This window comes from Duganella aquatilis (genome assembly GCF_009674565.1).
GTDB classification, from domain to species: Bacteria; Pseudomonadota; Gammaproteobacteria; order Burkholderiales; family Burkholderiaceae_D; genus Rugamonas; species Rugamonas aquatilis.
This window is the reverse complement of the sequence record NZ_WKJL01000007.1, coordinates 171,277-213,690: the sequence shown is the minus strand read 5'-3', so window position 1 is coordinate 213,690 and position 42,414 is coordinate 171,277. Positions and strand designations below refer to the sequence as shown.

The following is a 42,414-nucleotide window of genomic DNA, read 5'->3' as shown; positions in this document are numbered from 1 at the left end:
TGGAACGCCGCGTCGCCAGCGACGTGCCGACCGCGCCGGCCGCCGCAGCCGCCGCGCTGGGCGCGCCACGTCGTCTCAGCGCCGGCCTGTTGACGCTGGCGGTGCCGGCGCTGGCCGCCGCGTTGTACCTGCAACTGGGCACGCCCGATGCGCTCGATCCGAACCGCATGACGGCCTCGGCCGAGCAGGCGCGCCAGAGCGAGCTGGCCGAGCTGGTGGAAGGCATGGCGGCGCAGATGAAGAAACAGCCGAACGACGTCGCCGGCTGGACCATGCTGGCGCGCTCCTACGCCAGCATGGGCAATTTCGAGGAAGCCGCCAACAGCTATCGCCACCTGATCAGCCTGGACCGCGACAATCCCGACCTGCTGGTCGACTTCGCCGACGTGCTGGCCATGTCGCGCGGCAAGACCATGCAGGGCGAGCCGGAGCAGCTGGTGCAGCAGGCGCTGCGCATCGATCCCGAAAACGTCAAGGCGCTGTCGTTGTCGGGCAGCACCCTGTTCGAGCGCGGCGAGTATGACGGCGCGATCCGGCAGTGGAAAAAAATCCTGCCGCTGGTGCCGCCCGATTCGGAAACCGCACGCAACACCATTGACAGTATCGGCATCGCGCAACAGCGCGAGGCGGAACTGAAAGCCCCCTGATTTCTTACTTGAGAGGTAGACCATGAAGATGCATATCGCGGCCGTGTTGGCCATTACCAGCAGTTTCATGTTGGGCAGCGCGTTTGCTGCCGATACGCCGGCGCCGGCTGCGGCCTCGCCGCACGCGGGCATGCACGGCCAGGCCGCCGGCGCCGAGCCGCTGAAACCGCTGCCGAAGCAGGACAAGCTGACCGTGCGCGGCTGGTCGTCGCCGGCGCCGGCCGCGTGGACGCCGGTGCAGCCGGCCAGCGCCATGCGCGCGGCGCAGTTCATCCTGCCGGGCGGCACCGGCAAGGCCGACGATGACGGCGAGATGGTGGTGTACTTCTTCCCGGCCGGCGACGGCGGTTCGCAGGACGCCAACATCCAGCGCTGGACCGCCGAGGTCACCGATGCGGCCGGCAAGCCGGTCAAGCCCGCTGTCACCACCAGCAAGACCGGCATGACCAAGGTGACGCTGGTGACGCTGCAGGGCGCCTACACGCGCGGCGCCAACATGCTGCCGGACGCCAAGCGCAAGACCGGCCAGACGCTGATGGTGGCGATGGTCGAGACCACCATGGGCCGCATCACCTTGCAAGCTTACGGCCCGAGCAAAACCGTGGCCGCGCACCGCGACAGTTTCATCAAGCTGGCCAACGGTTTCGTGCCGGGCTGATTGTTACGGCTTGATCCGCAGCGTGCGCGCCACCAGCGCCGCATTCTGCGGACTGTCCCATTCCTTGCTGCCATAGTGCCGCGCCAGGATGCGGCCGTTGGCGTCCACCAGCAGCGTCAGCGGAATGCGGTCGGCGCCCAGCATGGTTTCCAGTTGCAGTTCGTGGTCGAGGTAATTCGGGAAGCTGACGCGCGCGCCTTTGAGGAAGGCGCTGGCGTCGTTGCGGTAGTCGTCGGTGGAGATGCCGATCACGTTGAACTGGCCGGCATAGCGGCGCGCCAGCCGGTCCACCGACGCCATCTCGGCGCGGCAGGGACCGCACCAGCTGGCCCAGACGTTGATCAGCAGCGGCTTGCCGCGGAAGGAGGACAGCTTGCGCGCCGGGCCGCCCAGTGGGTCGAGCGCGGCTTGACGGAGCGGGGCGCCGACCTCGACAAAGTCGGCCGCGCTGGCGCTGCCCAGGGCCAGCGCCAGCAGGAGGAACAGGGTTTTCATGGAGCGCAAGTATAGAGACCTTGGGCCCCTGCAAACCTTGACTTACATCAATTCCACCTCGATCAGCGCATCGTTCGAATAGTGCTTGTCGCCGATGGGGGCGGTGTACGATTTACCGTCCTTGCCGACCTTGAGCGGCACCCGCAGGTCGCCGTCCACCAGCGTGGCGCCGGCGATTGCCACGTCGCTCTTCACGCCCATCTTGAAGTCCTTGTAACCACACCAGTCGGTGCTGAGCGTCAGCGTGTTGATCATGGCGCGTACCAGGAAGGGGATGTAGTTTTTCCCCACCGCCACCAGCACACGGCATTCCAGCCGGATGTCGCCCAGCCGCCGCATGCCTTCCGGCACGCCGGGGCTGCGCACCAGCGGCATGAAGCCGTAGTTGCTCTTTTTCTTGTTGAGCACGACGTCGGCGTTTTCATCTTCCGCCTGCTCGTTACGCGGCAGCAAAAAGCTGTGTTCGGCGTCCAGCGGCAGCGCGATGTCGGTCTGGTTGCCGGACAGCCGCACGGCCAGTTCGTTCAACGCGTCGGCCGGCGCCTTGTCGCGCCGCGTCATGCGGAAGCGGACTTCGGTGGCCTTGGGCGCCAGCTCGTGGTAGTCGTCGAAGGCGTCCAGCCCGGACAGCATGTAACGGTACGGCTGCAGCTCCGGGCTGCGGGTGCCGTTGACAATGACCATCGGGCCTGGATCGTCGTCCGGTTCGGCCGCCATTGCCGGCTGCCACCACATCGACAGCAGCAACAGCAACATCGGCAGCGCGCGCAGCTTAGACTTCTTCACGGCGACGGCGCATATAGACTGCAACGGCGATCATTGCCACACCGGCCACGACGCCGATCCACACGCTCGGTCCGGCCAAGGTCTCCCACGAGCCGCTGAAGATGGCGTCCGGCAGCGGCGGCCCGTTGCCTTCGTGCGACAGGGTAACGGTGTCGCGGCTGAAGGCGAACCACGAGCCCGGCACCACGCCCAGCAGGATGCGGTTGGTGATGTGACTGGCGAACCAGGCGGCGTCGATGCCGAAGTGCAGCGCCCGCTGCGCCCACACCAGCAGCAGCGTGGTGATCACCGGCGTACCGACCGCCCACAGGAACACCTTGGAACGCGCCATGCTCGACACCATCAGCAGCCAGCCCACCGTCGGCAGCGCCCACAGCACGTACACCGGCAGCAGGCCCACCAGCCGCAGCGGCGCCAGGTAGAACTCCGGCGTGCCCAGCACGGCGCCGAACAGGTTGGTGCCGTGGTTCAGCAGGATGGCGCAGGTGACCAGCAGCACCAGCAGGCCCAGCACAATGGTGATGCCCATGGTGATCAGCGGCGCCACCACCATCGCCAGCAGCACCTTGGACAGCACGGTGGTGGCGTCCGACACCGGCAGCGATTTCCAGAACAGCAGGCTGCGGTCGCGGCGCTCGTCGTGCAGCGCGCCGAGGCAGTAGAAGAACACCAGCAGGCCCAGCACCATCAGCACCGGCATGCCCGCGCCCAGGTAGGCCTGCGCCAGCGTGTCGGCGATGCGCGCGCGCACCGTGCCTTCGATGCTGATGGTGCCGATGGCCTGGCCTTCGATAAAGATGCTGTCCATCTTGCCGAGGAACAGGGCGCTCAGGGCCAGCAGGGCGATGGCGGCGGCGATCACCACCGGGGTCCACACCAGCATGCCCTTGTTTTCCCACATCTCGCGCTTGATCAGCCATTTCATGGTTTTCATGCGTAACTTCCTTTCATGGTCGCAACGAACAGGTCGGCCACGCTGGGCGTGCGCAGTTCGCCGAAATTGGCCAGTTGGCCCCGCTGGACACCGTCAAACAGCATCACCGGCTTGCCGAACACGGTGCGCTGGCTGACCGGCTGCAAGGCGTTGGCGGCGGCGACGAACTGCGGCTCGACCATCACCTCGGTGAAGCGTTCGCCCACCTCGTCCATGCTGGCGGCCAGCGCGATCCTGCCGTTTTCAATGAACAGCAGGTCGGTGAGGATGTGCTCGACTTCCTCGATCTGGTGGGTGGTGATCAGGATGGTCTTGTTCTCGTCGAAGTAGTCTTCCAGCAGGTTCTGGTAGAACTGCTTGCGGTACAGGATGTCCAGGCCCAGCGTCGGCTCGTCCAGCACCAGCAGCTTGGCGTCGATCGCCATCACCAGCGCCAGGTGCAGCTGCACCACCATGCCCTTGGACATGGCCTTGACCTTCATGTCCGGCGTCAGCTTGGTGTTGGCGATGTACTGCTCGGCCTTGGCGCGGTTGAAGCGCGGATGCACGCCTTCGACAAAGGCGATGGCGTCCTTGACCTTGAGCCAGCGCGGCAGGATGGCCACGTCGGCGATGAAGCAGACCTCGTTCATCAGCGCCTCGCGCTGGGTGCGCGGGTCCATGCCCAGTACTGACAGCTCGCCCTGGAACTGCGTCAGGCCGAGGATGGCCTTGAGCGTGGTGGTCTTGCCGGAACCGTTAGGGCCGATCAGGCCGACGATGCGGCCCGCCTCGACGCTGAAGGAGGCGCCGTCCAGCGCGGTCTGCTTGCCATATTGCTTGCGCAGGCCGCCGGCGGTGATGACGGCGCTCATGCCGCACCTCCCGGCGCCGCCTTCAGCAGCGCTTCCAGGTCCAGGCCCAGGCGGCGGATACGTTCCAGCATCACCGGCCAGTCTTCGCGCAGGAAGCGTTCGCGTTCGCTGGCCAACAGTTTGTCGCGGGCGCCATCAGTTACGTACATACCTAATCCTCTCCGTTTTTCCACCAGCGTTTCGTCCACCAGTTCCTGGTAGGCGCGCGATACCGTGATGGGATTGAGTTGATAATCGGCGGCGATCTGCCGCACCGAGGGCAGGGCGTCGCCCGGCTTGAGCAGGCCGTCGAGCATCATGCCGACCACCTTGTCCTTCAGCTGCCGATAGATCGGCGCATTGTCATTCCACATACATGTTTACCCCTTACGTGTGTTAATGAAGTGGTGTTGTAGTGAACTATAACACTAGAAATCAAAAAGGCAAGAAATGTTTACTTTTTGCCGACGCACGATTGAAACAAGTTCATTATTGATGGAATGCTATATAGTCTGAAGGTAACGTCAACTAACACACTAGGGGATTTATGAGTGCCAATAACATCGCGCAGCGCCTGAGCGCGCTGATCACGCAACACGAAAGCAGCATTCTGACGGCCTGGACTACTGAACTGGGCAGCAAAACCTTCCGCAGCGACGAAGCGTCGGTGCAGCGCCACACGCGCCAGTTCCTGGCCCTGCTGCCGGCGGCCATCGCCACCGGCGGCACCGACGACATCAACCACCGCAACTGGGACGAGGTGCGCAACCTGCTGAACGAGATTTCGGCCCAGCGCGCCAAGCAGGGGTCGACGCCGAACGAGACCGCGACCTTTGTGTTCTCGCTCAAGCAGCCGCTGTTCACCCTGCTGCGCACCGAACTGGCGGCGGAACCGGCGGTGCTGGCGGAAGTGTCGTGGGCGGTCAGCACCTTGCTCGACCAGCTGGGCCTGTACACGGTGGAAGTGTTCCAGAAGAGCCGCGACCAGATCATCGTGCGCCAGCAGCACGAGCTGATGGAGCTGTCGACCCCGGTCGTCAAGCTGTGGCAGGACATCCTGGCGCTGCCGCTGATCGGCACGCTGGACAGCGCGCGCAGCCAGGTGGTGATGGAAAGCCTGCTGGAAAAAGTGGTGGAAACCGGCGCCGCCATCGCCATCATCGACATCACCGGCGTGCCGACCGTCGACACCCTGGTGGCCCAGCACTTGATGAAAACCATCGCCGCCGCGCGCCTGATGGGCGCCGACTGCATCATTTCCGGCATCCGTCCGCAGATCGCCCAGACCATCGTCCACCTGGGCGTGAACCTGGAGGACGTGATCACCAAGGCTACCCTGGCCGACGCCTTTGTGGTGGCGCTGGACCGGGTTGGCGCCACCATCAGCCGCAAGGGTTGAACGCACGATGGAACGCATACCTATTCTGCGTATCGGCGACCTGCTGCTGGTGACCATCCAGGTCGACATGCATGACCGCCTGGCGCTGACGCTGCAGGACGACCTGACCGAACGGATCGTGCGCGACCGCGCCAAGGGCGTGCTGATCGACATTTCCGCGCTGGACCTGGTGGATTCGTTTATCGGCCGCATGATCAGCAACACCGCCGCCATGGCGCGCGTGCTCGACGCCCAGACGGTGCTGGTCGGCATGCAGCCGGCGGTGGCGATCACGCTGGTGGAACTGGGCTTGACCTTGCCCGGCGTGAAAACCGCGCTGAATGTCGAGAAAGGCATGAAGCTGCTAGGGAAGAGCTACGAGTGATGAACACCGCAACCGTGGATGTCAGCCGCTACCGCTCGCCCTTGGTGAACAGCTATGTTGACCGCGCTGACCTGCATCAAGTTTTGCCGCTGGAGACCGACGAACACGTGGTGGCCGTGCGCAAGGCGGTACGCGAGCACGCCATCGACATGAAGCTGAGCCTGGTCGACCAGACCAAGCTGGTGACCGCCGCCAGCGAGCTGGCGCGCAACACCATCAAGTACGGCGGTGGCGGCGTGGTGGTGCTGGAACGGCTGCGCGACGGCCTGCGCAAAGGATTGCGGCTGGTGTTTGCCGATACCGGTCCTGGTATCGAGGATATCGAGCTGGCCTTGCGCGATGGTTACACCAGCGGTGGCGGGCTGGGACTGGGACTGGGCGGCACCAAGCGCCTGGTCGACGAATTCAATATAGATTCACGCCCCGGCGAGGGCGCAGCGGTAGCGATTATTAAATGGAAAATCTAAGCAGTTCGCTCGACCCCGCCGCATGGATCAGCATCAGCCATGCGAGCGACGTCGGCGCCGCCCGCCGCAGCGGCCAACTGCTGGCAACGCAGCTGGAGATGGATGAGACGCGCAGCGGCCAGCTGGCGCTCATCATCACCGAAGCCGCCACCAACATCCTCAAGCACGCCGGCGAGGGGCGCCTGCTGGCGTCCATCGTCAACCATGCGGGCCAGGCCTGCATCGAGGTGCTGGCCATCGACGACGGCCCGGGCATCGGCAACCTGCCGCAGGCGATGACCGACGGCGTGTCGAGCGCCGGCACCGCCGGCACCGGGCTGGGTGCGATCCGCCGCCTGGCCGACCAGTTCGACGTGTACGCGCCGTCCGGCAAAGGCACGGTGCTGTTCGCGCGCCTGTGGCGCACGGCGCCGCCGGCCAAACTGGAAGAATTTGCAAGTGGCGGCGTCTGCCTGCCGCTGGCCGGCGAAACCGAGAGCGGCGACGCCTGGGCGGTGGCGCGGCAGGCGGGCCGCGTCACGCTGATGCTGGCCGATGGCCTGGGCCACGGTGCGCAAGCCGCCAAGGCCGCCGCTGCCGCGCTGGAGACCTTGTCGTTGATGCCGGCTGCCGGCCCGCAGCGCCTGATCGCTTCCTGCCACGAGGCGCTGCGGCCGACGCGCGGCGCGGCGCTGGCGATCGCCACGCTCGACCCTGCGCAGCAGCAGTTGACGTTTGCCGGCATCGGCAACGTCAGCGCCAGCGTGTATGCGGATGGCGCGCGGCGCCACCTGATGTCGCACAACGGCATCGTCGGCCACAATATGCGTACGGTGCAGGAGCTGACATTTGCGTGCCCGGCCGGTGCGCTGGCGATCCTGGCCAGCGACGGCATCACCACCCAGTGGGACCTGGTCAACTATCCGGGGCTGGAGGCGCGCGCGCCGGCGATTATCGCGGCCGTGCTGCTGCGTGACCACAGTCGTGGCCGCGACGACGCCAGTGTGCTGGTGGCGGTCATGCCGGGGAGCGCATGATGCCCTTCGTCCGCATCCTGCAGGTCGGCATCGACAGCGCACCGGATGTGGTGGCGGTGCGCCAGCGCGCGCGCCAGATCGCCGGCATGCTGAATTTCGGCGTGCAGGACCAGGTGCGCATCGCCACGGCTGTCTCGGAAGTGGCGCGCTGCGCCTATGGCCGCTTGTCCGGCGGGCGGGCGACGTTTGCCATCAACGCCCAGCATAAGCCGCCCCAGCTGCGGGTGATCGTCAGCGCCGAAGGCGCGGCGCGGCAGCCGGCCAGCATCGAGATCGAGACCGTGCCGCCGCAGCTGGATGTTGCGCTGGTGACGGCGCAGCGCCTGATGGACGATTGCAGCATCGTCAGCGCCTCGGCCAGTTCGCTCAACGTGGTGATGAACAAGACGCTGCCGCCGATGTCGGAAGTGCAGGCGCGGGAACTGAGCACGCAGATCGGCGCGCGGCTGGCCGCCATGCCGGTGCAGAGCACCTATACCGAGATCGAGCAGCAGAACCGCGAGCTGGCGCAGGCGCTGGCCGAGCTGCGCGAACGCCAGGATGACCTGCTGGCGCTGACGCGCGAACTGGAAGACACCAACCGCGGCGTGGTGGCGCTGTACGCCGAGATCGAGGAAAAAGCCGAGCGGCTGCGCAAGGCTGACGAAATGAAATCGCGCTTCCTGTCCAACACCAGCCACGAGCTGCGCACGCCGCTCAGTTCCATCCGCGCGCTGACCCAGCTGCTGCTGGACCGCATGGACGGCCCGCTGACCCCGGAGCAGGAACGCCAGGTGGCCTTCATCGCCAGTGCCGCCGGCGACCTGTCGGAGCTGGTCAACGATTTGCTCGACCTGGCCAAGATCGAGGCCGGCAAGGTCGAGGTGACCATGGCGCCGATCAGCATCGGCGAGATGTTCAGCGCGCTGAAAGGTATGCTGCGGCCGCTGACGCGCCATTCGACGGTGGAACTGGTGTTTGTCGAGCCGGCGCCGACCACGCTGGTGTCGGACGAGGGCAAGGTGACGCAGATCCTGCGCAACTTCATCTCCAACGCGCTCAAGTTCACCGAGCAGGGCCAGGTGGTGGTGGAACTGGTGGACGAGGCCGAGGGCCGCATCACGCTGGCCGTGACTGACAGCGGCATCGGCATCAGCCCGGAAAACCAGCAATTGATTTTTGAAGAGTTCAGCCAGATCGAGCACCCGCTGCAGCGCCGCGCCAAAGGCACCGGGCTGGGACTGCCCCTGTGCCGCAAGCTGGCCACGCTGCTGGGCGGCGAAGTCGAGGTGCATAGCGCCGAAGGCCAGGGTTCGACGTTCTATCTGCGGCTTCCCGCCGTCCCCCATGAATAAGGATACCGTCATGGATAACAGTTCCATCCTGATCCTCAACGTCGACGACAACGACGGCGCCCGCTACGTCAAGACGCGCATCCTGCAAAGCGCCGGTTTTGCCGTGATCGAGGCCGCCAACGGCACCGATGCGCTGGAGATGGCGCGCAAGCAGGCGCCGGCGCTGGTGCTGCTGGACGTCAAGCTGCCCGACATCAGCGGCATCGAGGTGTGCCGCCGCATCAAGGCCGACGTGGCCACCTGCACCGTGCTGGTGTTGCAGACCTCGGCCGCGCTGATCGGCCGCGACGACAAGATTCGCGGCCTGGACGGCGGCGCCGACAACTATCTGGCCGCGCCGATCGAAGCCGATGAGCTGATTGCCAACGTCAATGCGCTGCTGCGCCTGCAACGTACCCAGATGGACCTGCGCAACAGCGAGGAACGCTTCCGCCAGCTGACCGAAAATATCGAGGACGTGTTCTGGATGTTCGGCGTGGCCGACCACCAGCTGCTGTACGCCAGCCCGGCCTACGAGCGTCTGTTCGGTCGCACGCTGGCGCAGTTGCAGCAGACGCCGGACGACTGGCTGGCCGCCGTGCACACCGAAGACCGCGCGCTGGTGCAGGCCGACTGGCAAGACTTTTCGAACAGCGGCCATTACGACCAGGAGTTCCGGCTGGGACAGGAGCACGCCATCCGCTGGGTGCGCGACCGCGCCTTCCTGGTGCGCGACGACCAGCAGCGGCCGTACCGCATCGCCCGCATCACCAGCGATATCAGCGAGCGCAAGAACATGGAAGGCCTGCTGCGCCAGGCCGACGAGCACAAGGATGACTTCCTGGCAACGCTGGCGCACGAGCTGCGCAATCCGCTGAGTCCGATCCGCAGCGCCGTCACGCTGATGAACACGGTGCCGGCGACGCAGCCGGAGGTGCACCAGCGCGCGCGCGACGTGATCCTGCGCCAGGTCGACCATCTGACGCACCTGGTGGACGACCTGCTGGACGTGGCGCGCATTTCGCAAGGCAAGCTGACCTTGCGCCAGCAGGATGTGGAGCTGCATGCGGTGGTCGATCCCGCCATCGAGACCGTGAAGGCGCTGTTCGAGGCGCGCGGTCACGTGCTGACGGTGGACCTGCCGCCGCAGCCGGTGTGGCTGCATGGCGATCCGGTGCGGCTGTCGCAGATCATCGGCAACCTGCTGCACAACGCCGCCAAGTTCACCGACCCCGGCGGGCGGATTTCGGTCAGCGCCACGCTGCCGCAGCCGGACCGCATCCGCATCGCGGTGACCGACAACGGCATCGGCATCACCTCATACAACCTGGCGCGGATTTTCGACATGTTCGCGCAGGGCGCCTCGACGCGCGACCGCGTGCACGACGGGCTGGGCATTGGCCTGTCGCTGGTGTCCAAGCTGGTGGAAATGCATGGCGGCACGGTGCAGGTGCGCAGCGACGGTATCGGCCAGGGCAGCACCTTCACGATCGAGCTGCCGTTACAGCAGCCGGCGGTGGTGACGCCGGTGGTGGCGGAGGCGGCGCCGGAGCTGGGCGCGCAGCGCCTGCTGCTGGTCGACGACAATATCGATTCGGTCGGCGTCATGGCCGAGCTGCTGACGCTGATGGGACACGAGGTGCATACCGCCCACAACGCCGAGGATGCGCTGGCGCTGGCGCGCGCGCAACTGCCGCAAACCATCGTGCTGGACCTGGGCCTGCCGGGCACCGACGGTTACGCGCTGGCGCGCATGCTGCGCGCCGAGCCGGCGTTTGCGCACACGCGGCTGATCGCCCACACCGGCTACGGATCGGACCAGGACCGCGAGCGCACCCGCGCTGCCGGTTTCGACTTCCACCTGGTCAAGCCGGCCAACTTCGACGACCTGGAGCAGGCGCTGCGTCCCGTGGCGTGACGTCAGCCCGCGCCTTGCAGCCGTTTCAGCTGCAAGGCGTTGAGGATGGCAGCGCCGGAGGCGGTGTTGTCGAAGATGCACCAGCCGTTGCGCTCCTTCAGCCAGGCCGCCACGCCGGCCAGATAACTTTCATCGTAGGACGAGTAGTACATGCGTGGGCTGCCGTGCAGGCGCACGTAGGCGTCGTCCGTGGTCGCCACGTATGGCCCCGGCTGGCCGGCCGGCGGGTCGGCGATCACGCGCGTGACGCGGTGGCGTTGCAGCAGGGCGCTGGCGTCGTCGCCGAACCAGCTGCCATGGCGCGCCTCGCAGGCCAGCATGCAGTCGAAACGGCCGCGCAGCCGCTGCAGGAAATCATCCGCCACCGCCATATCCAGCGCCAGGCTGGGCGGCAACTGCACCAGCACGCAGCCGAGCTTGCTGCCCAGCGTGCCCGCTTCGGCGGCGAACTGGTCGAGCAGGGCGGCGATATCCTTGAGGCGCCGCTCGTGCGTGATGGTTTTCGGCAGCTTGATCGAGAAACGAAAATCGTCCGGCACGCTGCCGGCCCAGCGCGCATAGGTCTGCGGCTGGTGCGGGCGGTAGAAGGAGGAGTTGATTTCCACCGCGTTGAGCACGGCGGCATAGCGCTCCAGATGGCTGCCTGCGCCGTCAAAAGAAGGCGCGGCTTCGCGGCTGATGCTCCAACCGGCACAACCCAATCGCGTCAGAGTCATATAATGCGCAGGTTCCGTATTTTTGAAGGATGTTGCAATGGATCTTAAACGCTACGCCAAAATCGCCGCGCCACTGTTGCTGGCCGGCCTGGTGGCCGCCTGCGCCAGCCTGATCGGCCCGCGCGAAGTGGTGCTGCCGCAGGAACGCCTGCAAGCCAGCCTGGACCGCAAGTTTCCCATGCACCAGCGCGCGCTGGGCGTGTTCGAGGTGGAGCTGAGCCATCCACGGCTGGCGGTGATGCCGGAGAACGACCGCGTGGCGCTCACCGTGGACCTGGGCGTGACGCCGCTGCTGGCGCGCCAGTCCTGGCACGGCAGCATGCTGGTGTCCGGCCGCATGCGGGTGGACAGCGTGAACAACGCCATTTACATCGCCGATGCCCATGTCGACCGTTTCATCGTCGACAACATGGACGAGGGCAAGCAGGCGCAACTGGCCAGCGTGGCCAATCTGCTCAGCGACAAGCTGATCCGCGACGTGCCGCTGCACACCTTCCGCCCGGAAGAGCTGCGCTACGCCGGCGTGCAATTCGTGCTGACCAGCATCGACACCCGTCCCGGCGGCCTGGTGGCCAAGTTGCAGCCCGCGCAGTAGCAATTTCGCGCCGGCCGGCTGCATTTCGCGCCGCGCCGGCGCATTTCGTCGCATGGCAATCCGTCGCGCCCGGGCCGGGCGCATAGTGGCTACATCGCAGTTCAACACCACCACTTAACGGAGCACGCCATGATCCAGCAAATCGTTTCCCATACCCCTCTCTACGTCTGGGCCCTGTTGGCCTTCCTGCTGTACCGCGGCTGGCTGGCCAGCAAGGACCGCGAAACCACGCTGCAAAAAGTGGCGCTGATTCCGATGGTGATGGTGGGGCTGGCGCTGTCCGGCATGAACACCAGCGGCGCGCTGGGCGAGGGCGTGTGGGTGGTGTGGGCGCTGGGCGCGGCGGCTTCGGCGGCGGCGATCTGGATGCTGTCGACCAGCGAAGTGGTGGTCGACCGCGCCGCCGGCACCGTCTGCCAGCGCGGCAGCTGGATGCCGCTGGGCCTGATGGTTGGCATTTTTGTCACGAAATACTCGGTGGCGGTGGTGTCGGCCATGCATCCTGAACTGGCGCAGAGCCTGCCTTTTGCGACGGCCGTCACCCTGCTGTTCGGCGTGTTCAACGGCCTGTTCATCGGCCGCCTGGCCCGCTACGTCGCTGCCTGGCTGCGCCAGCCGACGCCGGTCGCCGCCTTGTGATGCGGGACCATAGCTTCTACAATCTGTTCCATTGTTTAATTGTAGAGGCAAGTCATGACGATTTTCGGTATCGGATTGCATGTGCTGGTGGCGATTTTCTTCGCCATCCACGCCATCCGCAGCGGTCAGCAGTTGTACTGGGTGGTGATTCTGTTCCTGTTTCCCGGCCTGGGCAGCATTGTGTATTTCTTCGCGATCTACCTGCCTAATTCGACATTGCAGCAGGGCGCGCGCAAGGCGGTGAACGTGGCGGCCAGGACGCTGGACCCGGGCCGCGAACTGCGCGAGGCGCGCGACGCCTACGAATTCACGCCGACCGCGCAAAACCAGATGCGTCTGGCCAGCGCCTTACTGGAAGCCGGTAACGCCGAGGAAGCGGCTGTCACCTACGAAGCGTGTTTGCAGGGGCCGTTCTCGGGCGATCTGGAAATCCGCCTCGGCGCGGCGCGGGCGACGCTGGCCAGCGGCCGGGCGGCAGCGGCGGTGGCGCACTTGCAGACCATTCGCGGCAGCGATGATAAATTCCGTCCCGAGCAGGTGTCGTTGTTGCTGGCGCAGGCGCTGGCGGCGGCGGGACGCCAGGATGAGGCGCGGACCGAGTTTGAGTTGGCGTTGAGCCGGTATAACAGCTTTACGGTGCAGGCCGAGTTTGCGATTTGGGCGGCCGGGGTTGGGGATGCGGAGCGGGCCAATCAGCTGTATGCGGAATTGCAGCGGACCATGGAGCGCTGGGCGCGCCATACGCGCGATTTGAACCAGCAGCTGGTGCGCCGCCTGAACACGGCGATGTCCTCGATGAATCGTTAGTACCCCCAAACGAAAGGGTCTGACCCCGTACGGGGTCAGACCCTGGCCGCAGCGGTGTGCGGGGTGCGCAGGTGCCGCGAGCTGTTACTGCACCACCGCGCCACTCAAATCATGGCGCGTAATAGCACCCTGCGCGTCTATGGCGATCCAGCCCCCACGGGGTGGGGTTGCATCCGCCTCCCAATCCGGCAGCACGTAGCGCCGTTTGTCGCCGATGTGGTGCAGGGCCGGACGATGCGTATGGCCATGAATCATGACATCAGCACCAGTCTCGGCAAACACCTCGGCAATCGCCTCGGGGGTGACGTCCATAATCTCGTAAGATTTGCCGCTTTGCTCCTTGCGGCTGTCGGCGCGCAGGCCGGCCACGATGGCCTTGCGCTGCGCCAGCGGCATGGCGGTGAATTGCGCCTGCCACGCGGGCTGCCGCACCATGGCGCGGAATTCCATGTATTTGATATCTTGTGTGCACTGGGCGTCGCCGTGCAGCACCACCACGCGCTGGCCGCCGATCTCGGCGATCCAGGTCTCGGGCAGCAGGGTCAGGTTGGCCGCTTCCGCAAAGCGGGCGCCGACCAGGAAATCGCGGTTGCCGGCGACCCAGTAGACCGCCACGCCGGCGTCGCTGACGGCGCGTAGCGCCGCGACCACCTGCGTGTGGAAGGGATCGGCGATGTCGTCATCGCCGGCCCAATACTCGAACAGGTCGCCGAGCAGGTACAGTTGCTGCGCGTGCCGCGCATGCCGCTCCAGAAAGTCGAAAAACGCCGCACTGGTCGCGGGATGCGCAGGCTGCAAATGCAGATCGGAAATGAACAGCGCGCAGACTTCAGACATCGCTTAGGCTGCCAGTTCGATGCTTTCGATGATCACGTCTTCTGCCGGCACGTCAGCGAACATGCCGCTGCGGGTGGTTTTGACTTTCTTGATCGCGTCCACAACCTCGGTGCCTTCCACCACTTTGCCGAACACGGCGTAGCCCCAGCCGTCCTGGCCTGGGTAGTCCAGGAAGGAGTTGTTTTTCACGTTGATGAAGAACTGAGCCGAAGCCGAGTGCGGCGCCGAGGTGCGGGCCATCGCCAGGGTGTAGGTGTCGTTTTTCAGGCCGTTCTTGGCTTCGTTTTCCACGGTGGTGTCGGCCGCTTTTTGCTTCATGCCTGGCTCGAAACCGCCGCCCTGGATCATGAAACCGTCGATGACGCGGTGGAAAATGGTGTTGTTGTAGTGGCCGGCTTCCATGTAGGCCAGGAAGTTGGCGACCGATTTCGGCGCTTTTTCCGCGTCCAGTTCAGCGGTCATGGTGCCCAGGTTGGTTTTGATGATTACTTTGGTCATTTTATTTGTCCTGAATAGGTTAAAAAATCCGGCAAGGCCGCTATTTTACTGTTTTGGCTGGATTGGTGTCTTCAAAATCGTCGCGGACTTCACCGTTACCGGCACCACCGGCAGGTTCTGGAACATGCCCTTGTCATCCACCAGCACCGCCTTGATCTTGTCGACGGTCTCCTGGCCCTTGATGACTTTGCCGAACACGGCATAGCCGCCGCTGCCGTCCGGACCCGGCGCGTCCAGCCCCGCGTTGTCCTCGACGTTGATGAACCACTGCGAGGTGGCCGAGTTCGGATCGCCCATGCGCGCCATGGCCAGCGAGTACTTGACGTTGTGCAGGCCGTTGTTGGCTTCCAGCGGGATAGGCTTGTTGGTCGGCTTGCCCTTGAGCTTTTCGTCGTAGCCGCCGCCCTGGATCATGAAGCCGTCGATCACACGGTGGAAGATGGTGTTCTTGTAATAGCCGGATTTCACGTAGGCCAGGAAGTTGTCGACTGATTTGGGCGCCTTGTCGTGGTCCAGTTCCAGCACGATATCGCCCATGGTGGTCTTCAGCTCCACTTGCGGCGCGGCGGCCAGGACGGCGCCGGACAGGGTCAGGCCGGCGAGGGCGGTCATCAGTTTTTTGTACATCGGTCTTCCTCTGGTTGATGTTGAATAGGCAAAATCCCGTTGCAGATGCGGCCTATGCTGTTTTTATCAATGCTATACTTGTTCCATTCTACCCCTTAGAAGGTGGAAACAAGAACATTCCCGAGGTTCCCCCAGGCACACGATGACGACTGGTGCGCGCTGTTTCAGATGACGCGCCGGGCCATTGTATTGTCTGAGGCACCCAGTAAAACGCATGAGTCCGATGAGCAATTTAAAGATTTACAACACGCTGGCGCGTGACAAGCAGACCTTCGTACCTATCGAGCCGGGCAAAGTCCGCATGTATGTCTGCGGCATGACCATCTACGACTACTGCCACATCGGCCACGCCCGCATGATGATGGCGTTCGACGTCATGTACCGCTGGCTGATGGCATCCGGCTACGAAGTGACCTACGCGCGCAACATCACGGACATCGACGACAAGATCATCAAGCGCGCGGTGGAAAATGGCGAGACCATCTCGCAGCTGACCGGCCGCTTCACGCGTTACATGGACGAAGACACCACGGCGCTGGGCATCCTGCCGCCGACGCTGGTGCCGCGCGCCACCGAATACGTGCCGCAGATGCTGGCGCTGATCGAAACGCTGGAAGCGAAAGACCTGGCCTATCAGGGCGAGGACGGCGACGTCAACTACGCGGTGCGCAACTTCCCGCAATACGGCCGCCTGTCGGGCAAGTCGCTGGACGACCTGCGCGCCGGCGAGCGCGTCGACGTCAACACCGGCAAGCGCGATCCGCTCGATTTCGTGCTGTGGAAGGCGTCCAAGGAGTCCGAGCCGGAAGAGGTGAAGTGGGATTCCAAGTGGGGCAAGGGCCGTCCGGGCTGGCACATCGAGTGCTCGGCCATGTGCTCGGCGCTGCTGGGCGAACATTTCGACATCCACGGCGGCGGCGCGGACCTGCAGTTCCCGCACCACGAGAACGAAATCGCGCAGTCGGAAGGCGCGTTCGGCCGCAAGATGGTCAACTACTGGGTGCACAACGGTTTCGTGCGCGTGGATAACGAGAAAATGTCCAAATCGCTGGGCAATTTCTTCACCATCCGCGACGTGCTGAAGAAATACGATGCGGAAGTGATACGCTTCTTCATCCTGCGCGCCCACTACCGCAGTCCGCTGAACTATTCGGACGCCCACCTGGACGACGCCCGCGTCGCGCTGACCCGCCTGTACACGGCGCTGGACGGCGTGGACGGCGACGGCGCCGCGCTGGACTGGAGCGAGGCGCATGCCGTCCGCTTCGCCGAGGCGATGGACGACGACTTCAACACGCCGCTGGCGCTGGCCGTGCTGTTCGACCTCGTGAGCGAGCTGAACAAATCTAAATCGCCGCTGCTGGCGCGCCAGTTGAAAGGCCTGGCGGACGTGATCGGCCTGCTGGCCCGCACGCCGCAGCAGTTCCTGCAGGCGGCCGTGGGCGGCGAGGGCGGCGATGACGCCGGCATCGTCGACGCCATCGCGCGCCGCGCGGAAGCCAAGAAGGCGCGCAATTTCGCCGAATCGGACAAGATCCGCGCCGAACTGCTGGCCCAGGGCGTGATCCTTGAAGACAAGCCTGACGGCACCACCAACTGGCGCCGCGCATAATATGGTCAACGCCAAGGACAACGAGGGCGCAGGCAGCCCGGTATCGGCCGTGCCGCCGTATTGGGAGCAGGCCAAGATCGAGCTCATGAAGCGGGACCGCATCATGAACAAGCTCATCCCGCAATTTGGCGACCTGCACCTGGTCGGCCATCACGACCCGTTTACCACCTTGGCGCGCTCCATCGTCGGCCAGCAGGTGACCGCCAAGGTGGCCGATGTCGCCTGGAAGAAATTGCTGGTGATCAGCCCGAAATGCACGCCGGCGCAAATCATCAAGGCCGGCGCCGAGCAGCTGAGCGCCTGCGGCCTGTCCAAGCGCAAGACCGAATACATCCTCGACCTGGCCGACCACTTCAAGAACAAGCGCGTGCATACGGCCCAGTGGGACCAGATGGACGACGAGGCGGTGATCGCCGAGCTGGTGCAGATCCGCGGCATCGGCCGCTGGACAGCCGAGATGTTCCTGATATTTAATCTGCTGCGGCCCAACGTTTTGCCGCTGGACGACCCCGGTCTGATCCAGGGCATCAGCCAGAATTACTTCTCCGGCGAGCCGGTGTCGCGCAGCGATGCGCGCGAGGTTTCCGCCAATTGGGAGCCTTACCGGACGGTAGCCACCTGGTACTTATGGCGTAGTTTGGATCCGGTTGCTGTAGAATAGATACTCTAATCGCTGCGCGAGGCCTTTTTGTGTCCGTCACAAGGAGCCAACTGAGCCGCAGCCGAGAATAAACACGGAGGTACAATGACCAAAACGACTTTCCTCAATTTTGAGCAACCGATTGCTGAACTCGACGGCAAGATCGAAGAATTGCGCTTCGTCCAGGACGATTCGGCAGTCGATATCTCTGAGGAGATCGACCGTCTGGCCAAAAAGAGCCAGCAACTGACCAAGGACATCTACGCCAAGCTGACGCCATGGCAGGTCTCGCAGATCGCGCGTCACCCGCAACGTCCATACACCATGGACTACGTGAACGAAATCTTCACCGACTTCCACGAACTGCACGGCGACCGCACCTACGCGGACGACCTGTCGGTGGTCGGCGGCCTGGCGCGCTTCAACGGCCAGGCTTGCATGGTCATCGGCCACCAGAAGGGCCGCGACACCAAGGAGCGCGCCATGCGCAACTTCGGCATGCCGAAGCCGGAAGGCTACCGCAAGGCCATGCGCCTGATGAAGCTGGCCGAGAAGTTCGGCATCCCGGTATTCACCTTCGTCGACACGCCGGGCGCCTTCCCGGGCATTGACGCGGAAGAGCGCGGCCAGTCGGAAGCGATCGGCCACAACCTGTACGTGATGGCGGAACTGAAAGTGCCGCTGATCGCCACCATCATCGGCGAAGGCGGCTCCGGCGGCGCGCTGGCGATTGCCGTGGCCGACCAGGTGCTGATGCTGCAATACGCGACCTACTCGGTGATCTCGCCGGAAGGCTGCGCCTCGATCCTGTGGAAGACCTCCGAGCGCGCCGCCGATGCGGCCGAAGCGCTGGGCCTGACCGCCCACCGCCTGAAGGCCATCGGCCTGATCGACAAGATCGTCAGCGAACCGCTGGGCGGCGCGCACCGCGATCCGAAACAGATGGCAACGCTGCTGAAACGCGCGCTGGCCGACTCGCTGCGCCAGTTCCACGGCATGAAAACCAAGGACCTGCTGGAAGCCCGTCACGAGAAGCTGATGAGCTACGGCAAGTTCAAGGAAACCACGCCGCAAGAGTAATTTCGCGCGACGTGGACACCGACCGGGGGCCTGTGCCCCCGGTTTGCATTTGGAGCAGACAGTGAAGCAGCAGAAGCCAACCCTTACCTCAACCTTTGAACAAGCTGTCGGCGCCGCGCGCGCCCAGGGCGCAACGGGCGAGGGCGCGGAGCCGCGCATCGCCGTGGCCCTGAGCGGCGGCCTGGACTCGTCGGCCCTGTTGCACCTGGCCTACGCCTACGCGCAGGCGCACGGCGTGGCGCTGTACGCCTTCCACGTCCACCACGGCCTCAGCCCCAACGCCGACGCCTGGCTGGCGCACTGCGAGCAAGCCTGCGCCGCGCTGGGCGTGCGCTTCGAAGCGCGCCGCATCCAGCTGCATGACCAGAAGAAGTCCGGCACCGAGGCGGCGGCCCGCAAAGCCCGCTACGCCGCGCTGGGGGCGCTGTGCCACGCACACCAGGTCAATCTGCTGCTGACCGCCCACCACCTGGACGACCAGGCCGAAACCGTGCTGCTGCAACTGCTGCGCGGCTCCGGCCCGGCCGGCCTGTCCGGCATGGACGCCGCCAACGCCGCGCCCGACCTGCTGAACAACGCCACGCTGGTGATGGCCCGTCCGCTGCTGCCGGCCTCGCGCAAGCAGCTGGAGGCCTATGTCGCGCAGCACAACATCAGTCACATCCACGACGAATCCAACGACGACCCGCGCTACGCCCGCAACGCCCTGCGCCGTACCGTGATGCCGGCGCTGGCAGCGCATTTCCCCGGCTTCCAGGAACGCTTCGCGCGCAGCGCCCAGCACGCGCAATCGGCCACCCGCCTGCTGACCGAATTGGCCGAGCAGGATCTGACCGCCGCGCTGGATGGCGATACCCTCGACATCGGCCAGCTGCGCACCTTGAGCCAGGACCGCAGCTACAATCTGCTGCGCCACTGGTTCGCCACGCGCGGCTACAGCATGCCGAGCACGGCCTGGCTGTCCGAGATGCTGACCCAGCTGTTGGAAGCCAAATACGACGCCCAGCTGCTGGTCACGCATCCCGACTGCCACGTGCGCCGCTACCGCGACCGCCTGCACCTGACGCCCAAGCTGGAAGAGCTGGAAGGCGAACGCGAAGGCCAGTTCGATGACAAGCCCGGCACTGATTTCGTCTGGGACGGCGAAGCCGAACTGGCGTTCCCGGCCTACGGCGGCGTGCTGCACTTCGAAACGGCCGAAGAAGGCTTCGATCCCGCCTGGCTGCGCAGCCAGCCGCTGCTGATCGAATTCCGCCGTGGCGGCGAGCGCCTGAAGCTGGCGCCGAACCGCTCCACGCGCCCGGTCAAATACCATTACCAGGCGCTCAACATCCCTGCCTGGGAGCGCGGCCGCCTGCCGGTGGTCAAAAATGCAAAAGATCTGCTGTTTGCCGCCGGCATCGGCATGGACTGCCAGCACGTCGGCTCGGGAGCGGGGCGGGTGCGCCTGCGCTGGCAAGCTGTCTAGACATTAACCCCCTATCTGCCGAATTTTGTATGTAGATATGTCTATTCAGTATGAGATTATGAGTTTTTTGACTTGTTATTTTGCACTGCGGCAGGTAGAGTTTAGGGTTCCATTTACCTTTATTTGAGCGGAAAACTCTCTGTTATGGCTTTAATCGTGCACAAATATGGCGGTACGTCGATGGGTTCGACGGACCGTATCAAGAACGTCGCGCGGCGCGTCGCCAAGTGGCATGACGCCGGGCACCGCATCGTGGTCGTGCCGTCGGCAATGTCGGGCGAAACCAACCGCCTGATCGCCCTGGCCAAGGAAATCCAGGCCCAGCCGGACCCGCGCGAACTGGACATGATCGCCTCGACCGGCGAGCAGGTCTCGGTCGGCCTGCTGTCGATGGCGCTGCTGGCGATTGGCAAGAAAGCCGTGTCCTACGCCGGCTGGCAAGTCGCGATTAAAACCGATTCCGCATTCACCAAGGCCCGCATCCAGTCGATCGACAACGAAAAGGTCAACCGCGACCTGGATGACGGCAAGATCGTCATCATCACCGGCTTCCAGGGCGTGGATGAGGGCGGCAACATCTCGACGCTGGGCCGTGGCGGCTCGGACACCTCGGCCGTGGCGATTGCCGCCGCCATGAAGGCCGACGAATGCCTGATCTTCACCGACGTCGACGGCGTCTACACCACCGACCCGCGCGTGGTGTCGGAAGCGCGCCGCCTGAAGGCGATCACGTTTGAAGAAATGCTGGAACTGGCGTCGCTGGGCTCGAAAGTGCTGCAGACCCGTTCGGTGGAATTCGCCGGCAACTACCGCGTGCCGACCCGCGTGCTGTCGTCGCTGACCGACCCGATGCTGGACCTGGAAGTGGAAGCCAACTCGGGCACCCTGATTTCGTTTGAGGAAGATAAAAACATGGAACAAGCAGTCATCTCCGGTATCGCCTTTAACCGCGATGAAGCCAAAATCACCGTGCTGGGCGTGCCGGACCGTCCGGGCGTGGCCTACCACATCCTGGGCCCGGTGGCCGACGCCAACATCGAAGTCGACATGATCATACAGAATCAGTCGGTCGACGGTAAAACCGATTTCACCTTCACCGTGTCGCGCAACGACTACGTGCGCGCGATCGACGTGCTGAACAGCACCAAGGAACAACTGGGCGCGGCCAGCATCACCGGCGACGCCAAGGTGTCGAAGATCTCGGTGGTGGGCGTGGGCATGCGTTCGCACGTGGGCGTGGCCTCGCAGATGTTCCGCACGCTGTCGGAAGAGGGCATCAACATCATGATGATCTCGACCTCGGAAATCAAAATCTCGGTGCTGATCGACGAGAAATACATGGAACTGGCCGTGCGCGCGCTGCACAAAGCGTTCGAGCTGGAAAAGGCATAATTTTCTCAAAAAACCGCCAAGTTGCCTTGACCAAACGGGTCGTGGTCTATACTATGACGGTCGTCTGCTCTAGCGCAGTTTGTTAGGGAAGACATAGTTGAGTAATCGACTAGGAGACGTGGCCGAGTGGCCGAAGGCACATCCCTGCTAAGGATGCATACGGCTTATACCTGTATCGTGGGTTCGAATCCCACCGTCTCCGCCAGAACAAACAAAAAAGCCTCCCCTGCGGGAGGCTTTTTTGTTTGTGCCGGACGGAGACGGTGCGCCAAGGCGGCCGGTTCGAAAGGCTGGGCCGTGCCGGCCCAGCCCTCTCCGAATCGCCCAACTGCTGGCGCTGTGCGCCAGCTCCGCGCGACGAGGGCGCGCGACGCCCGCGTCACCGCACAGCCAACCTTGACCAAACGCACACCACCCTATAATATTGCGCTCGTCTGATCTGCACATGCAGAAACGACATAGTTGAGCAATCGACTAGGAGACGTGGCCGAGTGGCCGAAGGCACATCCCTGCTAAGGATGCATACGGCTTATACCTGTATCGTGGGTTCGAATCCCACCGTCTCCGCCAGAACAAACAAAAAGCCTCCTCTGCGGGAGGCTTTTTGTTTTGCCCGCCTCTTAGCCTTCGAACAGGCGGCGTATGCCGTTCTGCAGATGTGACGCCATCGCTGTTTTGGCCTTGTCCGCGTCGCCCGCCGTAATGGCGGCGTCGATCGCCCGGTGTTCGCGGCGCACGTCGTCCAGCCGGGATGCCAAGGCGCGGCCGGAGAGTTCGCGCACTAGGCGGATGGCAAAGCGCGACTGGGCATTGATCGCGGCTAGCGTCAACGCAAAAAAGCGATTGCCGCTGGCGTTGGCAATTGCGGTGTGGAAGGCGATGTCTTCTTCGATGGCCGACTGGCCGGCGGCCACGGCTTTTTCCCATTGCAGCAGGCAGTGATGTACTGCCGCCACCTCGTCGGCCTGACAGCGGCGCGCGGCCTGGGCGGCGATCTCGCCTTCCAGGCTGCAGCGGAACTCCAGGAAGTTACGCACATCCGGAATGTTATGGAAGGCGCCGAACGGAATCACCGGTTGCGGTTCCGGCTTTTCGCTGACGTAGTTGCCCGAGCCCTTGCGCGAATAGACCCGGCCCTCGGTGCGCAACTGCACCAGCGCCTGGCGCACCACCGGGCGCGAGACGTTGAAGCGTTCCGCCAACGCATTTTCGCTGGGCAGCTTCGCGCCTGCGCTGAATCCCGGCGTGCCGAACAGAGCGCTCAGACCCTCATACACCTTGTCGCCCAAAAAACCTTCTGACATCGTTACGCTTCCCTCTGAAATCACTGGCGTGATCTTCTCATACTGCCTGCCTGATTCAAACCATTACGGAAAAGCTGTATGACAGCATTTAAAATAACTGACATTTTAATTGACAGCTTTTACAGCGTGGATGACCATAGCCTCAGTGAATAACCATCAACACGAGGTCTTATGTCTAGCATCACCGCACTGCGCACCACGCGCATCGCCGCCCGTCCCAACCTGATTTGGGTGGAAATTGAAACCGAGGACGGCCTGACCGGCCTGGGCGAAACTTTCCGCGGCTCCAGCGCGGTGGAGGCCATCCTGCACGACCAGGTCGCGCCCTGGCTGATCGGCCGCGACGCCCGCCAGATCGAGGCGGTGTCGCGCCACCTGAGCACCACCTACCTCGGTTTCAACAGCGCCAGCGCGGAGATCCGCGCCGCCAGCGCGGTCGACATTGCGTTGTGGGACCTGGCCGGCCAGCGCCAGGGCGTGCCGATCCACGTCGCGCTGGGCGGCGCGGTGCGGCCGTCGATCGAGGTCTACAACACTTGCGCCGGCTACGACTTCAACAGCACCGGCAGCGCGCGCCGCGACGCCAGCGGCAAGGAAGCCATGCAAGGCCCCTACGACGACCAGGTGGCCTTCATGCGCGACGCCGGCGAGCTGGCCGTCAGCCTGGTGGAAGAGGGCTATTCGGCGATGAAGATCTGGCCGTTCGACATCTACGCGCCGGCCAGTGCCGGCCAGCGCATCAACCTGCAGGATCTGAAGGCCGGGCTGGAGCCGTTCCGCAAGATCCGCGACGCCGTCGGCGACCGCATCGAAATCATGTGCGAGCTGCACAGCCTGTGGGGCAGCCATGCGGCGATCCGCATCTGCCGCGCGCTGGAGGACTACGGCGTGTTCTGGGCCGAGGACCCGATTTCCAAAATGGACGACAACGCCACGCTGGCCGACCTGCGCCGCCAGACCCGCACGCCGATCTGCGGCAGCGAGACGCTGGGCGGCGTGGTGCCGTTCCGCGACATGCTGGCCGCCGGCGCCGCCGACGTGGTGATGCTGGATCTGGTGTGGTGCGGCGGCCTGACGCAAGGCCGCAAGATCGCCGCGCTGGCCGAAGCCTACGCCAAGCCGCTGGCGCCGCACGACTGCACCGGTCCGGTGGCGCTGTGGGCGGGCCTGCACCTGGCGCTGCACTCGCCGTCGGCGATCTACCAGGAGGTGGTGCGCGCTTCGCTGTCGACCTGGTATCGCGAGCTGGTGACCGCGCTGCCGCAAATCGATCAAGGCAAGGCGCTGGCGCCGACCGCGCCGGGCCTGGGCGCCGCGCTGCATCCGCAGATGCGCACGCGTGACGACGCCACGGTGCGCGTCAGCGGCAAAGCCCGCAGCTAATAATTCACTACAACCGGAGACAATAATATGAATGCCCATCTCGCGTCCCAACTGGACGAGGCCGCGCCGCCGCCGTTCGCCGCCCGCCAGGCCAAGCCCACCCGCGTGCGCTATCTGATTCTGGCCATGCTGTTCCTGGCCACCACCATCAACTTCGCCGACCGCGCCACCATGGCCATCGCCGGCCCGGAGATCAAGAAGCTGTTCAATCTGTCGCCGGTGGAGATGGGCTATATTTTCTCGGCATTCGCCTGGTCGTACATGATCGCGCAGATGCCGGGCGGCTGGCTGCTGGACCGCTTCGGCTCCAAGCTGACCTACTTCTGCAGCATCATGCTGTGGTCGACTTTCACCCTGCTGCAGGGCACGGTGGGCTTTTTCACCGGCGGCCTGGCGGTGGCGGTGCTGTTTGCGCTGCGCCTGCTGGTCGGCGCGGCCGAGGCGCCGTCCTTTCCGGGCAACAGCCGCCTGACCTCGACCTGGTTTCCGACAGCGGAACGGGGCAGGGCGGTGGCGGTGTTCAACGCCGCGCAGTATTTTGCCACCGTCCTGTTTGCCCCGCTGATGGGATGGCTGGTGCACGCGCATGGCTGGGAGAGCGTGTTTTACGTGATGGGCGCGCTGGGCATATTGACCGCGCTGCTGTGGATGCGTACGGTCTATGTGCCGAAAGACCATCCGCTGGTCAACCAGGCGGAAATCGACTACATCCGGCAGGGCGGCGCGATGATCGATCTGGATGACCGCAATCCGGCGACCGTGCGCCGCAAGCTCAATTCCTGGCAGTGCGTCAAGGAGATGCTGGGCAACCGCATGCTGCTGGGGATTTACATCGGCCAGTATTCGATTTCGACCCTGACCTATTTCTTCCTGACCTGGTTCCCCGTGTATCTGGTGCAGGAGCGCCATATGACCATCCTCAAGGCCGGTTTCGTGGCGGCGCTGCCGGCGGTGGCGGGCTTCATCGGCGGCATCCTCGGCGGCGTGCTGTCGGACCGGCTGCTGAAGGCCAACTGCTCGCTGGCGGTGGCGCGCAAGACGCCGATCGTGGCCGGCATGCTGCTGTCGATGAGTGTGGTCGCGTGCAATTATGTGACGGCCGACTGGCTGGTGGTGTGCATCATGTCGCTGGCCTTCTTCGGCAAGGGACTGGGGGCGCTGGGCTGGGCGGTGGTGGCCGACACCTCGCCGAAGGAGGCTGCCGGCCTCAGCGGCGGCCTGTTCAACACCTTCGGCAATATCTCCGGCATCACCACGCCGATCATCATCGGCTACCTGCTGCAGGGCACCGGCTCATTCGCCGCCGCGCTGGTGTTCATCGGCGCCAACGCCGCCCTGGCAATCGTCTGCTACCTGCTGGTGGTCGGCCCGATCAAGCGATTCGAGTTCCGCAACTCGCCATACCAGGCTGCAAACAACTAAGCAAGCAGCCGACAACCACCTTCCTGGAGTGAGACATGAAACGAGCAAGCATCGCCGCCATCGCAGTGGCAGGCGCCCTCACGGGCATAGCACAGGCACAAACCTCCAGCGTCACGCTGTACGGCATCATGGATGCCGGCCTGGTGCGTGAAAGCGGCGGCGCCAGCGGCATGCTGACCAAGCTGACCAGCGGCGTCGCCGCCGCCTCGCGCCTGGGGTTGCGCGGCTATGAAGACCTGGGCGGCGGCAACGCCGCGATCTTCACGCTGGAGTCCGGCCTGAAGATCGATACCGGCGAAAACGACGTGGCCAACACGCTGTTCAACCGCCAGGCGTTCGCCGGCATGAAGACCAATTACGGCACGCTGACCTTCGGCCGCCAGTACACGCCGCTGTTCTGGGCCGTGACGCAGGTGGCCGATCCGTTGCGCACCGGTTACGTCGGCAACGCCAAGACCTTGCTGCCGACCGCCGGCAACGGCACCCGCACCAGCAACACCGTGTACTACATCACGCCGGAAGTCGACGGCTGGGCGCTGGACCTGGCCTATGCCATGGGCGAGCAGGCCGGCGACGCCGGCGCCGGGCGCCAGATGGGCGGTTCGTTGCGCTACACCAGCGGCAAGCTGAACGCGCGCCTGGTCTACAACAACCGCAACAGCGACATCGCGGCGTCGGCGGCCACTGCCGCCGCGCCGGCCGCCAGCCACGACATCGGCACCAACATCCTGCTGGTCACCAACTACGATTTCGGCCCGTTCCGGGGCTTCTTCAGCTATGGCCGCGACAAGGGCTACAACAGTGCGCCGTTCGGCGTGCCCAATGCCTACAGCGGCATCAAGGCGGTCCCGTCGACCGACAGCCGCGATCTGCTGCTGGGCTTCCAGCTGCCGCTGGGCAGCGGCACGCTGATGGGCCTGTACCTGATGAAGGACGACCGCACCCGCTTCAACCAGGATGCGCGCCTGTCCAGCATCGCCTACAGCTATCCGCTTTCCAAGCGCACCGATCTGTACGTCGCCTACGGCCATCTCGACAACCGCAACGGCGCCGGCTACACGGTGGTCAACAGCAGCGAAAGCGGCAGCGGCAACCGCGCCAGCACCCTCGGCGTGCGCATGTTGTTCTGAGCGAATGCGGTCTGCAAGTTCAGATTGTATAAAATATCCAATATGGGCTATCATGTGGGAAGACGGGAGCCAGCTCCCGCAACCACCTTCCCAATTGAAAAGGATCCACCGTGAGCGACAATATTTTCACCGGCACCATTCCCGCCCTGATGACCCCGTGCACGGCCGACCGCCAGCCGGATTTCGATGCGCTGGTCGCCAAGGGGCGCGAGCTGGTGGAGATCGGCATGAGCGCGGTGGTGTATTGCGGCTCCATGGGCGACTGGCCGCTGCTGAGCGAAGCGCAGCGCCAGGAAGGCGTGGCGCGCCTGGTGGCGGCCGGCGTGCCGACCATCGTCGGCACCGGCGCCGTCAATTCGAAGGAGGCGGTGTCGCATGCGGCGCACGCGGCCAAGGTTGGCGCAAGCGGCCTGATGGTGATTCCGCGCCTGCTGTCGCGCGGCGCGTCGCCGGCCGCGCAGAAGGCGCACTTTTCCGCCATCCTGGCCGCGGCGCCGGCGCTGCCGAGCGTGATCTACAACAGCCCGTACTACGGCTTCGCCACCCGCGCCGACCTGTTCTTCGCGCTGCGCGCGCAGCATCCCAACCTGATCGGCTTCAAGGAATTCGGCGGCGCCACCGACCTGCGCTACGCGGCCGAACACATCACCAGCCAGGACGACGAGGTGACGCTGATGGTGGGCGTGGACACCCAGGTGTTCCACGGCTTCGTCAACTGCGGCGCGACCGGCGCCATCACCGGCATCGGCAATGCGCTGCCGCGCGAGGTGCTGCAACTGGTGGACCTGTGCCGCCGCGCGGCCAAGGGCGATGCGGTGGCGCGGCGCCAGGCGCGCGAGCTGGAGTCGGCGCTGGCGGTGCTGTCGTCGTTCGATGAAGGCACCGACTTGGTGCTGTACTACAAATATCTGATGGTACTCAACGGCGATAAGGAATATAGTCTGCACTTCAACGAAACCGACGTGCTCAGCGACGCCCAGCGCCGCTACGCCGCCGATCAGTACGCGCTGTTCCGCACCTGGTACGCCGCGTGGTCGAAAGAACTTGCCGCCTAAATGAATTTGCCCGCCACCTCGCTACGCCTTTCTCCCACCACGGTTGCCGACCAGGCGGCCGACGCGCTGCGGCGCAAGATCATGTCGGGCGAGCTGCCGGAAGGATTCCAGCTGCGCCAGGATGCGCTGGCCAGCGAATTCGGCATCAGCCGGATTCCGGTGCGCGAGGCGCTGGTGCAGCTGGAGGGCGAGGGGCTGGTGCGCATCGTGCCGCACAAGGGCGCGGTGGTGTCGGAGCTGTCGGTCGATGAGATCAGCGAGCTGTTCATGCTGCGCGCCTTGCTGGAACCGGTGCTGCTGAAGAAATCCGCGCCGCGCCTGACGGCGGAAGACTTCGCCCAGCTCGACGCCATCCTGGCCGAGTACAAGCAGGAACTCGACGCCCAGCGCATGACGCGCTGGGGCGAACTCAACACCCGGCTGCACGACGTGCTGATGTCGCGCGCCAGCCAGCCGCGCACGCTGGCCATCGTCGCGACGTTGTTGCAGCAGACCGACCGCTACACGCGCTTGCAACTGTCGCTCAGCGTCGACAGCTGCCGCCGCGCCGAGGAGGAACACGAGGCGCTGGTCCGCCTGTGCAAGGCCGGCGAGGTGCGCGCCGCCGCCGCGCTGCTCAAGCGCCACATCGAGCACGCCTGCGAGGAACTGGAGCAGTTCATCCTGTCGCGCCGCCGCCAATAGGACTGCCGCCCACCACGTTATAATGCCTGGCGATCAACTCCCCGAAAGTCAGGCTTAAGGTGTTCTTGAAAACGACAGGCGCAGCCCAGGATGTGGCTTCCCTCAGCCGTGCCGAGCTCGAAGAGCAACTGGCGCTGAGCAGCGTGCGCCGTCACGCCCTGTTCGAGGCGATCGACGACGGTTTCTGCATCATCCAGTTCATCGACGGCCCGCACGGCCCGCTCAGCGATTACGTCCACATCGAGGCCAACTCCGGCTACGAACGCCACACCGGCATCGGCGACATCATCGGCAAGCGCCTGCGCGAGATCGAACCGGACCACGCCCAGACCTGGCTCGACCTGTACGGCAAGGTGCTGCTGACAGGCGAGCCGGCGCGTTTCGAGCAGGAGTTTGTCGCCGTCGGCCGCTACATCGAGGTGTCCGCCACGCGCGCCGGCCCGGTGGAGATGGGCCAGGTTTCCGTGCTGTTCCGCGACGTTTCCGAGCGCAAGAAAACCGACGCCGCGCTGCGCGAGAATGTGCAGCGCGTGCAGCTGGCGCTGGCTGCCGGCGCCATCATCGGCACCTGGTTCTGGGACGTGCCGGCCGACCAGTTCAGCGTCGACGAAGGCTTCGCCACCGCCTTCGGCCTTGACCCGGCCAGGGGCCGCGCCGGGCTGCCGCTGGCGGAGATCGTCGCCACCGTCCATCCCGACGACCGCGAAGGTCTGGCGGCCGCCATCGCCGAAGTGTTCACCCGCGGCGGCGCCTACGCCCACCAGTACCGCACCCGTCGCCAGGACGGCAATTACTACTGGCTCGAAGCCAACGGCCGCGTCGAACTGGCGGCCGACGGCACGCCCGCCGCCTTTCCCGGCGTGCTGATCGACATGGAGGGGCGGCGCGCGGTGGAGGCCGAGCGTGACCGCGCCATCGCCGCGCTGCGCTCCCTCAACGACACGCTGGAGCAGCGCGTCGAGGAACGCACGGCCGCGCTGCTCAAGGCCGAGGATGCCCTGCGCCAGGCGCAGAAGATGGATGCCGTCGGTCAGCTGACCGGCGGCCTGGCCCACGATTTCAACAACATCCTGGCCGGCATCAGCGGCAGCCTGGAACTGATGAAGATCCGGCTGGGGCAAGGCCGCATCGCCGATCTGGATCGACACGTCCACGGCGCGCAGTCGGCCGTCAAGCGCGCCGCCGCCTTGACCCAGCGCCTGCTGGCGTTCTCGCGCCGGCAGACGCTGGATCCCAAGCCATCCAACCTGACCCGCATCGTCGCCAGCATGCACGACCTGGTGTGCCGCAGCGTGGGGCCGGCGATTGCGGTCGACACGCGCGCGCCGGCCGAGTTGTGGAATACCTTTGTCGATATCGGCCAGATCGAAAACGCGTTGCTCAACCTGTGCATCAACGCGCGCGACGCCATGCCGGACGGCGGCAAGCTGACCATCGAGATGGCCAACCAGACCCTCGACGCCGAAGCCGCAGCCGTGCGCGGCGTGGCGGCCGGCGACTATGTGTCGCTGGCGATCCGCGACACCGGCGTCGGCATGACGGCGGACGTGCTGGCGCGCGCCTTCGACCCGTTCTTCACCACCAAGCCGGCAGGCAAGGGCACCGGCCTGGGACTGTCGATGGTGTATGGCTTCGCCGGCCAGTCGGGCGGCGCGGTGTATATCGATTCGGCGGAAGGCGAGGGCACGACAGTGTGCCTGCTGCTGCCGCGCTATGTCGGCGCGAGCCACGAGGAAAGCGTGACGGAGGAGCGCCGCGCAACCGCCGCGCTCTGGCGCAAGAAAATCCTGGTGGTCGACGACGAACCGCTGGTGCGCACCGTGACAGTCGAAGTGCTGGAGGATCTGGGCTATGACCTGATAGCAGCGGAAGACGGCCCGGCCGCGCTAAGGCTGCTGGCCGCGCACCCGGATATCGACCTGCTGATCACCGATGTCGGCCTACCGAACGGCATGAACGGCCGGCAGCTGGCCGACGCCGTCCGTGCGCGCCTGCCGGAGGTGCCGGTGCTGTTCGTCACCGGCTACGCCGAGCACGCGGTGCTCAACCACGGCCACCTGGAGCGCGGCATGCAAGTCCTGACCAAGCCGTTTGCCGCGGATGCGCTGGCGCTGCGGGTCAAGGAACTGGCCGGTGCGGAGCGGCGCGCGGACTAGATTTCCAGCACCAGCCGTCCCGGCGCGGCGGCCCAGGATACGCAGGTGCACATGCCGGTGGCGCGCATGGCTGGCGTCAGGCAGACGTCGCGGTGCAGCGGCTGGCCTTCCAGCACCGGCGTGTAGCAGTTGCCGCATTCCCCGCGCTTGCAGTCGTAGGAGACGAAGACGTCGGCGGCGATCAGCGCGTCCAGGATAGTCGTGCCGGGCGGGACGTCGATGGTCATCTGCGATAGCGACAGTTCGACTTGTAGCGGGGCATCTTCGCCGTCGGCGCGGGCGCCGAAGCTTTCGACGTGCAGCGCGCCGGCCGGCCAGCCGAGTTGCGCGGCGGTGGCCGCCAGTGCTTGCAGCAGCGCGACCGGGCCGCAGGCGTAGCAGCTGTCGCCGGCGTTGTAGGGGCCGAGCAGGGCGGCGAGATCGGCGCGGCCGGTTTCCTGCGACACGTGCGGTGTGACGGCGGCACGCGCAATGGCGTGTAGTTCGTCCAGCAGCACCAGCCTGTCGCGGCTGTGCGCCAGGTAGTGCAGGGCGAAAGGCGCGCCGGCGGCACTTAGCGCGTGCGCCATCGATACCATCGGCGTGATGCCGATGCCGCCGGCAATCAGCAGCACGCGTGCGGCCGATGGGGGCGTCGCGTGCAGCGGGAAGCTGTTGAATGGCCCGCTCAATTCCACCGCGCTGCCCGGCCCGAATTCATCGTGCAGGCAGCGCGAGCCGCCGTGGCCTTGCGCCTCGCGCTGCACGGCGATGCGGTAGGTATCCGCCGGCGCGGCGTCGCCGACCAGCGAATAGTGCTTCTCGAACTGCCGTCCGTCGGCTGCGGCGAAGCGCAGCAGCACGTGCGCGCCGGGCTGCCAGGCCGGCAGCGGCACGCCGTCTTCGCGCCGCAGGTGAAACTCCTTGACGGCGGCGCCGTGGTCGATGATGCGGGCGATCTTGAAACGCATGGCCTCAGCTCGCAACGGCGGGATTGAACGGCGATGCGTCCAGATATTCCCACTCCAGCGGTTGCGGCGTGTTGCGCAGTATCCAGCGGTCAATCTTGAACTCCCAGTAGCGCCGCGTGCCGCCGGTTTCGTTATGCGGATCGTCCTGGTTCCACAGCACCCTGGCGGCGCCGGTCAGCTGCAACAATTGACCGCGTTCGAAATCCGGAATGCACAAGCCGCCGCGCGGATCGACGTTGAAGTTGCCGAGCGTGTTGAACAGGCTGTTGCCGTCGTAGTCCGGGAAGCGCAGCGTGCTGTCGTCCATCAACTTGATGAAGCCGGCGTTGCCGCCGCGATGCGAGGCGTCCGCGCCGCTGTCGACGTGGCGGCTGGCGACAAACACCGTGTCGGCCTGGCGGACGATGGCTTCGGCCTCCCCATGCAACACGGTGCCGTGCGTGGCCGGCGCCGGCAGCGCAGGCTCGCCGCTGCGGCGCAGATGGCGGCGCTGGATGTATTTGGGGCAGTTCGGATACGCTTCATAGATGGCGATTTCGGCGCCGTGCTGATCGAGCCGCAGCACGCTGCCGTTGACGCGGTAGCGCCGGCGCGAACCCAGTTCGATGAACAGCATGCCGAGATCGGCGCCGGGCGTCATGTTGGCCCACAGCGGATCGGCATGGTCGCGCTCCGCTTCCGCCACGTCGATCAGGATCGAGCGGCCGCTTTCCGTGTGCAGAAAGCCCGGCTTGCCGAACACTACCGATGACCACACCTTGCCGTCGGCGTCCGCGCTGGCCAGTACCCCCATGAACTGCTTGGCGATGAATGGTCGGGCGCCGGCAATCACCGTATCCGACAGCACCGCGATATTGCGGTCGGCGATCGCGGTTTCGCCGGCGCGCTCCTGCGCCTCCCGTTCGCCGGGATGGAAACTGTCGCTCATTGCTGTCTCTCCCAGATTAATGATGGGGATATTTTGCGAAATAATCCGCCAAACCAGAATACGCACCGGACGCAAGTCACTATTTCGCAGGGAGTAACAAACGCACTATCTCTCGCAGCGAAACAATGAATTGAGGACAGCGTTGTTTTTCTCATATGCCGTCGTTCCTACAATGCCTGAACCCGCCACACGATGTGGCGGCCAACTAAAACTGTAGAGAGAACGAAAGGAATACCATGAAAGCCGCGATCATCATTTTGTCCGATCCCAAGGCCGGGGAAGAAGCGCTGGGGCGCATGTTCAACGGCCTGGCCGCCGCCTACGATTTTAAACACAAGGGCACCGAGGTCGGCATCTATTTCCAGGGCACCGGCACCCGCTGGCCCGGCGTGCTGGCGTCGGACAGCCATCCGATCCACGCGCTGTACAAGGCGGTGGAAGACACGGTGGTCGGCATTTCCTGCGGCTGCGCCGACGTGTTCGGCGCGCGCGAGGAAGTCGAGAAAGCCGGCTTCGACCTGATCACCGACAACAGCGTGCCCGGCACCTCCGGCCTGCCAAGCATCGCCCAGATTTCGGCCGATGGCTACACCGTTTTCCTGTTCTGAAGGAGCTCGCCGTGCATACCCTCCGCACGCTCGCACTGAGCCTGGCGCTGCTCGCCTCCGCCGCACCGGCCGTCATGGCCAAGGACGCGGCCAATGTCGCCAGCACCGCCGCCGTTGAATACCATACCGTGAAGGTCGATGGCATCAACGTGTTCTACCGTGAGGCCGGCCCGAAGGACGCACCGGTCTTGCTGCTGCTGCACGGCTTCCCGACCTCGTCGCAGATGTTCCGCAACCTGATACCACAGCTGGCCGACCGCTACCACCTGATCGCGCCCGACTATCCCGGCTACGGCCAGAGCGACATGCCGCCGATGGACAAGTTCACCTACAGCTTCGACAACCTGGCCAAGGTGGTGGATGGCCTGACGCAGCAGCTGGGGCTGACGCGCTATGCGCTCTACGTGCAGGACTACGGCGCGCCGATCGGCTACCGCATCGCCACCGCCCATCCCGAGTGCGTGACGGCCATCGTGGTCCAGAACGGCAATGCATATGATGAAGGCATCGCCGGCGAGTTCTGGGATTCGGCCAAGGTCTACTGGAAGGACAAGACCGTCGCCAACGGCGCCAAGCTGCGTCCGCTGTTCGAGCTGGATGCGACCAAGTGGCAGTACTCGGAAGGCATCCGCGACATGAAGCACATCAGCCCGGATGCGTGGACCGTCGATCAGGCGTATATGGACCGTCCCGGCAACAAGGACATTCAGCTGGAAATGTTCTACAGCTACGGCACCAATCCCGGCCATTATCCCGAGTGGCAGGCCTACTTCCGCAAGTACCAGCCGCCGATGCTGATCGTCTGGGGCAAGAACGACAAGATCTTCCCGCCGCCGGGCGCCCATCCGTACCTGCGCGATTTGCCGAAGGCCGAGCTGCACTTCCTCGACACCGGCCACTTCGCGCTGGAAGAGGATAGCGCGGCCATCGTCGGCTACATGCGGCCGTTCCTGGCCAAGCACCTCAAGGCGGCGAAGTAGGCTTGAGTTCCGCCGCCAGCGCGGCAAACAGGATGTCCATGCCCGAGTGATAGATCTGGTCGATCTCGGTCACGCGCAGGAAGGGCATGGCGGCTGTGATGTGGGGGAATTCATCGGGACGATTGAAGTCCTCCAGGATGATCGGCGTCGCGTCCGGCTGTTGGGCGCGGCTGCCGACTTCGGCGATGCCGGCGCCCACCGTGAAGTTGGCCATGGTGCGGTAATAGCGCGCACTTTGTTCCGCGCTCATGCCGGCTTCGTGAAATAATCCCAGCAGTTCTTCATAAAAACGCAGCGCGGTCGGCGTGCGGAAGCGGCGCGACACCATGCTGAGAAACGCGTGCGGATGCAGGATCGCGATCTTGCGCAGGCCGTCGAAGGTGCGGCGCGCGCGCGCCAGCGGTGTGCCGTCCGGCGTCAGCGTGGCGCTGACTTCGTCGAGCACGATGTCGAGAATGCCGTCCAGCAGCTCGGCCTTGTTGCGGAAGTGGTGGTAGAGCGCCATGGCTTCCACGCCCAGCTCGGTGCCCAGCTTGCGCATGCTCAGCTGGTCGATGCCCTGTTCGTCGATCATCGCCAGCGCGGTCTGGGCGATGCGGTTGCGGTCCAGCGGTTCGTTTTTGTTTTTCACGCTTTCCTTATCAGCCTTTAATCACGATGCTTTCACATTATCGCACTGGAAGCGAATCCATAGAAATCGCCGCCCGGCGCAGCTTTTTCGCGGCCGCGCCGGCGTCGTTCGGCTGCGGCGTGTTCGACATGTCCGGCACCAGCGCCGCGCTGCTGCGCGTGGCCGCCATGCCGTCGCCCATCATGAACCGGGTGGTCGGCCTGCCGGGCGATACGGCGCTGGATGACGCCACGCTGGCACGGATCACAGAGCTGTTCCGTGAACGCGACATTCCGCAATTCTGGGTTCATGTGTGGGATGGTCCCGGCAACGGCGCGCTGCGCGACAGCCTGCTGGCGCGCGGTTTCCAGCCGCAAGGCAGCTGGGCCAAGTTTGTTTGCGAGCTGGACGGCTTCACGCCGCCGGCGCCGGCTTCCGGACTCGCGGTGCGCCGGGCCGGCAAGCATGAATTCGGTCTGGCCGGCCAGATCCTGTGCGACAGCTTCGGCATGCCGCCGGTGCTGGTGCCGTGGATGGCCGGCCTGAACGAGGCGGCCGGCTGGCAGGTGTATTTCGCCTGCGATGCCCAGGGCGTGCCGGTCGCCACCGGCGCATTGCTGGTCGACGGTCCCAACGCCTGGCTGGGCATGGGCGCCACCTTGCCGGCCGCGCGCCGCCAGGGCAGCCAGCAGATGCTGATGGCGGTGCGGCTGGCCGCGGCCAGGGCGGCTGGTTGCGGCATCGCCGCCGTCGAGGCGGACGCGCAGGTTCGGCATTCCATCAACAACATCCAGCGCGCCGGATTCCGCCCGGTAGGCACGCGGTCGAACTATCTGTGTCCGGTTGACTTTACAGTGTAAGGCTGAGCGTGTATTCTACCTGACTTTACAGTGTAAGGCTGTTCAATTTAAGGGAGGAATGTAGTGGATCGTCGAAACTTTCTTGCCACCAGCATGGTGACCGCGACTCTGGCCGGCGGCAGCGCCGTCGCCAAAACCACCGCCGTGGCGTCGTCCGACGGCGTGACGGTAAGCAAGCCTGACGGGCTGAATCCGCCGGGCATCCGTACGGCCGGCGTGAAAATGGTGCCGGTGGTGGGCGGCAAGTACAAGGTGTGGACCAAGAAGATCGGCAGCGGCCCGATCAAGGTTTTGCTGCTGCACGGCGGCCCTGGCTTCACGCACGAATACCTGGAGGCGATGGAGTCGTTCCTGCCGCAGGCCGGCATCGAGATGTATTACTACGACCAGCTGGGTTGCGGCAATTCCGATCAGCCGGACGATCCGTCGTTGTGGACGCTGCCGCGCTACCTGGAAGAAGTGGAAGAAGTGCGCAAGGGTCTGGGCCTGGAGAAGTTCGTGCTGTACGGCCACTCGTGGGGCGGCATGCTGGGCATCGAGTATGCGCTGCACCACCAGCAGCACCTGCGTGGCCTGGTGATTTCCAATATGACGGCCGGCATCCAGTCGCTGCTCAAGCATCTGGACGGCATCAAGCGGCAGCTGCCGCCGGCCACGCAGGCCAAGCTGCAGGCGCTGGAAGCCAAGGAAGCCTACGACTCGCCCGAGTATGAACAGATCATGATGGAAGAGCTGTATCCGAAAGTGATCTGCCGCACGGCGCCATGGCCGGACGCGGTGGACCGTACCTTCCGTCACGCCAACCTGAAGATCTATAACCAGATGCAGGGCAAGAGCGAATTCCTGGTCACTGGCAATATGAAGGATTGGGAGCGCTGGGACCGCCTGCACGAGATCAAGGTGCGCTCGCTGACCATCGGCTCGACCTACGACGAGATGGACCCGGAAGACATGCGCAAGATGGCGCGCCTGATGCCGAACGCGCGTTCCGTGATCTGCGAGCAGGGCAGCCACCTGTGCATGTGGGATGCGCAGGCGTTCTACTTCGAACACCTGCTCAAGTTCCTCAAGAGCGTGTAATCGCTCGAATCACTCGAACTGGATGTGGGTGATGTAGTACGGCTTGTAGCTGGCCGCAGCTCCTTGCACCCACAGGCCGTCGATGGTTTTATTGTCGGCGGCCGGTTCCTTCAGCGGCACTACCACCACGGCCCAGTTTTTGGCTTTCGGCTGGATCACATAATTCGATTCGATGGCCTTGCCGTCGGCCAGTATCTTGACCGACAGGCTTTGCCCTGGACCTTGAGCGGCTTGATGGCGCCAACCGGCGCCGACACGTCGACCTTGGCCCAGCTCCAGTTCTGCCAATCGTTTTTGAGTTCATCGTCGTAGACGACAAAGCGCGAATTTTTATGTACCGCCAGGCCATTCTGCGAGCAGGGCTGCGGCGGTGCAATTGCGAAATTCGCCAACCGGATCAACGAAATTCGCCAGCGCCGCCGCAGCGGAGATTTATGGTTTTGCCGGCAGTACCTGCACCTCAATTCCCGAATACATCGCCGGCGCGTGGTAGACGCGCTGGGTGGCCTTCTGGAAGTCTTCCGGCTTGGCCTTCGGGATGTCGACGAAGGTCTGCGGATTCAGGTCCACCAGCGGGAACCACGAGCTCTGGATCTGCACCATGATGCGGTGGCCACGACGGAAGGTGTGGTTGATGTCGCTCATGCTGTAGCTGACCGTCTCCACCTTGCCGGGCGTGAACGGCTGCGGATTGTCGAAGCCGTTGCGGAACTTGCCGCGCAGCGGATCGCCGCGCACCAGTTGCTGGAAGCCGGCCATGGTCACCTGCGGCTTGGCGACGTCGCCGCCGCCGCGCGGACGTTCGTCGTCGCCGCCGGCCGGGTATTCCGGCGGGTAGACGTCGATCAGCTTGACCACCCAGTCGGCGTCGGTGCCGGTGGTGGAGACGAACAGCTTGGGCTTGACGGGACCGGCGAAGGTCACGTCCTCGTCCAGCGGTTCGCTGCGGTAGGTCAGCACGTCCGGACGGGTGGAGGCGAAGCGCTGGTCGCCGACCATGTATTCCTTCGGCGCGCCGTTGGCCGGGTAGGCGGTGAACGGCACCGGCTTGCGCGGATCGGCCACGTATTCGTCGAAGGCGGCGCCGGCGGCCGGCTGCTTCCAGCTCAGCGTGCCGTTCTCGCCCAGGTACAGCGTGCGCGCCTGCGCCTGTTTCGGCGGCCACACGGCGTAGTTGCGCCAGACGTTGCTGCCGGTTTCAAACGCGTAGACTTCGGCGCTGTTCTTGTTCTTCGCATCCTTCAGGTGCTGTTCGAAGAACGGGAACTGGATCTGGCTGCGGAAGTATTCGCCGGTCTTGCTGTCGAAGTTGACGTAGCCCAGGCGCTTGCCTTCGCCGCGCGCCCAGCCGCCGTGTACCCACGGACCAATCACCAGGCCACTGTAGGTGCCGGGATTGTTTTTCTTGATGCTGGCGTAAGTGGTCAGCGGACCTTGCAGGTCTTCCGCGTCGTACCAGCCGCCCACCGTCAGCACGGCGGCCTTGATGTTCTTGAGGTTGGCCGCGATGTTGCGGGTTTTCCAGAACTCGTCGTAGGTGCTGTGCTCGATGGTTGGACGCAGCAGCGCCTGCTGTTTCGGCGTCATCGTGCCGAGGATGTTCGACATCGTCAGGTGCTTGAGGAAGAACTCGTAGCCGTCGGCGGTGCCGTAGTCAAAGCGGTCCCAGGTCTTCGGCAGCGGCGTCGGATTTTCCGCTTCCACGAAGGCCGAGTAAAAGTCGAAGTTCGCCGCCAGCATGAAGGCGCCGCCATGATAGGAGTCGTCGTTCATGAACAGATCGGTCACCGGCGCCTGCGGCGAGGCGGCCTTGATCGCCGGATGCGAATCGATGATGCTGGCCGAGGTGTAGAAGCCCGGATACGAAATGCCCAGGATGCCGACCTTGCCGTTGTTGTTGGCGACGTTCTTCAGCAGCCAGTCCACGGTGTCGTGCATGTCCTCGCTCTCGTTGCCCTGGCCCTTGGCGCGCTGGGCGTTGACGTGCGGCGTCATTTCCTGCCACTTGCCTTCGGACATATAGCGGCCGCGCACGTCCTGCTTGACGAAGATGTAGCCGCTGTCCTCAAACTCCTGCGACGGGCCGATGTGCTCGGGGTAGAAATCCACGCCGTAATGCAACTCGCCGCCCGACTGCACGCCCGCGCTGTACGGCGTGCGCTGCATCAGGAAGGGATAGCTCTTGCTGCTGTCCTTGGGCACATACACCACGGTGAACAGCTTGACGCCGTCGCGCATGGGAATGTTGAATTCGTATTTGGTGTAGTGCTCGCGCAGGCTGTATTTCGGCGCATCGGCGGCGAGGACTTGTTGCTGGCATACGCCACCGATCAGCAGCGACAGGGCGAGGGCGGTCAGACGGGCTTTCATGAAATCCTTATGGATGAGATGGCAAACCTGCCTAGTGTAATCCGGCCGGATGGGTTAAATTGAAAAAATTTACGAGTTCCAGGGAAGACCGCCGCATGAAGTTGCAATCTATGAAATTGTGGGCGCTGTTGCTGACGGCTTGCGCGCTGCCGGCGCAGGCGCAGGACACGCGCTACGTGCCGCACGGCTCCTGGACCCAGCTGGCGATTCCGGCGCCGGCGTGCCTGACCATGAGCCAGCCTTGGGAAGGCGTGTGGAATCCCTGCACCGAGGCCGACCACGACGACTGGCTGCAAGACCTGCGCCATTGGCGCGACGAGCGCCGCATCCGCGTCGGCTACGATGGTCAGCGCTACGCGCAGCCGTCGGTGGCATGGACCCAGTCCAGCTTCATGCAGGCGCAGATGATGGTCGAGGACCGCTACTTCTACGATCCGGCCACGCGCCAGTACACGGTGGACCGCTATCTGGACGACCTGGTCAAGCGCTTCGGCGGCATCGACGCGGTGCTGGTGTGGCCGACCTATCCGAATATCGGCCTGGACGACCGCAACACCGTCGACATGGTGCGCTCGCTGCCGGGCGGCATTCCGGCCGTGAAGAAAATGGTCGCCGATTTCCACCGGCGTGGCGTCAAGGTGATGTTCCCGATGATGTTGTGGGACCAGGGCACGCGCGCCATCGGCCGTTCCTGGCCCGACGAACTGGCCGCGCTGATGGCCGACATCGGCGCGGACGGCGTCAACGGCGACACCCAGGACGGCGTGCCGCTGGCCTTCACCCAGGCCGCCGACAAGATCAAGCATCCGCTGGTGTTCCAGCCCGAAGGCCTGCCGTCCGACGAGGCGCTGGCCTGGAACCTGATGACCTGGGGCCAGTACACTTTCCCGTTCGCGCCGACGGTGGACCGCTACAAGTGGCTGGAACCGCGCCACATGGTCAACATCTCGGACCGCTGGAACCGCAGCAAGACCGACGACTTGCAATTCGCTTTCTTCAACGGCGTCGGCTGGGAAAGCTGGGAAAACATCTGGGGCATCTGGAACGGCATCACGCCGCGTGACGGCGAGGCCACCCGCCGCGTGGCGACGCTGGAGCGCATGTATGCGCGCTTCCTGGTCAGCCCGGAATGGCAGCCGCATTATCCGATGCGCCAGTACGGCGTGTTCGCTAGCCGCTGGCCGCTGGCGGAGGGCACGCTGTGGACCATCGTCAACCGCAACGAGTACGACAGCAACGGCGTGCAGCTGCGGGTGCCGTACCGCGCCGGCGCGCGCTACTTCGACGCCTATCACGGCGTTGAACTGCAAGCCACGCGCGACAAAGAGGGTGTGCTGCTGTCGTTCCCGATCGAAGCGCGCGGCTTCGGCGCCGTGCTGATGACCGTCGCCGCGCCGCCGCAGGCAAACCTGGACACCATGCGCAACATGACCGCCCGCCCGCTGCGCGACTTCGCGGCGGAATCGACGCCGCTGCCGCAGACTCAAACGCCGGTAGCGGCCACCATGCCAGCCAGCGCGGCGCCGGCCGGCATGGTGGAAATTCCCGCCGGCCCGTTCGACTTCACCGTGCGCGGCCTGGCCATCGAAGGCGGCAATAGCATCGGCGTCGATGTCGCCTATCCGTGGGAAGACGGCGCGCGCCGCTTCCACCAGCGCAGCATGCAGATGCAGCGCTTCTTCATCGACCGCTACCCGGTTAGCAACGCGCAGTTCAAGGCATTCATCGACGCCAGCGGCTACCGGCCGGCCGATGACGCCAACTTCCTCAAGCACTGGAAGAACGGCAGTTATCCCGCCGGCTGGGGCAACAAGCCGGTCACCTGGGTCAGCCTGGAGGACGCGCGCGCTTATGCCGCCTGGGCCGGCAAGCGCCTGCCGCATGAATGGGAGTGGCAATACGCCGCCAGCGGCGGCGACGGCCGCACCTACCCATGGGGTAACGACTGGCGCGCCGACGCCGTGCCGAAGCCGGCCAGCGGCCGCCTGGTGGTGACGCCGGACGACGTGGACGCCCATCCGCAGGGCGCCAGCCCGTTCGGCGTGCAGGATCTGGTCGGCAACGTGTGGCAATGGACCGACGAATACAGCGACGAACACACCCGTTTCGCCATCCTGCGCGGCGGCAGTTCCTACCGTCCGCAAGGCTCGATCTGGTACTTCCCGCAGGCGCAGCGCAACGACCAGCACGGCAAGCTGCTGCTGATGGCGCCGGGCCGCGACCGCGCCGCCACGCTGGGCTTCCGCTGTGTGACCGATGCCGCCGAATAAGGTACGCGCTGTTTGACATGCGTAAAAGCATCACATTTGCCTAACCTTTATACTGTGGCCCACTTGACTACAAAAGCCTTGCCAGAATATCAAATGAGTACCTTCGATCCCTTGACCGGTGTTGCGGACCGCCCAGGATTCCGCGAAGGCCTGCGCGGCGCGCTACAGCGCTCGCAGCGCGCCGGCGCCCAGGTGGCGCTGGTGCTGATCAATCTGGATGCTTTCCAGGCAATCAACGACTTGCACGGCCAGGACTGCGGCGATGCGCTGCTGCGCGAAATCGCCCACCGGCTGCAGCATCTGGCGCGCGCCAGCGAGCTGGTGGCGCGGCTGGGCGCGGATGAATTCGGCATCGTGTGCGAGCAGGTGGCAGCGCCGACCGACCTGGCGGCGCTGGCCGAGCGCATCATGGGCGCCGTGCGGACGCCGGTGGGAGTCGGCGAGGTTACGATTACAGTGACCGCCAGCATCGGCATCGCGGCCACCAGCGATGCGGTCGCCGGCGATTCCAGCGACGAGCTGCTGCGCTTCGCCAAAACCGCGATGCAGGCGGCGCGCCAGACCGGCGGCGACGGCTGGCAATTCTTCAATCCGCAGATGCACGAACGCGCCTTGCATCGCATGGACCTGGCGCACGGCTTGCAGCTGGCGCTGGAACGCGAGGAGCTGGCGCCGCGCTTCCAGCCTATCGTGGAGGCCGGCAGCGGCCGCATTGTCGGCGCCGAGCTGCTGCTGCGCTGGTTTCCGCAGCAGGGCGAGATTTCGCCGGTTGAATTCATCCCCATCGCCGAGGCCAGCGGCTCGGTGATCGCCATCGGCGCCTGGGTGTTCCGCCAGGCCTGCCTGGCCGAGCGCGACTGGCACCGGCGCTGGGGCGAGACCG

Annotated in this window: 43 protein-coding genes and 2 tRNA genes (1 of these 45 only partly in view); 30 read left to right on the top strand and 15 right to left on the bottom strand. The window is 64.8% G+C overall.

Translation table 11 applies throughout. From position 1 onward, the window contains the following. Both GJ698_RS12640 and GJ698_RS12635 read left to right on the top strand, forming a co-directional pair. Positions 1-647: tetratricopeptide repeat protein (locus tag GJ698_RS12640; RefSeq protein WP_154357971.1), on the top strand; the 647-nt coding region annotated here is incomplete at its 5' end. Between the two features lie 22 nt (positions 648-669). After that, on the top strand, positions 670-1,305 hold the full coding sequence (locus tag GJ698_RS12635) for a hypothetical protein (protein ID WP_154357970.1): 636 nt from the start codon (positions 670-672) through the stop codon (positions 1,303-1,305). A 3-nt stretch (positions 1,306-1,308) separates the two neighbouring features. On the opposite strand, the gene GJ698_RS12630 is transcribed toward GJ698_RS12635, so the two are convergent. From GJ698_RS12630 to GJ698_RS12610, 5 genes are read right to left on the bottom strand one after another with little or no spacing between them, the layout of a single operon-like run. Beyond that, positions 1,309-1,800, bottom strand: a complete 492-nt coding sequence (locus tag GJ698_RS12630; protein ID WP_154357969.1) for a TlpA family protein disulfide reductase — start codon at positions 1,798-1,800, stop codon at positions 1,309-1,311. A gap of 42 nt (positions 1,801-1,842) precedes the next feature. Next, the gene (locus tag GJ698_RS12625; protein ID WP_371865278.1) at positions 1,843-2,586 is read right to left on the bottom strand and encodes a hypothetical protein; all 744 of its coding nucleotides are present in this window, start codon (positions 2,584-2,586) and stop codon (positions 1,843-1,845) included. Further along, on the bottom strand, positions 2,573-3,520 hold the full coding sequence (locus GJ698_RS12620) for a hypothetical protein (protein ID WP_154357968.1): 948 nt from the start codon (positions 3,518-3,520) through the stop codon (positions 2,573-2,575). Before GJ698_RS12620 ends, GJ698_RS12625 begins: the two co-directional genes overlap by 14 nt. Continuing rightward, on the bottom strand, positions 3,517-4,374 hold the full coding sequence (locus GJ698_RS12615) for an ABC transporter ATP-binding protein (protein WP_154357967.1): 858 nt from the start codon (positions 4,372-4,374) through the stop codon (positions 3,517-3,519). The genes GJ698_RS12620 and GJ698_RS12615 overlap by 4 nt, the downstream gene beginning before the upstream one ends. Beyond that, positions 4,371-4,727 (bottom strand): GntR family transcriptional regulator, encoded by a 357-nt coding sequence (locus GJ698_RS12610; RefSeq protein WP_154357966.1) that lies wholly within the window; start codon positions 4,725-4,727, stop codon positions 4,371-4,373. Before GJ698_RS12610 ends, GJ698_RS12615 begins: the two co-directional genes overlap by 4 nt. 173 nt (positions 4,728-4,900) lie before the next feature. Between GJ698_RS12610 and GJ698_RS12605 the strand changes: the two genes are divergently transcribed. Genes GJ698_RS12605 through GJ698_RS12580 form a run of 6 tightly spaced genes read left to right on the top strand, consistent with a single transcriptional unit; the run spans position 4,901 to position 10,830 of the window. Beyond that, positions 4,901-5,752 carry an STAS domain-containing protein gene (locus GJ698_RS12605; RefSeq protein ID WP_154357965.1) on the top strand — a complete coding sequence of 284 codons (852 nt, stop codon included), beginning with the start codon at positions 4,901-4,903 and terminating at the stop codon, positions 5,750-5,752. Between the two features lie 7 nt (positions 5,753-5,759). Then, the gene (locus GJ698_RS12600) at positions 5,760-6,116 is read left to right on the top strand and encodes an STAS domain-containing protein (RefSeq protein WP_154357964.1); all 357 of its coding nucleotides are present in this window, start codon (positions 5,760-5,762) and stop codon (positions 6,114-6,116) included. Then, entirely contained in the window at positions 6,116-6,583 is a 468-nt protein-coding gene (locus GJ698_RS12595) for an anti-sigma regulatory factor (protein ID WP_154357963.1), read from the top strand. The genes GJ698_RS12600 and GJ698_RS12595 overlap by 1 nt, the downstream gene beginning before the upstream one ends. Next, positions 6,571-7,599 carry an ATP-binding SpoIIE family protein phosphatase gene (locus tag GJ698_RS12590; protein WP_154357962.1) on the top strand — a complete coding sequence of 343 codons (1,029 nt, stop codon included), beginning with the start codon at positions 6,571-6,573 and terminating at the stop codon, positions 7,597-7,599. The genes GJ698_RS12595 and GJ698_RS12590 overlap by 13 nt, the downstream gene beginning before the upstream one ends. Next, the gene (locus tag GJ698_RS12585) at positions 7,596-8,933 is read left to right on the top strand and encodes an ATP-binding protein (RefSeq protein ID WP_154357961.1); all 1,338 of its coding nucleotides are present in this window, start codon (positions 7,596-7,598) and stop codon (positions 8,931-8,933) included. The genes GJ698_RS12590 and GJ698_RS12585 overlap by 4 nt, the downstream gene beginning before the upstream one ends. A gap of 10 nt (positions 8,934-8,943) precedes the next feature. Beyond that, a complete protein-coding gene (locus tag GJ698_RS12580; protein WP_229259956.1) occupies positions 8,944-10,830 on the top strand; it encodes a hybrid sensor histidine kinase/response regulator in 1,887 nt (628 codons plus the stop codon). 2 nt (positions 10,831-10,832) lie between these two features. On the opposite strand, the gene GJ698_RS12575 is transcribed toward GJ698_RS12580, so the two are convergent. Beyond that, positions 10,833-11,546: a DUF72 domain-containing protein gene (locus tag GJ698_RS12575; protein ID WP_154357959.1), complete on the bottom strand. Its 714-nt coding sequence runs from the start codon at positions 11,544-11,546 to the stop codon at positions 10,833-10,835. A gap of 37 nt (positions 11,547-11,583) precedes the next feature. Here GJ698_RS12575 and GJ698_RS12570 point away from each other — a divergent pair, with 37 nt between their 5' ends. The 3 genes from GJ698_RS12570 (at position 11,584) to GJ698_RS12560 (ending at position 13,587) form a co-directional block, all read left to right on the top strand. Continuing rightward, a complete protein-coding gene (locus GJ698_RS12570; RefSeq protein WP_154357958.1) occupies positions 11,584-12,141 on the top strand; it encodes a DUF1439 domain-containing protein in 558 nt (185 codons plus the stop codon). Positions 12,142-12,270: 129 nt separating this feature from the next. After that, complete coding sequence (locus tag GJ698_RS12565; RefSeq protein ID WP_154357957.1) at positions 12,271-12,780, top strand: DUF6622 family protein; 510 nt, start codon at positions 12,271-12,273, stop codon at positions 12,778-12,780. Between the two features lie 54 nt (positions 12,781-12,834). After that, entirely contained in the window at positions 12,835-13,587 is a 753-nt protein-coding gene (locus tag GJ698_RS12560) for a tetratricopeptide repeat protein (RefSeq protein WP_154357956.1), read from the top strand. A gap of 84 nt (positions 13,588-13,671) precedes the next feature. Here the strand turns inward: GJ698_RS12560 and GJ698_RS12555 are convergent, their stop codons facing one another. Genes GJ698_RS12555 through GJ698_RS12545 form a run of 3 tightly spaced genes read right to left on the bottom strand, consistent with a single transcriptional unit; the run spans position 13,672 to position 15,549 of the window. Further along, positions 13,672-14,424 (bottom strand): UDP-2,3-diacylglucosamine diphosphatase, encoded by a 753-nt coding sequence (locus GJ698_RS12555; protein ID WP_154357955.1) that lies wholly within the window; start codon positions 14,422-14,424, stop codon positions 13,672-13,674. A 3-nt stretch (positions 14,425-14,427) separates the two neighbouring features. Continuing rightward, positions 14,428-14,922: a peptidylprolyl isomerase gene (locus GJ698_RS12550; RefSeq protein ID WP_154357954.1), complete on the bottom strand. Its 495-nt coding sequence runs from the start codon at positions 14,920-14,922 to the stop codon at positions 14,428-14,430. Positions 14,923-14,967: 45 nt separating this feature from the next. Then, on the bottom strand, positions 14,968-15,549 hold the full coding sequence (locus GJ698_RS12545) for a peptidylprolyl isomerase (protein ID WP_154357953.1): 582 nt from the start codon (positions 15,547-15,549) through the stop codon (positions 14,968-14,970). A 223-nt stretch (positions 15,550-15,772) separates the two neighbouring features. On the opposite strand from GJ698_RS12545, the gene cysS reads away from it, so the two are divergent. The 7 genes from cysS (at position 15,773) to GJ698_RS12510 (ending at position 22,311) form a co-directional block, all read left to right on the top strand. After that, entirely contained in the window at positions 15,773-17,161 is a 1,389-nt protein-coding gene (gene cysS / locus GJ698_RS12540) for a cysteine--tRNA ligase (RefSeq protein WP_154357952.1), read from the top strand. A gap of 1 nt (position 17,162) precedes the next feature. Continuing rightward, positions 17,163-17,822 (top strand): DNA-3-methyladenine glycosylase family protein, encoded by a 660-nt coding sequence (locus GJ698_RS12535; RefSeq protein ID WP_154357983.1) that lies wholly within the window; start codon positions 17,163-17,165, stop codon positions 17,820-17,822. An 84-nt stretch (positions 17,823-17,906) separates the two neighbouring features. After that, positions 17,907-18,881 carry an acetyl-CoA carboxylase carboxyltransferase subunit alpha gene (locus GJ698_RS12530; RefSeq protein ID WP_154357951.1) on the top strand — a complete coding sequence of 325 codons (975 nt, stop codon included), beginning with the start codon at positions 17,907-17,909 and terminating at the stop codon, positions 18,879-18,881. A gap of 61 nt (positions 18,882-18,942) precedes the next feature. Further along, positions 18,943-20,349: a tRNA lysidine(34) synthetase TilS gene (tilS, locus tag GJ698_RS12525; RefSeq protein WP_371865277.1), complete on the top strand. Its 1,407-nt coding sequence runs from the start codon at positions 18,943-18,945 to the stop codon at positions 20,347-20,349. Between the two features lie 144 nt (positions 20,350-20,493). Beyond that, the gene (locus tag GJ698_RS12520; RefSeq protein ID WP_154357949.1) at positions 20,494-21,741 is read left to right on the top strand and encodes an aspartate kinase; all 1,248 of its coding nucleotides are present in this window, start codon (positions 20,494-20,496) and stop codon (positions 21,739-21,741) included. 112 nt (positions 21,742-21,853) lie between these two features. Further along, positions 21,854-21,946: transfer RNA gene (locus GJ698_RS12515), tRNA-Ser, on the top strand. Positions 21,947-22,218: 272 nt separating this feature from the next. Beyond that, positions 22,219-22,311: transfer RNA gene (locus GJ698_RS12510), tRNA-Ser, on the top strand. Positions 22,312-22,361: 50 nt separating this feature from the next. On the opposite strand, the gene GJ698_RS12505 is transcribed toward GJ698_RS12510, so the two are convergent. Then, positions 22,362-23,045, bottom strand: coding sequence for a FadR/GntR family transcriptional regulator (locus tag GJ698_RS12505; RefSeq protein WP_154357948.1), 684 nt, complete (start codon positions 23,043-23,045; stop codon positions 22,362-22,364). Between the two features lie 171 nt (positions 23,046-23,216). On the opposite strand from GJ698_RS12505, the gene GJ698_RS12500 reads away from it, so the two are divergent. The 6 genes from GJ698_RS12500 (at position 23,217) to GJ698_RS12475 (ending at position 30,875) form a co-directional block, all read left to right on the top strand. Further along, entirely contained in the window at positions 23,217-24,428 is a 1,212-nt protein-coding gene (locus GJ698_RS12500; protein WP_154357947.1) for a mandelate racemase/muconate lactonizing enzyme family protein, read from the top strand. 27 nt (positions 24,429-24,455) lie between these two features. Continuing rightward, positions 24,456-25,850 carry an MFS transporter gene (locus GJ698_RS12495; protein ID WP_154357946.1) on the top strand — a complete coding sequence of 465 codons (1,395 nt, stop codon included), beginning with the start codon at positions 24,456-24,458 and terminating at the stop codon, positions 25,848-25,850. A gap of 35 nt (positions 25,851-25,885) precedes the next feature. Further along, on the top strand, positions 25,886-26,980 hold the full coding sequence (locus GJ698_RS12490; RefSeq protein ID WP_154357945.1) for a porin: 1,095 nt from the start codon (positions 25,886-25,888) through the stop codon (positions 26,978-26,980). A gap of 110 nt (positions 26,981-27,090) precedes the next feature. Continuing rightward, positions 27,091-28,035, top strand: a complete 945-nt coding sequence (locus GJ698_RS12485; RefSeq protein ID WP_371865275.1) for a dihydrodipicolinate synthase family protein — start codon at positions 27,091-27,093, stop codon at positions 28,033-28,035. Next, entirely contained in the window at positions 28,036-28,719 is a 684-nt protein-coding gene (locus GJ698_RS12480) for a GntR family transcriptional regulator (RefSeq protein WP_154357944.1), read from the top strand. It abuts the gene before it with no gap. 92 nt (positions 28,720-28,811) lie between these two features. After that, positions 28,812-30,875, top strand: coding sequence for a response regulator (locus GJ698_RS12475; protein ID WP_371865281.1), 2,064 nt, complete (start codon positions 28,812-28,814; stop codon positions 30,873-30,875). Here GJ698_RS12475 and GJ698_RS12470 read toward each other — a convergent pair. After that, positions 30,872-31,825: a PDR/VanB family oxidoreductase gene (locus GJ698_RS12470; RefSeq protein ID WP_154357942.1), complete on the bottom strand. Its 954-nt coding sequence runs from the start codon at positions 31,823-31,825 to the stop codon at positions 30,872-30,874. The genes GJ698_RS12475 and GJ698_RS12470 overlap by 4 nt on opposite strands. 4 nt (positions 31,826-31,829) lie before the next feature. After that, positions 31,830-32,753: a pyridoxamine 5'-phosphate oxidase family protein gene (locus GJ698_RS12465; protein WP_154357941.1), complete on the bottom strand. Its 924-nt coding sequence runs from the start codon at positions 32,751-32,753 to the stop codon at positions 31,830-31,832. A 236-nt stretch (positions 32,754-32,989) separates the two neighbouring features. Between GJ698_RS12465 and GJ698_RS12460 the strand changes: the two genes are divergently transcribed. Then, on the top strand, positions 32,990-33,361 hold the full coding sequence (locus GJ698_RS12460; RefSeq protein WP_154357940.1) for a DsrE family protein: 372 nt from the start codon (positions 32,990-32,992) through the stop codon (positions 33,359-33,361). A 74-nt stretch (positions 33,362-33,435) separates the two neighbouring features. Next, the gene (locus GJ698_RS12455) at positions 33,436-34,341 is read left to right on the top strand and encodes an alpha/beta fold hydrolase (RefSeq protein ID WP_154357981.1); all 906 of its coding nucleotides are present in this window, start codon (positions 33,436-33,438) and stop codon (positions 34,339-34,341) included. On the opposite strand, the gene GJ698_RS12450 is transcribed toward GJ698_RS12455, so the two are convergent. Further along, positions 34,325-34,972: a TetR/AcrR family transcriptional regulator gene (locus GJ698_RS12450; RefSeq protein WP_154357939.1), complete on the bottom strand. Its 648-nt coding sequence runs from the start codon at positions 34,970-34,972 to the stop codon at positions 34,325-34,327. The genes GJ698_RS12455 and GJ698_RS12450 overlap by 17 nt on opposite strands. A gap of 26 nt (positions 34,973-34,998) precedes the next feature. Here GJ698_RS12450 and GJ698_RS12445 point away from each other — a divergent pair, with 26 nt between their 5' ends. Next, positions 34,999-35,811 carry a hypothetical protein gene (locus GJ698_RS12445; RefSeq protein ID WP_154357938.1) on the top strand — a complete coding sequence of 271 codons (813 nt, stop codon included), beginning with the start codon at positions 34,999-35,001 and terminating at the stop codon, positions 35,809-35,811. A 93-nt stretch (positions 35,812-35,904) separates the two neighbouring features. Continuing rightward, positions 35,905-36,891 (top strand): proline iminopeptidase-family hydrolase, encoded by a 987-nt coding sequence (locus GJ698_RS12440; protein WP_154357980.1) that lies wholly within the window; start codon positions 35,905-35,907, stop codon positions 36,889-36,891. Between the two features lie 9 nt (positions 36,892-36,900). Here the strand turns inward: GJ698_RS12440 and GJ698_RS12435 are convergent, their stop codons facing one another. Further along, on the bottom strand, positions 36,901-37,179 hold the full coding sequence (locus tag GJ698_RS12435; RefSeq protein ID WP_154357937.1) for a hypothetical protein: 279 nt from the start codon (positions 37,177-37,179) through the stop codon (positions 36,901-36,903). 144 nt (positions 37,180-37,323) lie between these two features. Further along, on the bottom strand, positions 37,324-39,261 hold the full coding sequence (locus tag GJ698_RS12430) for a CocE/NonD family hydrolase (RefSeq protein ID WP_154357936.1): 1,938 nt from the start codon (positions 39,259-39,261) through the stop codon (positions 37,324-37,326). A 95-nt stretch (positions 39,262-39,356) separates the two neighbouring features. Between GJ698_RS12430 and GJ698_RS12425 the strand changes: the two genes are divergently transcribed. Together GJ698_RS12425 and GJ698_RS12420 are read left to right on the top strand one after the other, a co-directional pair. Then, positions 39,357-41,531, top strand: coding sequence for a formylglycine-generating enzyme family protein (locus tag GJ698_RS12425; RefSeq protein WP_229259955.1), 2,175 nt, complete (start codon positions 39,357-39,359; stop codon positions 41,529-41,531). Positions 41,532-41,624: 93 nt separating this feature from the next. Then, positions 41,625-42,414, top strand: partial view of an EAL domain-containing protein gene (locus GJ698_RS12420; RefSeq protein WP_154357935.1) — the 5' end (the start) only. The gene runs 950 nt beyond the window's last position; 790 of the gene's 1,740 nt are visible here — the first part of the coding sequence; it begins with the start codon at positions 41,625-41,627; the stop codon falls past the right edge of the window.

Excerpts from the sequence above, each read along its gene's own strand:
- GJ698_RS12495 (WP_154357946.1), top strand. The coding sequence starts at position 24,456 with ATGAATGCCCATCTCGCGTCCCAACTGGACGAGGCCGCGCCGCCGCCG.
- GJ698_RS12560 (WP_154357956.1), top strand. The coding sequence starts at position 12,835 with ATGACGATTTTCGGTATCGGATTGCATGTGCTGGTGGCGATTTTCTTC.
- GJ698_RS12470 (WP_154357942.1), bottom strand. The coding sequence starts at position 31,825 with ATGCGTTTCAAGATCGCCCGCATCATCGACCACGGCGCCGCCGTCAAG.
- GJ698_RS12460 (WP_154357940.1), top strand. The coding sequence starts at position 32,990 with ATGAAAGCCGCGATCATCATTTTGTCCGATCCCAAGGCCGGGGAAGAA.
- GJ698_RS12490 (WP_154357945.1), top strand. The coding sequence starts at position 25,886 with ATGAAACGAGCAAGCATCGCCGCCATCGCAGTGGCAGGCGCCCTCACG.
- GJ698_RS12505 (WP_154357948.1), bottom strand. The coding sequence starts at position 23,045 with ATGTCAGAAGGTTTTTTGGGCGACAAGGTGTATGAGGGTCTGAGCGCT.
- GJ698_RS12545 (WP_154357953.1), bottom strand. The coding sequence starts at position 15,549 with ATGTACAAAAAACTGATGACCGCCCTCGCCGGCCTGACCCTGTCCGGC.
- GJ698_RS12620 (WP_154357968.1), bottom strand. The coding sequence starts at position 3,520 with ATGAAAACCATGAAATGGCTGATCAAGCGCGAGATGTGGGAAAACAAG.
- GJ698_RS12550 (WP_154357954.1), bottom strand. The coding sequence starts at position 14,922 with ATGACCAAAGTAATCATCAAAACCAACCTGGGCACCATGACCGCTGAA.
- GJ698_RS12480 (WP_154357944.1), top strand. The coding sequence starts at position 28,036 with ATGAATTTGCCCGCCACCTCGCTACGCCTTTCTCCCACCACGGTTGCC.
- GJ698_RS12595 (WP_154357963.1), top strand. The coding sequence starts at position 6,116 with ATGAACACCGCAACCGTGGATGTCAGCCGCTACCGCTCGCCCTTGGTG.
- GJ698_RS12530 (WP_154357951.1), top strand. The coding sequence starts at position 17,907 with ATGACCAAAACGACTTTCCTCAATTTTGAGCAACCGATTGCTGAACTC.
- GJ698_RS12630 (WP_154357969.1), bottom strand. The coding sequence starts at position 1,800 with ATGAAAACCCTGTTCCTCCTGCTGGCGCTGGCCCTGGGCAGCGCCAGC.
- GJ698_RS12565 (WP_154357957.1), top strand. The coding sequence starts at position 12,271 with ATGATCCAGCAAATCGTTTCCCATACCCCTCTCTACGTCTGGGCCCTG.
- GJ698_RS12615 (WP_154357967.1), bottom strand. The coding sequence starts at position 4,374 with ATGAGCGCCGTCATCACCGCCGGCGGCCTGCGCAAGCAATATGGCAAG.
- GJ698_RS12600 (WP_154357964.1), top strand. The coding sequence starts at position 5,760 with ATGGAACGCATACCTATTCTGCGTATCGGCGACCTGCTGCTGGTGACC.
- GJ698_RS12445 (WP_154357938.1), top strand. The coding sequence starts at position 34,999 with ATGCTTTCACATTATCGCACTGGAAGCGAATCCATAGAAATCGCCGCC.
- cysS (WP_154357952.1), top strand. The coding sequence starts at position 15,773 with ATGAGCAATTTAAAGATTTACAACACGCTGGCGCGTGACAAGCAGACC.
- GJ698_RS12610 (WP_154357966.1), bottom strand. The coding sequence starts at position 4,727 with ATGTGGAATGACAATGCGCCGATCTATCGGCAGCTGAAGGACAAGGTG.
- GJ698_RS12430 (WP_154357936.1), bottom strand. The coding sequence starts at position 39,261 with ATGAAAGCCCGTCTGACCGCCCTCGCCCTGTCGCTGCTGATCGGTGGC.
- GJ698_RS12425 (WP_229259955.1), top strand. The coding sequence starts at position 39,357 with ATGAAGTTGCAATCTATGAAATTGTGGGCGCTGTTGCTGACGGCTTGC.
- GJ698_RS12605 (WP_154357965.1), top strand. The coding sequence starts at position 4,901 with ATGAGTGCCAATAACATCGCGCAGCGCCTGAGCGCGCTGATCACGCAA.
- GJ698_RS12440 (WP_154357980.1), top strand. The coding sequence starts at position 35,905 with ATGGTGACCGCGACTCTGGCCGGCGGCAGCGCCGTCGCCAAAACCACC.
- GJ698_RS12535 (WP_154357983.1), top strand. The coding sequence starts at position 17,163 with ATGGTCAACGCCAAGGACAACGAGGGCGCAGGCAGCCCGGTATCGGCC.
- GJ698_RS12520 (WP_154357949.1), top strand. The coding sequence starts at position 20,494 with ATGGCTTTAATCGTGCACAAATATGGCGGTACGTCGATGGGTTCGACG.
- GJ698_RS12465 (WP_154357941.1), bottom strand. The coding sequence starts at position 32,753 with ATGAGCGACAGTTTCCATCCCGGCGAACGGGAGGCGCAGGAGCGCGCC.
- GJ698_RS12635 (WP_154357970.1), top strand. The coding sequence starts at position 670 with ATGAAGATGCATATCGCGGCCGTGTTGGCCATTACCAGCAGTTTCATG.
- GJ698_RS12580 (WP_229259956.1), top strand. The coding sequence starts at position 8,944 with ATGGATAACAGTTCCATCCTGATCCTCAACGTCGACGACAACGACGGC.
- GJ698_RS12500 (WP_154357947.1), top strand. The coding sequence starts at position 23,217 with ATGTCTAGCATCACCGCACTGCGCACCACGCGCATCGCCGCCCGTCCC.
- GJ698_RS12590 (WP_154357962.1), top strand. The coding sequence starts at position 6,571 with ATGGAAAATCTAAGCAGTTCGCTCGACCCCGCCGCATGGATCAGCATC.
- GJ698_RS12575 (WP_154357959.1), bottom strand. The coding sequence starts at position 11,546 with ATGACTCTGACGCGATTGGGTTGTGCCGGTTGGAGCATCAGCCGCGAA.
- GJ698_RS12585 (WP_154357961.1), top strand. The coding sequence starts at position 7,596 with ATGATGCCCTTCGTCCGCATCCTGCAGGTCGGCATCGACAGCGCACCG.
- GJ698_RS12555 (WP_154357955.1), bottom strand. The coding sequence starts at position 14,424 with ATGTCTGAAGTCTGCGCGCTGTTCATTTCCGATCTGCATTTGCAGCCT.
- GJ698_RS12455 (WP_154357981.1), top strand. The coding sequence starts at position 33,436 with ATGGCCAAGGACGCGGCCAATGTCGCCAGCACCGCCGCCGTTGAATAC.
- GJ698_RS12570 (WP_154357958.1), top strand. The coding sequence starts at position 11,584 with ATGGATCTTAAACGCTACGCCAAAATCGCCGCGCCACTGTTGCTGGCC.